This window comes from Nocardia sp. NPDC059154 (genome assembly GCF_042755705.1).
GTDB lineage: Bacteria > Actinomycetota > Actinomycetes > Mycobacteriales > Mycobacteriaceae > Nocardia.
Genome location: NZ_JBHZCS010000069.1, coordinates 1 through 56,404, shown reverse-complemented (window position 1 = coordinate 56,404; position 56,404 = coordinate 1). Strand labels below are relative to the sequence as shown.

58 protein-coding genes (1 of these 58 cut by a window edge) are annotated in these 56,404 nt (G+C 68.8%); 21 read left to right on the top strand and 37 right to left on the bottom strand.

Annotated features, from left to right (window positions below; translation table 11 throughout):
• Nucleotides 1-1,527: part of an NAD-glutamate dehydrogenase domain-containing protein coding region (locus tag ACFXN1_RS40725; protein WP_379463868.1), annotated on the bottom strand (this coding region is incomplete at its 3' end). 239 nt of the annotated region lie to the left of the window's left edge; the window shows 1,527 of its 1,766 annotated nt.
• Nucleotides 1,528-1,727: 200 nt separating this feature from the next.
• Here ACFXN1_RS40725 and ACFXN1_RS40720 point away from each other — a divergent pair.
• Nucleotides 1,728-1,874, top strand: a complete 147-nt coding sequence (locus ACFXN1_RS40720; protein ID WP_379437364.1) for a hypothetical protein — start codon at nt 1,728-1,730, stop codon at nt 1,872-1,874.
• Between the two features lie 228 nt (nt 1,875-2,102).
• Nucleotides 2,103-5,306: a protein kinase gene (locus tag ACFXN1_RS40715; RefSeq protein ID WP_379437366.1), complete on the top strand. Its 3,204-nt coding sequence runs from the start codon at nt 2,103-2,105 to the stop codon at nt 5,304-5,306.
• Nucleotides 5,307-5,378: 72 nt separating this feature from the next.
• Here the strand turns inward: ACFXN1_RS40715 and ACFXN1_RS40710 are convergent, their stop codons facing one another.
• The 11 genes from ACFXN1_RS40710 to ACFXN1_RS40660 form a co-directional block, all read right to left on the bottom strand.
• Nucleotides 5,379-6,881 carry an aldehyde dehydrogenase family protein gene (locus tag ACFXN1_RS40710; RefSeq protein ID WP_379437367.1) on the bottom strand — a complete coding sequence of 501 codons (1,503 nt, stop codon included), beginning with the start codon at nt 6,879-6,881 and terminating at the stop codon, nt 5,379-5,381.
• Nucleotides 6,868-8,367, bottom strand: coding sequence for a purine-cytosine permease family protein (locus tag ACFXN1_RS40705; RefSeq protein ID WP_379437369.1), 1,500 nt, complete (start codon nt 8,365-8,367; stop codon nt 6,868-6,870). Before ACFXN1_RS40705 ends, ACFXN1_RS40710 begins: the two co-directional genes overlap by 14 nt.
• 66 nt (nt 8,368-8,433) lie before the next feature.
• Nucleotides 8,434-8,826: a hypothetical protein gene (locus ACFXN1_RS40700; protein ID WP_379437370.1), complete on the bottom strand. Its 393-nt coding sequence runs from the start codon at nt 8,824-8,826 to the stop codon at nt 8,434-8,436.
• A 10-nt stretch (nt 8,827-8,836) separates the two neighbouring features.
• A complete protein-coding gene (locus ACFXN1_RS40695) occupies nt 8,837-10,477 on the bottom strand; it encodes a GMC family oxidoreductase (protein ID WP_379437372.1) in 1,641 nt (546 codons plus the stop codon).
• 242 nt (nt 10,478-10,719) lie between these two features.
• On the bottom strand, nt 10,720-11,859 hold the full coding sequence (locus ACFXN1_RS40690) for a lipase family protein (RefSeq protein WP_379437373.1): 1,140 nt from the start codon (nt 11,857-11,859) through the stop codon (nt 10,720-10,722).
• A gap of 59 nt (nt 11,860-11,918) precedes the next feature.
• The gene (locus ACFXN1_RS40685; RefSeq protein WP_379437375.1) at nt 11,919-12,851 is read right to left on the bottom strand and encodes an alpha/beta fold hydrolase; all 933 of its coding nucleotides are present in this window, start codon (nt 12,849-12,851) and stop codon (nt 11,919-11,921) included.
• 66 nt (nt 12,852-12,917) lie between these two features.
• Entirely contained in the window at nt 12,918-13,616 is a 699-nt protein-coding gene (locus ACFXN1_RS40680; RefSeq protein WP_379437376.1) for a DUF3159 domain-containing protein, read from the bottom strand.
• A 308-nt stretch (nt 13,617-13,924) separates the two neighbouring features.
• Nucleotides 13,925-15,373: a sulfatase-like hydrolase/transferase gene (locus tag ACFXN1_RS40675; RefSeq protein ID WP_379437378.1), complete on the bottom strand. Its 1,449-nt coding sequence runs from the start codon at nt 15,371-15,373 to the stop codon at nt 13,925-13,927.
• Nucleotides 15,374-15,441: 68 nt separating this feature from the next.
• Nucleotides 15,442-16,413: a formylglycine-generating enzyme family protein gene (locus ACFXN1_RS40670; RefSeq protein ID WP_379437380.1), complete on the bottom strand. Its 972-nt coding sequence runs from the start codon at nt 16,411-16,413 to the stop codon at nt 15,442-15,444.
• 26 nt (nt 16,414-16,439) lie between these two features.
• On the bottom strand, nt 16,440-16,754 hold the full coding sequence (locus ACFXN1_RS40665; RefSeq protein ID WP_379437381.1) for a hypothetical protein: 315 nt from the start codon (nt 16,752-16,754) through the stop codon (nt 16,440-16,442).
• Nucleotides 16,751-17,068, bottom strand: a complete 318-nt coding sequence (locus tag ACFXN1_RS40660; RefSeq protein ID WP_379437449.1) for a YidH family protein — start codon at nt 17,066-17,068, stop codon at nt 16,751-16,753. The genes ACFXN1_RS40665 and ACFXN1_RS40660 overlap by 4 nt, the downstream gene beginning before the upstream one ends.
• Before the next feature lie 157 nt (nt 17,069-17,225).
• Here ACFXN1_RS40660 and ACFXN1_RS40655 point away from each other — a divergent pair, with 157 nt between their 5' ends.
• A complete protein-coding gene (locus tag ACFXN1_RS40655; RefSeq protein WP_379437382.1) occupies nt 17,226-17,528 on the top strand; it encodes a hypothetical protein in 303 nt (100 codons plus the stop codon).
• 173 nt (nt 17,529-17,701) lie between these two features.
• Here the strand turns inward: ACFXN1_RS40655 and ACFXN1_RS40650 are convergent, their stop codons facing one another.
• The 3 genes from ACFXN1_RS40650 to ACFXN1_RS40640 all read right to left on the bottom strand — a co-directional run bounded on the left by ACFXN1_RS40650 (nt 17,702) and on the right by ACFXN1_RS40640 (nt 20,789).
• Nucleotides 17,702-18,313 carry a TetR/AcrR family transcriptional regulator gene (locus ACFXN1_RS40650; RefSeq protein WP_379437384.1) on the bottom strand — a complete coding sequence of 204 codons (612 nt, stop codon included), beginning with the start codon at nt 18,311-18,313 and terminating at the stop codon, nt 17,702-17,704.
• 175 nt (nt 18,314-18,488) lie between these two features.
• The gene (locus tag ACFXN1_RS40645; RefSeq protein WP_379437386.1) at nt 18,489-20,018 is read right to left on the bottom strand and encodes a glycoside hydrolase family 30 beta sandwich domain-containing protein; all 1,530 of its coding nucleotides are present in this window, start codon (nt 20,016-20,018) and stop codon (nt 18,489-18,491) included.
• A 159-nt stretch (nt 20,019-20,177) separates the two neighbouring features.
• Nucleotides 20,178-20,789, bottom strand: a complete 612-nt coding sequence (locus ACFXN1_RS40640; RefSeq protein WP_379437387.1) for a TetR/AcrR family transcriptional regulator — start codon at nt 20,787-20,789, stop codon at nt 20,178-20,180.
• A 443-nt stretch (nt 20,790-21,232) separates the two neighbouring features.
• Between ACFXN1_RS40640 and ACFXN1_RS40635 the strand changes: the two genes are divergently transcribed.
• Both ACFXN1_RS40635 and ACFXN1_RS40630 read left to right on the top strand, forming a co-directional pair.
• The gene (locus ACFXN1_RS40635) at nt 21,233-21,964 is read left to right on the top strand and encodes a hypothetical protein (protein WP_379437389.1); all 732 of its coding nucleotides are present in this window, start codon (nt 21,233-21,235) and stop codon (nt 21,962-21,964) included.
• Between the two features lie 27 nt (nt 21,965-21,991).
• Nucleotides 21,992-22,744, top strand: a complete 753-nt coding sequence (locus ACFXN1_RS40630) for a hypothetical protein (protein WP_379437391.1) — start codon at nt 21,992-21,994, stop codon at nt 22,742-22,744.
• A 569-nt stretch (nt 22,745-23,313) separates the two neighbouring features.
• On the opposite strand, the gene ACFXN1_RS40625 is transcribed toward ACFXN1_RS40630, so the two are convergent.
• The gene (locus tag ACFXN1_RS40625) at nt 23,314-23,703 is read right to left on the bottom strand and encodes a hypothetical protein (protein ID WP_379437393.1); all 390 of its coding nucleotides are present in this window, start codon (nt 23,701-23,703) and stop codon (nt 23,314-23,316) included.
• 328 nt (nt 23,704-24,031) lie between these two features.
• Here ACFXN1_RS40625 and ACFXN1_RS40620 point away from each other — a divergent pair, with 328 nt between their 5' ends.
• Both ACFXN1_RS40620 and katG read left to right on the top strand, forming a co-directional pair.
• Complete coding sequence (locus ACFXN1_RS40620) at nt 24,032-24,445, top strand: Fur family transcriptional regulator (protein WP_379381392.1); 414 nt, start codon at nt 24,032-24,034, stop codon at nt 24,443-24,445.
• A 64-nt stretch (nt 24,446-24,509) separates the two neighbouring features.
• A complete protein-coding gene (gene katG / locus ACFXN1_RS40615) occupies nt 24,510-26,717 on the top strand; it encodes a catalase/peroxidase HPI (protein WP_379437395.1) in 2,208 nt (735 codons plus the stop codon).
• A gap of 72 nt (nt 26,718-26,789) precedes the next feature.
• On the opposite strand, the gene ACFXN1_RS40610 is transcribed toward katG, so the two are convergent.
• From ACFXN1_RS40610 to mmuM, 7 genes are all read right to left on the bottom strand, one after another.
• Nucleotides 26,790-27,317 carry a hypothetical protein gene (locus ACFXN1_RS40610; protein ID WP_379437397.1) on the bottom strand — a complete coding sequence of 176 codons (528 nt, stop codon included), beginning with the start codon at nt 27,315-27,317 and terminating at the stop codon, nt 26,790-26,792.
• A 32-nt stretch (nt 27,318-27,349) separates the two neighbouring features.
• The gene (locus tag ACFXN1_RS40605) at nt 27,350-27,568 is read right to left on the bottom strand and encodes a ferredoxin (protein ID WP_379380697.1); all 219 of its coding nucleotides are present in this window, start codon (nt 27,566-27,568) and stop codon (nt 27,350-27,352) included.
• Nucleotides 27,565-28,797 carry an NADH-ubiquinone oxidoreductase-F iron-sulfur binding region domain-containing protein gene (locus ACFXN1_RS40600; RefSeq protein WP_379437399.1) on the bottom strand — a complete coding sequence of 411 codons (1,233 nt, stop codon included), beginning with the start codon at nt 28,795-28,797 and terminating at the stop codon, nt 27,565-27,567. The genes ACFXN1_RS40605 and ACFXN1_RS40600 overlap by 4 nt, the downstream gene beginning before the upstream one ends.
• Nucleotides 28,794-29,363, bottom strand: coding sequence for an iron reductase (locus ACFXN1_RS40595; RefSeq protein WP_379437401.1), 570 nt, complete (start codon nt 29,361-29,363; stop codon nt 28,794-28,796). Before ACFXN1_RS40595 ends, ACFXN1_RS40600 begins: the two co-directional genes overlap by 4 nt.
• 58 nt (nt 29,364-29,421) lie before the next feature.
• Entirely contained in the window at nt 29,422-30,675 is a 1,254-nt protein-coding gene (locus ACFXN1_RS40590; RefSeq protein WP_379437403.1) for an FAD:protein FMN transferase, read from the bottom strand.
• On the bottom strand, nt 30,672-30,935 hold the full coding sequence (locus tag ACFXN1_RS40585; RefSeq protein ID WP_379437405.1) for a hypothetical protein: 264 nt from the start codon (nt 30,933-30,935) through the stop codon (nt 30,672-30,674). The genes ACFXN1_RS40590 and ACFXN1_RS40585 overlap by 4 nt, the downstream gene beginning before the upstream one ends.
• 246 nt (nt 30,936-31,181) lie before the next feature.
• Nucleotides 31,182-32,081 (bottom strand): homocysteine S-methyltransferase, encoded by a 900-nt coding sequence (mmuM, locus tag ACFXN1_RS40580; RefSeq protein WP_379437407.1) that lies wholly within the window; start codon nt 32,079-32,081, stop codon nt 31,182-31,184.
• Nucleotides 32,082-32,118: 37 nt separating this feature from the next.
• On the opposite strand from mmuM, the gene ACFXN1_RS40575 reads away from it, so the two are divergent.
• Nucleotides 32,119-32,970 (top strand): alpha/beta fold hydrolase, encoded by an 852-nt coding sequence (locus ACFXN1_RS40575; RefSeq protein WP_379437408.1) that lies wholly within the window; start codon nt 32,119-32,121, stop codon nt 32,968-32,970.
• Between the two features lie 43 nt (nt 32,971-33,013).
• Here the strand turns inward: ACFXN1_RS40575 and ACFXN1_RS40570 are convergent, their stop codons facing one another.
• Nucleotides 33,014-33,760, bottom strand: coding sequence for a hypothetical protein (locus ACFXN1_RS40570; protein ID WP_379437410.1), 747 nt, complete (start codon nt 33,758-33,760; stop codon nt 33,014-33,016).
• A 225-nt stretch (nt 33,761-33,985) separates the two neighbouring features.
• Here ACFXN1_RS40570 and ACFXN1_RS40565 point away from each other — a divergent pair, with 225 nt between their 5' ends.
• A complete protein-coding gene (locus ACFXN1_RS40565; protein ID WP_379396557.1) occupies nt 33,986-34,696 on the top strand; it encodes a metal-dependent hydrolase in 711 nt (236 codons plus the stop codon).
• A gap of 85 nt (nt 34,697-34,781) precedes the next feature.
• Nucleotides 34,782-35,276: a phosphoribosyltransferase gene (locus ACFXN1_RS40560; protein WP_364610181.1), complete on the top strand. Its 495-nt coding sequence runs from the start codon at nt 34,782-34,784 to the stop codon at nt 35,274-35,276.
• An 81-nt stretch (nt 35,277-35,357) separates the two neighbouring features.
• Here the strand turns inward: ACFXN1_RS40560 and ACFXN1_RS40555 are convergent, their stop codons facing one another.
• From ACFXN1_RS40555 to ACFXN1_RS40520, 8 genes are all read right to left on the bottom strand, one after another.
• Nucleotides 35,358-35,849, bottom strand: a complete 492-nt coding sequence (locus ACFXN1_RS40555; RefSeq protein ID WP_379437412.1) for a peptidylprolyl isomerase — start codon at nt 35,847-35,849, stop codon at nt 35,358-35,360.
• Nucleotides 35,850-36,060: 211 nt separating this feature from the next.
• Nucleotides 36,061-36,447 carry a VOC family protein gene (locus tag ACFXN1_RS40550; RefSeq protein WP_379437413.1) on the bottom strand — a complete coding sequence of 129 codons (387 nt, stop codon included), beginning with the start codon at nt 36,445-36,447 and terminating at the stop codon, nt 36,061-36,063.
• A gap of 10 nt (nt 36,448-36,457) precedes the next feature.
• The gene (locus ACFXN1_RS40545; protein ID WP_379437451.1) at nt 36,458-36,676 is read right to left on the bottom strand and encodes an NUDIX hydrolase; all 219 of its coding nucleotides are present in this window, start codon (nt 36,674-36,676) and stop codon (nt 36,458-36,460) included.
• A gap of 293 nt (nt 36,677-36,969) precedes the next feature.
• Entirely contained in the window at nt 36,970-37,449 is a 480-nt protein-coding gene (locus ACFXN1_RS40540) for a DUF5994 family protein (protein ID WP_379396551.1), read from the bottom strand.
• The gene (locus tag ACFXN1_RS40535; protein ID WP_379437415.1) at nt 37,446-38,039 is read right to left on the bottom strand and encodes a DUF5994 family protein; all 594 of its coding nucleotides are present in this window, start codon (nt 38,037-38,039) and stop codon (nt 37,446-37,448) included. Before ACFXN1_RS40535 ends, ACFXN1_RS40540 begins: the two co-directional genes overlap by 4 nt.
• A gap of 452 nt (nt 38,040-38,491) precedes the next feature.
• Nucleotides 38,492-38,938 (bottom strand): VOC family protein, encoded by a 447-nt coding sequence (locus ACFXN1_RS40530; protein ID WP_379437416.1) that lies wholly within the window; start codon nt 38,936-38,938, stop codon nt 38,492-38,494.
• Between the two features lie 434 nt (nt 38,939-39,372).
• Nucleotides 39,373-40,224, bottom strand: a complete 852-nt coding sequence (locus tag ACFXN1_RS40525; protein WP_379437418.1) for a fructosamine kinase family protein — start codon at nt 40,222-40,224, stop codon at nt 39,373-39,375.
• A 63-nt stretch (nt 40,225-40,287) separates the two neighbouring features.
• The gene (locus tag ACFXN1_RS40520) at nt 40,288-41,079 is read right to left on the bottom strand and encodes a helix-turn-helix domain-containing protein (protein WP_379437419.1); all 792 of its coding nucleotides are present in this window, start codon (nt 41,077-41,079) and stop codon (nt 40,288-40,290) included.
• Between the two features lie 118 nt (nt 41,080-41,197).
• Here ACFXN1_RS40520 and ACFXN1_RS40515 point away from each other — a divergent pair, with 118 nt between their 5' ends.
• The 3 genes from ACFXN1_RS40515 to ACFXN1_RS40505 all read left to right on the top strand — a co-directional run bounded on the left by ACFXN1_RS40515 (nt 41,198) and on the right by ACFXN1_RS40505 (nt 43,346).
• Nucleotides 41,198-41,983 (top strand): DeoR/GlpR family DNA-binding transcription regulator, encoded by a 786-nt coding sequence (locus tag ACFXN1_RS40515; protein ID WP_379437421.1) that lies wholly within the window; start codon nt 41,198-41,200, stop codon nt 41,981-41,983.
• A gap of 39 nt (nt 41,984-42,022) precedes the next feature.
• A complete protein-coding gene (locus ACFXN1_RS40510) occupies nt 42,023-42,391 on the top strand; it encodes a hypothetical protein (protein ID WP_379437422.1) in 369 nt (122 codons plus the stop codon).
• Between the two features lie 118 nt (nt 42,392-42,509).
• Complete coding sequence (locus tag ACFXN1_RS40505) at nt 42,510-43,346, top strand: SDR family NAD(P)-dependent oxidoreductase (protein ID WP_379437424.1); 837 nt, start codon at nt 42,510-42,512, stop codon at nt 43,344-43,346.
• A gap of 76 nt (nt 43,347-43,422) precedes the next feature.
• On the opposite strand, the gene ACFXN1_RS40500 is transcribed toward ACFXN1_RS40505, so the two are convergent.
• Entirely contained in the window at nt 43,423-43,980 is a 558-nt protein-coding gene (locus ACFXN1_RS40500; protein WP_379437425.1) for a sugar O-acetyltransferase, read from the bottom strand.
• Nucleotides 43,981-44,022: 42 nt separating this feature from the next.
• On the opposite strand from ACFXN1_RS40500, the gene ACFXN1_RS40495 reads away from it, so the two are divergent.
• Complete coding sequence (locus ACFXN1_RS40495) at nt 44,023-44,943, top strand: TIGR03619 family F420-dependent LLM class oxidoreductase (RefSeq protein ID WP_379463866.1); 921 nt, start codon at nt 44,023-44,025, stop codon at nt 44,941-44,943.
• 286 nt (nt 44,944-45,229) lie between these two features.
• Complete coding sequence (locus ACFXN1_RS40490; protein ID WP_379437429.1) at nt 45,230-46,438, top strand: hypothetical protein; 1,209 nt, start codon at nt 45,230-45,232, stop codon at nt 46,436-46,438.
• On the opposite strand, the gene ACFXN1_RS40485 is transcribed toward ACFXN1_RS40490, so the two are convergent.
• The 3 genes from ACFXN1_RS40485 to ACFXN1_RS40475 all read right to left on the bottom strand — a co-directional run bounded on the left by ACFXN1_RS40485 (nt 46,439) and on the right by ACFXN1_RS40475 (nt 50,375).
• Nucleotides 46,439-48,085: a DUF4153 domain-containing protein gene (locus ACFXN1_RS40485; protein WP_379437430.1), complete on the bottom strand. Its 1,647-nt coding sequence runs from the start codon at nt 48,083-48,085 to the stop codon at nt 46,439-46,441.
• Nucleotides 48,086-48,631: 546 nt separating this feature from the next.
• Entirely contained in the window at nt 48,632-49,615 is a 984-nt protein-coding gene (locus tag ACFXN1_RS40480) for an ATP-binding protein (protein WP_379437452.1), read from the bottom strand.
• Nucleotides 49,616-49,697: 82 nt separating this feature from the next.
• Nucleotides 49,698-50,375 (bottom strand): response regulator, encoded by a 678-nt coding sequence (locus tag ACFXN1_RS40475; protein ID WP_379380639.1) that lies wholly within the window; start codon nt 50,373-50,375, stop codon nt 49,698-49,700.
• A 119-nt stretch (nt 50,376-50,494) separates the two neighbouring features.
• On the opposite strand from ACFXN1_RS40475, the gene ACFXN1_RS40470 reads away from it, so the two are divergent.
• The 4 genes from ACFXN1_RS40470 to ACFXN1_RS40455 all read left to right on the top strand — a co-directional run bounded on the left by ACFXN1_RS40470 (nt 50,495) and on the right by ACFXN1_RS40455 (nt 53,371).
• On the top strand, nt 50,495-51,046 hold the full coding sequence (locus tag ACFXN1_RS40470; protein ID WP_379437431.1) for a hypothetical protein: 552 nt from the start codon (nt 50,495-50,497) through the stop codon (nt 51,044-51,046).
• 124 nt (nt 51,047-51,170) lie between these two features.
• The gene (locus tag ACFXN1_RS40465; protein ID WP_379437454.1) at nt 51,171-51,731 is read left to right on the top strand and encodes a copper chaperone PCu(A)C; all 561 of its coding nucleotides are present in this window, start codon (nt 51,171-51,173) and stop codon (nt 51,729-51,731) included.
• The gene (locus ACFXN1_RS40460) at nt 51,724-52,965 is read left to right on the top strand and encodes a Dyp-type peroxidase (RefSeq protein WP_379437433.1); all 1,242 of its coding nucleotides are present in this window, start codon (nt 51,724-51,726) and stop codon (nt 52,963-52,965) included. Before ACFXN1_RS40465 ends, ACFXN1_RS40460 begins: the two co-directional genes overlap by 8 nt.
• Before the next feature lie 70 nt (nt 52,966-53,035).
• Complete coding sequence (locus ACFXN1_RS40455; protein WP_379437434.1) at nt 53,036-53,371, top strand: YnfA family protein; 336 nt, start codon at nt 53,036-53,038, stop codon at nt 53,369-53,371.
• Nucleotides 53,372-53,537: 166 nt separating this feature from the next.
• Here ACFXN1_RS40455 and ACFXN1_RS40450 read toward each other — a convergent pair whose 3' ends face one another.
• Entirely contained in the window at nt 53,538-54,167 is a 630-nt protein-coding gene (locus tag ACFXN1_RS40450; RefSeq protein WP_379437436.1) for a TetR/AcrR family transcriptional regulator, read from the bottom strand.
• Between the two features lie 120 nt (nt 54,168-54,287).
• Between ACFXN1_RS40450 and ACFXN1_RS40445 the strand changes: the two genes are divergently transcribed.
• Complete coding sequence (locus ACFXN1_RS40445; protein ID WP_379437437.1) at nt 54,288-55,748, top strand: MFS transporter; 1,461 nt, start codon at nt 54,288-54,290, stop codon at nt 55,746-55,748.
• On the top strand, nt 55,745-56,404 hold a 660-nt coding region (locus tag ACFXN1_RS40440; RefSeq protein ID WP_379463864.1), incomplete at its 3' end, for an SGNH/GDSL hydrolase family protein. The genes ACFXN1_RS40445 and ACFXN1_RS40440, both read left to right, overlap by 4 nt.

Sequence of the window (56,404 nt, the reverse complement as noted above, 5' to 3'; positions counted from 1 at the left end):
GGGGGAGAGCGGGATGGTTTTGGCGGTGCGCGGCCAGACGCCGCCGCCCTCCGAGATCAGGGCGCGGTCGTAGTCGGCCCAGCTGCTGCGCTCGAGACCGGCCAGGCGGCGGCGCTCGCCGTGCGACAGCAGCGGATCCGGGTCCGGGTCGAGGAAGATGTGGCGGTGGTCGAAGGCCGCCACCAGCAGAATCCGATCGGTTTCGAGCATGCCGTTGCCGAAGACGTCACCCGACATATCGCCGATGCCCGCCACCGTGAACGGCTGCGCGTCGGCGTCGATGCCCAGCTCGGCCAGATGCTGCCGGATCGAGCACCACACGCCACGCGCGGTAATGCCCAGCGCCTTGTGGTCGTAGCCGCGGGAACCGCCCGAGGCGAACGCGTCGCCGAGCCAGAAACCCCGCGATACCGCAATGCCATTGGCCAGATCGGAGAAGCGCGCGGTGCCCTTGTCCGCCGCGACCACCAGATACGGATCGTGGTCGTCGTACACCACGCAGTGCGCGGGCGGGATCGTCACGCCGTCGACAATATTGTCGGTGACATCGAGCAGGCCGCCGATGAACGCCGAGTACGCCGATTCGACGGTGGCGGGATCGCTTCCGCGCCGGGCCACGAACACGCCCTTCGCGCCGGTCGGCACGATGACCGCGTTCTTGACCGTCTGGGTCTTCATCAGCCCGAGCACCTCGGTGCGGAAATCGTCTCCGCGTTCCGACCAGCGCAAGCCGCCACGGGCGATCGCGCCGCCTCGCACGTGGCTGCCCTCCACATCGGCGGCGTGCACGAAGATCTCGCGATAGGGCGTGACCGGGGCCGAGATCGAGAGCCGGGCCGGATCGACCTTGAATGCGGCCACCGCGCGACCCTGCAGGTACCAGTTGGTGCGCAGCACCGCGGTGCAGAAGGTGTACAGGCCGCGCAGCAGCTGATCCTCCGGCAGCGTGGCCGCGGCCTCCAGCCGTCGCTGCACCGCCGCATCGGCGGCGGCTACCGACCCGGCCCGCCCGGCCGTGCGCGCCGGATCGAACCTGGCGTGGAACAACTCCACGAACGCGCGCACGAATTCGGCATGGGCGGAAAGGATCTCGGTGACCGTGACCTCGCTCAGGCGCAGGCCCACCTGCCGTAGATAGCGGCACGCGGCACGCACCAGGACCACATCCTGCCACGCCAGCCCGGCCGTGCCGACCAACCCGATCAACCCGTCGACCTCCACGGCGGTGTCCACGGCCGCCAGGAACGCGTCCGCGATCAGCTCGGCGGTTCGCTCGTGCAGCAGAAAAGCGGTGGGGCGGAAGGTGAACCGATGCACGGCGCGCAGCTCATCGCCGCTCACCTCATGGGTGATCACCTGCAATCCCAGCGCCGAGAAGACCTCGATCAGCGTGGTGAGAGGCGGCGGCGCGCCATGCCAGACCAATCGCGCCGACGGCAGCTCACCCGCGATCCGCTCGAATTCCAGCCGGGGGACAGCATCGATCCGCTGTTCGTCCAGCGTGCCGGTGCCTGCTCCGCGATGCATCCGTTCAACTCCCTGTGCGCGATCGGTCCATTCGCAGCCAATCTGCCGCATTGAGACCCACCACACAGTGGACGAACCGGCACGCCCACCCCACCCCGATCCGCCGCCCTGTCCATTGCCGGCCGACCCCACGCGGCTGATTGGGGAAGCGTCCATGCCACCCCGGACTGCACCCGGAGAGGGAGCGGAACACGCATCCAGTGGCGACCGCGAGATGCAAGAAATCCGGCGACGTGGTCGGCGTGCCGCCGGACGCTCGCAGCGCGTCGTTCACCGAGTCGTGCGCCTTCGGCCACGCCACGGCCGCTGCTGCAGCCACCCCGTACCCGTCACATCTCGTCGGCTGAATCTCGTCGGAGAGTGATCGCCGGGACCGCCTGATCGCGACATGCGAGCAGATCGGCTGCCGTTGGAGCAGGAGGAACCTCACTGCCTCTACTCCAACGCGCCTGAGCGCCCACCTGATCGGGTCCTTCGGCAGCACAGCGGATTATCATGGGGGCTTCGGGGGGCGTGAATCGCAGGTGACCCACATGGTCGAGGACGACCCCCTCAGAACACACCGGGATATGGATATGGCGGCTCCACCAGTCGCGGAGCTGAGTTCGGTGGGGTTCGAGGATGCAGAGGAGATCGGGCGGGGCGGGTTCGGCGTGGTTTGCCGCTGCACTCAGCGCGACTTGGATCGCGTCGTCGCGGTGAAGGTGCTCACCACCGCTGAGCCGGACGAGGAAAGCAGAGCGCGATTTCTGCGGGAGCAACGCGCGATGGGGCGACTGACCGGCCACCCGAACATCGTGGGGGTTTTGCAGATCGGCGAGATCTCTTCTGGGAGACCATATTTGGTGATGCAGTGCCACGAGCGCGGATCCCTCGAGGACCGGATCCGCAGGGACGGTCCGCTTTCTGTGGACGAGGTGCTGCGGCTCGGGATCAAGGTGGCCGGGGCGCTCGAGACGGCGCACCGGCTCGGCATCGTGCATCGTGACGTCAAACCGGCGAATATCTTGTTCACCGAATACGGGGAGCCGGCGTTGTGCGATTTCGGCGTCGCCCGTATCGCCGGCGGATTCGAGACTACGGCTGGAACGGTGATGGCGTCGCCGGCTTTTGCTGCTCCCGAGGTTCTCGACGGCCATCCGCCCCGTCCAGCGTCGGACGTGTACGGGCTGGGAAGCACGTTGTTCTGTGCGCTCACCGGACATGCCGCTTTCGAACGCCGGAGTGGGGAACAGGTCGTTGCGCAGTTTCTCCGGATCACCACCGATCCGGTGCCGGATCTCCGCACGGGCGGGATCCCCGACGATGTGTGCGCGGCAATCGAGACCGCGATGGACCGCGATCCGTCGCAGCGTCCCTCCGCCATCGCCTTCGGTAAGCAGCTGCAACGCATCCAGCGCGACCATGGTTACTCCGTCGATGAGATGACCATCCGCGGTGAACCCGACAACGTGCAGGAAGCGCACGTACCGGCGCGGGGACAGTGCCGTCGCAGCGGGGATACGGGTGCGCTTCGGTTGGAACTGACAAGCTTCGTCGGTCGGAAGGCACAACTGTCCGAGGTGAAGAAGGCGCTGTCGGAATCGCGTCTGGTGACGCTGACGGGCATCGGTGGGGTCGGCAAGACGCGGCTCGCGGCGCGGGCGGCGAGCAAGTTGCGTCGCAGTTACGCGGACGGGGTGAGATTGGTCGAGTTCGGCGACATCGACGACCCGGAGTTGGTGGACGACATTGTGGCTACTTCCGTCGGCGTGCGGAACCTGGCCGGCAGCCCGACGAGGGAGGTGCTGGTCGAGTTTCTGTCGACACGCAAACTTTTGCTGGTGCTCGACAACTGCGAGCACCTGGTGGAGGCGGTCGCGGTCCTCGCGGAGTCGCTACTGCGTGCCTGCGTGGACCTGTCGATCTTGGCCACCAGCCGCGAGGTCCTCGGAATCGGCGGCGAATCCGTGTTGCCGGTGACGCCACTGGGTTTTCCGGATCCGTCCAGCGTGCCCACGCTGGGAGAAGCGTCCCGATACGATGCGGTGGAATTGTTCGTCGAACGAGCGGCGGCGGTGGTACCCGGGTTCGAGCTGACTCGAGACAACCGGCTTGCCGTTGCCCGGATTTGTGCCCGGCTGGACGGGTTGCCATTGGCGATCGAGCTGGCCACGGCCCGGCTGCGCGTGCTGTCCGCCGATCAGATCCTCCGACGGCTCGACGACCGGTACACCCTGCTCACAGCGGGCAATCGGGATGTCCCGACGCGCCAGCAGACTCTGTGGTGGTGCATCGGCTGGAGTTACGACCTGTGCACACCACGCGAACAGCAGCTGTGGTCGCGACTGTCGATCTTTGCTCACAGCTTCGACCTCGACGCAGCTGAACAGGTGTGCGGCACCGCCGCACCCGACCCCGACCTGCTCGATGCATTGTTCGCGTTGGTGGACAAGTCGATCCTGATCCGGGAGGAATCCCGTGGCGCGGTCAGGTTTCGGATGCTCGACACAGTGCAGAACTACGGCAGGAGAAAGCTCGAGGAGTCAGGTGAGGACCGGGAGATCGGTCGCCGGCATCGGGATTGGTACGAGCGGTTGGCGTTCGACGCGGAGGCCGAGTGGATCAGTCCCCGCCAACTCGAGTGGGATTCTCGCCTGAAGCAGGAACTGCCGAATCTGCGCAGGGCAATGGAGTTCGACGAGGCCGGTGCCGGCGGCATGAGGATCGCGGCAGCTCTGTTCTCGTTCTGGTACATGGGTGGCCGAATCACCGAGGGCCGCAGCTGGCTCGACCGAACTCTGGCCCGCTCGGCCGTTGGACAAGGTCGAGATCGCGCGAAGGCGCTCTACTCGGCCGCGATGCTTGCCGCGGCTCAGGCGGACCTGGCGGCGGCGACAGCGCGGGTGGCAGAACTCAGGGGGCTGGCCAGGCAGGTGGCCGGCCCGGAGATCGCCACCTGGGTGGCAGTTGCCGACGGTTACACCGCGCTTGTCGGCGACGATCTCGGCCATGCAGTCGCCCGTCTGGAGGAGGCCGCAGAACTGGTCACGGGCTGTAGTGATCCCGTATTGCGAATGGACTCTTCCCTATTGCTGGGGTGGGCATACCAACTCGGTGGGGATCTCCGGCGCGCGGTCGCCTGTCACGAGCAGACGCTGGCATTCGCGGACTCTCGCGGAGGAGAGACGTCCTTTCGCTCCTGGCTGTTGTGGGCAATGGGCACGGCCGTGTGGAGGCAGGGTGCGCTCGACCGAGCCACGGACCTGTTGCAGGAGAGCCTTCGTCATGCTCGCTCGGTCGATGATCCGCTCATCGCTGCGACCAGTCTGGAAGCTCTCGCATGGATCGCTTCGGATCGCGACGATGTCCGCCGCGCCGCTGTGTTGATGGGTGCTGCCGAAGCACTGGGCCGGGCCGCAGGTAGCTCCTCGATCCTGTTCCCCAACCTGGCCACCTATCACCGGGCATGCGAGCGCTGCGCACAGGAGACTCTCGGAACACGAGAATTCGAAAAGGCCCGGGAGGAGGGTGGTGCGATGAGTTTCGCCGTGGCCGCTGCCTTCGGCCTCGGAGAAGACCCCCCATCGCTCGCCGACCGACCGGCGATCCTCACCAAACGTGAGCAGCAGATCGCCGAACTGGTAGCCGAAGGCCTCACCAACAGCGCAATCGCTGGTCGATTGATGATCTCACGGCGCACTGCGGAGGGGCACGTCGAGCACATCCTGACGAAGCTGGGTTTCACCTCGCGGGCTCAGATCGCGAGGTGGGTTGGGGCAGGTGCGGGACCACCCTGAGTTCACATGATCGATGTTCGGGCGTTCGTCTCGTCGGCCGGCGACGCATCGACTTCCCACCCGTATCCGGGCTCATGCGCTGTGGTTGATCATGACGTGTTTGGTCCGGGAGAAGTCGTCGAGTGCGTAGAGCGAGAGGTCGCGCCCGTAGCCCGATCCCTTGAACCCGCCCCAGGGCACCTCGCATGCGAACACCAGGTGCGAGTTGACCCAGACAGTGCCGAAGTCGAGCCGCTTGGGCACGCTGAGAGCGAGGCCCACGTCCCGGGTCCATACCGACGCCGAGAGTCCATACGGTGTCTCGTTGGCCCTGGCAACCGCATCGTCGGTGGTGCTGAACGATTCGACCGTGACGACGGGGCCGAAGATTTCCTGCCGGGTGATCGGCGCCCCGGCCGGCACCCCGCTGAACACGGTCGGTTCGATGAAGTAGCCAGGCCCGTCCAGGACCGCGCCGCCGATGGCAGCGTGCAGGCCGGACGCCGTCGCCTCGGCCAACGAGTTCCGTACGCGCTCGAAGTGTGGGCGGGAAACCATAGGACCGATTTCGACGTCGTCCCCGGCGGCCGGCGCGCCGACGACCAGGCTGCCGACTTCCCGAACCAGGAGTTGGGTGAACTCTTCCGCCACCGATTCGTGCACCAGCACCCGGCAGGCTGCGCCGCAGTCCTGGCCCGCATTGCAGAATCCGGCGTTGCGCACTCCGGCCGCGGCCGCACCGAGGTCGGCGTCGGCGAAGACGACGACGGGTGCTTTGCCGCCGAGTTCGAGGTGGACGCGTTTGACCGAACGTGAGGCGGTGTCTGCGACTGCCCGGCCACTGAGAGCGCTTCCCGTCACCGCGACAAGTGCGATGTCGGGGTGTTCGGCCAGGCGCTGTCCTACTGTCCGGCCAAGGCCGGTCACGATATTGACGGTTCCGGCGGGGATGTGTCCGGCGATGAGCTCGGCCAGTTTCAGTATCGACAGCGGCGTCTGTTCGGAGGGCTTGAGCACCACGCTGTTTCCGGCGGCAAGAATGGGGGCGATCTTCCAGGCGGCCATCAGCAGCGGATAGTTCCAGGGCGTGATCACCCCGACCACTCCCACCGGTTCGCGGAGAACGACCGAGGTGTGTCCCTGTACATAGTCTCCACCGGCCAGGGAAGTCATCGTCCGTCCCGCTCCCGCCATGAACCGGAACGTGTCGATGGTATTGGAGACATCGTCCTCGGCGATGCTGCGGGGTTTGCCGGTATTCGCGGACTCGAGCACTGTGAGTACTTCGCGGTTGGCTTCTACGATGTCCGCGATCCGGGAGAGCACCTCGGATCGTTCCTTCGGTGTGGTGCAGCCCCACGATCTCTGAGCCTCGACGGCCGCCTGCACAGCCGAATCGACAGCGTCGATGGTTCCTGCCGGGACGGATCCGAGGATCTCTTCCGTGGTCGGATCGAGGATGTCGATGACTTCCGTGGACGAGCCCTGGACAAACGATCCGCCGATGAAGTGGCCTGCGGGCGGCACGTCAGCGACCGGGATCTGATCCGGAGAGGGACGCCGAACGGTGAATCGCCCAATTTCAGTTGATGCCATGATTATTCGCCTGTACTTTCTGCGCTCGGTCCGGCGCCTGTAGGCAGGTTCTTCGTTTCGGTCGCGTCGCCGAGGCGTCACGTGCGGCGGAACGATTCCTGCGGCGGGCAAGAGCTGTGGCGGTGAAGTAGTAGAGCAGTGAAACGACAGCCAATCCGACGATGAACGAGATGTCTGTGTTGCCGAGCATTTCGGCGATCGGTCCGATGAAGGCGGTTCCGATGATCATGAACGGGAGTTGTACGGCGACGCCGATGAGGTAGCAGCTGACCGCGGGCCAGTTGACCCGGCCGTAGCGGCCGCCGTCGCGCTGGTAAAAATCTTCGACGACGTAGTCCCCATGCCGGACCAGGTAGTAGTCCACCAGATTCACGGCCGTCCACGGGACCAGCGAACCCAGTAGCAGAACCAGGAAGTTCTTGTAGGTGGCGACGAAGTCGCTGCCCCCGCTGAGCGCGATACCCGAGGCCAGCGCGCACAGTCCGGTGGCGACCAGAGCACGTTCGCGGCCGCGTGCATTGAAGCGCGGAAAGATCGTCTGCGCAATCGTGATCGTGCACAGCGTGCCGCAGTACAGGTTCATCGCGTTCGTAGCGGCGACTCCGATGCTGAAGACCACAACCACCACGACGCTGATCCCGGCGGTGGCCTGGGTCAGGGCGACAACCGGGTCGGTGTGGGGGAGCAGCAATCCGATGCCTGCCCCGAGGAACATCGTCAGGATCGAGCCGATGCTGGTGCCCCAGTAGCACATCCAGAATGCCGGCCTCGGGCCCGTCTTCGCCGGCAGGTAGCGCGAATAGTCGGAAACGTATGGGGCATAGGCGATCTGCCACACCGCACACGCCCCGAAGGTGCTCAGGAAGCCGGCCGGCGTCGCGGTGCCCGTGCTGAAGAAGTGAGCGGGCACCGAGTGGACGATGAACGCCCAGACGAACGCCATCAGCAGAACCAGCCCCGACGCCCACGTCATGATGCGCGCGTAGGCGTGGATCAGGGTGTAACCCCAGATGGCCGCGCAGACGCTGATCGCCGCGAGCACCACGATGCCGGCCTTAGCGCTCAGGAAGGGTACGGCTGACGCGAGGGACTCCCCGCCGAAGACAAGAATCGAGACGAAGAACCCGAGGTACATGCAGACGACGACTCCGACGATGAGAATCGATCCCAGCGAACCGAATTGGCCCTTGGTCTGCACCATCTGTGGAACACCCAGCCGCGGCCCCTGAGCAGAGTGCAGCGCCATGAAGATCGCACCGAAGAGATTTCCTGCGATGATCGCCAGCGCGGCCGACCAGGCGGGCTGCCCGAAGAGGGTCGTCGACAACGCCCCGGTAACAACCGCCAGGATCATGATGTTGGTTCCGAACCAGATCGTGAACATGTCCCGGTTGCGCCCGTGGCGCTGGTCGGCCGGGATCGGTTGGATGGTGGCCGATTCGATGAGGGAGACGGATCCTTCACGCCCGCTGTGATTTTCACTCACTGGTGTTGCCTTTCGCAGGCCCCGGGGCAGGTTGGGAGATGGTGGTTCCGGCCGCGACGGGCTCGATCAGCGGATGACGAAGCCGCGCTCGACGACGTCGGCGAGAAGATCGGCGTAGGAATCCATGTCGTCGCGGGCCGGACGCGGTGCCGCGGCATAGGGCATGGCGGCCTTCACGACGGGACTGAGGAAGTACGCGCCTGCCGTCAGCACCGTCAGCGCCTCGAACTGGTCGGGCCGGTGCGCGGCGAGCTCATCGAGAGCGGCTTCGGGGTCCTTGCCAGTGCACGAGGCGACGGCGGCGGCGAAGGCCTCTGCGATATCGGGCCGGTAGCCGAGAACCTGGTCGAGCAACGCGTCGGGTACTCCGGCGCCGCTCGCCGAGGGCATGGAGCCGGACGCGGGAATCAGTGTGTCGGCGAGAAGCGCGAAGGTGCGGCGCTGGCCGGAGTCGAGCATCGTGCTGTCCTTAGAACGCGGTCTGGATGCTGTGGTGGGTTTCGGCGAGGTGCCGCATCGAGCGCAGAGCAATCGCCATGATGGTCGCGGTCGGGTTCACGCCCGTGGAGGTGACGAAGACGCTGCCGTCGATGATGAACAAGTTGGGTACGTCGTGTGCCCGACCCCACTGATCGACGACGGAGGTGGCGGGGTCGGTGCCCATGGTGGCGGTGCCGAGCAGATGCCAGCCGCTGTGGCGTACCACTGGAATCGGGTGGACTTCGACAGCCCCGGCGGCCTGATGCGCCTCGATCGCCCGCTCCACGTTGAATTCGAGCATTCGCTCACAGTTCTCACCGATGGTGTAGCGGATTTTCGCGGCCGGGATCCCGTCGGAGTCTGTGACGTGCGGGGCGAGCACGACCGCGTTGTGCTCGTCGGGCAGGTCTTCGGTGGTGATCCCCCATTCGGTGTAGCGCCCGAACGTGCGCTCGAGGCGGCTGTGGAAGGCGGGTCCGAAACTCCGACGCCAGTCCTGGCCCCGCTCCCACAGGGCGTGGGCGAGCGGGCCACCGGTCGGCATCAGGTTCCACTTCGCTCCCCGCACGAAACCGCGGTCGGTGTCGGTCTCGTAGAACTGCATCGACTGCAGCGCCTGTCCTGCCGGGCCGAGCCAGGTTTCGAGCTCTTCGTCGTAGGCGCCGAATACCGAGGCGTACGGGTGCGTCATCAGACGCTTGCCCACCAGCCCGGAGGAGTTGGCCAGGCCGTCGGGGAAGAGCGACGAGGTCGAGTTCAGCAGCAGGCGCGGTGTGCCCACACCGTTCGCGGCCATCACGGTCACCCGGGCCGCCAGGTGGTGCAGGTTCCCGTCGCGGTCGATGTACTCGGCGCCGGTGACAAGGCCGCGGTCGTTCACGGTGAGCCGGCTGACCCGGGCACCGGTGATCAGCACCGCACCCAGCGCGATCGCGTCACGCCAGTGTGTGAGGTCGGTGCTGGCCTTGGCTCCGGTTGGACATCCGGATTCACACGCGCCGTAGCGCAGACAGGCCGGGCGGTTCTTGAAGTCGCGCGAGGCGATGGCATTCGGTGCCGGCCACCAGTGCCAGCCCAGCTTGTCCATCCCTTTGGCCGCGACCAGCCCGTACTTGCCGATCGGCAGCGGCGGCAGCGGAAAGGAGTGCGGATCCGGATAGGCGGGGTCGCCTTCCAGCCCGGACGCGCCGATATGGAAGGTGACCTCGTCGTAGAACGGTCGCAGATCCTCATAGGTGAACGGCCAGTCCTCGGCCACGCCGTCGAGTGTCCTGACCCGGAAGTCCGACGGCATCGCGCGAACCCAGTGCCCGGAGAACAGGATCGTGCTGCCGCCGACCCCGTTGAACATCAGCGGTTCGACCGGGCTCTCGGTGGCATCGACCGGATAGTCGGCCGGGTTCTGACGCACATTCGGGCTGGAGTTCCACTGCTTGAGACGGGTGAGCTCCCACGACGGTTTGTCGCCGGTGAAGTCGTCGGGCAGGTTCCAGTCTCCCTGCTCCAGACACACGACCTCGAGGCCTCTGCCAGCCAACTCGAGTGCTGCCACCCCGCCGGATGCTCCGGCGCCCACGATGAGGACGTCGGCTCCTTCGGCGGTGTCATAGTCGAGGTGGTGTGTGTTCATCGGCTGTGCTCCTGGTCGGCTCGAGCCCGGCCGAAGCCGGTCGCGCCCATGTCCTTCCCTGGATCGGGGGAGTCACGAAGCAATGATGCGTGGGTCACACCTCGCCCGCCAGCATCGATCCGCAACAAACCGGCGAACCTGTGTTGTGCAAACACACAAGCAGATGACATGCACACGTAACGCGACGTCGTGGCAGCAGCCGGCAGTGGGACTCGCGAGTCCGCGCGGGACAAGTCCTGGTATCAGGTGAAGGCCTTGGCGACGAAGGGGATCGAGTCGGCCTGGGAGGCGAGCACGGTGCCGTTGTGGTCGGTGGGGTAGGTGTGCAGGGTCAGGGGTTGGTGGTCGGCGGTGAGGGTGGCTGCGTAGCGCAGGGTGTTGGGCATGATGATGTTGGTGTCGCGCAGGCCCTGGCCGATGAATACCGGTTTGTCGAAACCTGTTTCGGGCAGGGCGAGGTCGTCGTGCAGCATCCCGGGCGGTAGTTCGCTCAGTGGGCGGGCCAGCAGGTCTTTGAGCGAGACTCCGGCGGCGGTGAGTTCGGTGTACATGTCGTCTCCGCAGATCTGCTGGGCGCGGGTGAACCAGTAGCGGCCGGCGTCGGTCAGGTAGGAGTCGATGTCGAGGTCGGGGTGGCTGGTTTTCAGGCCGTTGAGGACGTAGAGGGTGGCGCGGGTGTTGTAGCCGCTGAGCTTCACCGGCGGGAATGCGGGTCCGGCCGCGCCGATGAGTTCTTCGTTGTAGGCGGGGACTCCGGTGCCGACCGCGCCGCGGTAGTCCAGTTCGCCGCCGCCGAATTCGGTGGCATAGCGGGCGGTGAACATGGCGGCTTCGCCGCCTTGGGATTGACCGACGACGACCCATTTCCGCGACAGGCTGGGATAGTGGCGGGTGGCGGCTCTGACGCCGTCGACGATGTTGGCGGCTTCGACCTTGCCGTTGAGGTAGGGCTGCTCGCCGGGGGTGCCGAGGCCGGCGTAGTCGGAGGCGACGACGGCGTAGCCCTGATCGAGCCAGGTGTCGAGGTAGGCCCAGTCCCGCTCGACTTCGGCGGGTCCGCGCACGGAGTAGGCGCATTGGTCGGCCAGGCCGAGGGTGCCGTGGGCCCAGGCGATGATCGGCCAGCCACCGGGCGGTGGCGGACCGGGCGGGAAGTAGACCGCGCCGCTGGAGGTGGCCGGCGCTCCGCCCGCGGTGGTGGTCGTGTAGATGATGCGGGCGGAGTCGACCGAACCGGGCAGCGTTGCTGCCGGGGCGAGAGGTTCGACGGATTCGACGACGCCGGTTTCGGGTGCGGGGACGGGCGCGGCGGCGGCGGGCACGGCGGGCAGCGCGGCCAGGGTGGCGAGCACGGTCGCGGTGAGCGGCCAGTATGCGGACATCAGGATCGGGTCTCCGGGTGTCGGGGATCAGGCGTGGATCCGGTTGCGGGACAAGGTGTTCAGAGGTGGCGCGCGGTGGCGCCGGGTGGTCGGTGGCTGGTGGGTGTGAAGGCGGTGATGGCGGCGGCGACGCTGTGGGGGTCTTCGATGGGCAGGAAGTGGCCGATGTCGGGGATTTCGGTGAAGCGGGCGCGGGGTGCCAGTTCGGACAGGGCGATGCCCATGGCGATCACGGCGACCGGGTCGGCCGAGCCCCACACGAATTGCACGGGCGCGGACTCCGATTCGGTGATCAGGGCATCGAGCCAGCGTTGCTGGTGCAGGTAGCGTTCGCGCACGTAGGCGTAGGCGTGCGGCAGCCGGTGGTGGCCGTGGCGGTAGGCGAGCAGTTCGGTCATGACCCGCGCGTCCTGGTCGGACAGGCGGTGCGGGCGGGCCATCAACTGCCGCAGCCCGGGCACGTAGCCGGGCAGCATGCCCGCGCACACGTGCACGGCTTCGGGCAGTCGTGAGGGTGTTTCGAGCATGCGCTGGAAGTCGGTGAGCTGGGCGTGGGTTTTGAGGATGCTGCCGTTGAGGAAGGTGGAGCCGGCCACGGTGAACGGCAGGTTCCCGGCGTGTTTGCGCGCGAGGAGTTCGGTGTGCAGGCTCGTGCCCATGTCGTGGGAGATCACGTGGGCTGCGGTGATGTCGAGGGCGGCGGTGACGGCTTCGACGACATCGGCCTGCTGGAACATCGAGTAGCTGTAGTCGAGGGGTTTGTCGGAGAGCCCGAACCCGGGCAGATCGACCGCGACACAGTGGAAGTCGTCGGCGAGCAGCTCCATGGTGTCGCGCCAGTCGAAGCTGGAGGTGGGAAACCCGTGGATGAACAGCAAGGTGGGTGCGCCGCGATGGCCGCGTTCGGTGACGAACACCTCCATGCCGAACGCGTCGACATGGCGGCCGCACGCGCTCCAGACCCGCGCGGCGGCAGACAGATTGGTCGACATTGGATCTCCTGGTCAGGTCGAGGGTTCGGAGAAGGAGCGTGGGTCTGCTGCGGTGTCGGGCAGGGTTCAGCTGTTGGGCCGCCCGCCGCCGCGGACCCACACCCAGGTGCCGGCGAACGCGGCGAGCAGGGCGGGTTTGTTGAGGATCAGCGCGAGGGTGCCCAGCAGCACGACGTTGTTGGCCAGATACACCGGGGCCATGATCAGCACGTGCACCGCACAGAACGCGGTCCACGCCGCGGTCAGGCGCCGGTGTAGCCGCACCCGCGCGGCCGGGTCGGGAACCTCGGCGGGTTCGAAGCGGATCTTGCGGCAGATCGGCAGGGTCAGCGGGGTGGCGGCGGCCAGGCTGAGCGCGAACGCGACCGCGAGGGCGGCGTAGAGGATCAGCGGCGGCAGGAAGAAGTCACGCCCCTCGCCGGTGGTGGCGGCCATGGCCGAGAACACCAGCACGATGGCGGTGGACACGGCCACGACTTTGGGGCGGTCGCCGTGCCGCAGCCGCACCACACCCACGGCCAGCGCGGTCAGGATCGCGGCGACGATACCGACGAGGATGCCGGCCAGCGAGAAGCCGACCACGTAGCCCAGGATCGGGGCGGCACCGTCGACGAGGTGGCGGGCACCGCCCATCTCGCGGATCTTCGCCCACAACGCCCGCGCTCCCGGGCCCGGAGCCGACGCGGGGCCGGGCGCGGGCGGAGTGTGGGGTGAGAGCGGGGTGTTCGGTGCGGGCGGGGTGTCGGGTGCGGGGGGAATTGTCATGTGAGTCAACGCCTTCGATGCGCCGGGGCGGGGCCGGACGGGGTTGGGTGGTGTCGGAGGCCGGGCAGCACGCCGCCGGCGGGTGCGATCACGCGCGCGTTGAGGTCGGTTCAGCATCTGCCGGGCGGAGTGCCGAGCCGCTCGGGCCAGTACCGGCGCACCAGGACCGGGTTGCCGCCGATCCCGCTCGAGGCGACGAGCACCGCGGGGCACGGAACTCGAACTCGCGCACCACGATCCGCGACGACGCGACACCACGCTCGGCGTCGTCTGGTTCCAGGACCGATCCACGGGCCGGCGCGGCGGGGTCAGTCGACCGCGGGGGGCGGGGTTTCGCCGGGGGTGCCCATCGCGGCGGCGGCTTCGGGTCCGCCGAAGCGGGCCACCAGCGCGGCCTGATCGGCCTTGGCGTGCTTGTCGACACCCTCGGTGGTTTCCGGGTCGAGCAAATGGACCAGTTCCGCGGTGAGTTCCGCGACCACCCCGGCGTGGGTGGGGTCGGCGGCCAGGTCCCGGGTCTGATCGGGGTCGTCCACCACGTTGAACAGCTCGGGGTCGTAGCCGACGTAGTGGTGCAGCACATGGTCGCCCTTGCGCAGCAAGAACGCCGCGCTCGGTGCGCCCATGGCGTGGTATTCGCTGAACACCACCCGCTGCGGGTCGGTGGGGCCGGCGGCCAGCTCGCGCAGCGAGCGACCCGGACGCGCGGGCCCCGCCGGGATGACCCCGGCGGCGTCGAGGATCGTCGGGTACAGATCGACGAGGCTGGCGGGGGTGTCGCACACCTGCCCCGCCGAGACGCCGGGCCCGGCCACGATCAGGGGGACGCCGGAGGATTCGGTGTACATCAGCGATTTGCCCCACAGGCCGCGGCTGCCGACCATGTCGCCGTGGTCGCTGGTGTAGACGACCAGCGTGTTGTCGGCCTGGCCGGAGGCGTCGAGGGCGGCGAGAATGCGGCCCAAGTTGTGGTCGAGGTAGGACACCAGCCCGTAATAGGCGGCCGCGGCGCGGCGGCGTTCTTCCTCGGTGTTCGCGTTGTCCAGACCGGGCAGGACTCCGGCAAACGTTTCGACCCACGGGTGGCGGGTGTGCCCGTGTTCGGGGCGCATGGTCGGGACGGGCATCTGCGCCGGGTCGTACATCTCGAAGTACTCCGGCGGCGCGAGGTAGGGGAAGTGCGGGGCCAGCAGCCCGGTGTAGAGCACCCACGGCTCGCCGCTGTCACCGTTGCGGGTGAGCCAGTCGCAGGTGCGGTCGGTGACCGCGGCGTCGTAGCGGGTGTAATCCGATTCCGCGCCACCGGAGATCGACACCATCAGTGGGGCGTTGTCGCGGCGCGGCAGCGGTTCGCGCACCGACCCCCACACCTGCCCGATCCCGTCCTTCAAGTGCATCGGCAGATGCTGGACGTCGAACCCGGTGGGATCGGAGGCGTTGCGGTAGTGCAGTTTCCCGATCGATTCGACACGGCGGCCTGCGCGTTGGAGCTGGTGGCCCCAGCCCTCGACGGCGCCGTCGTAGCCCATCGCGTTGTCCCAGTACCCGGTCTGATGCGGGTACAGCCCGGTCGCGAACGACGCCCGCGACGGCACGCAGATCGGGCTGGGGCAGTAGGCGTTGGTGAAGCGGGTGCCGCGCGCGGCGAGCGCGTCCATGTTCGGGGTGTGGATGAGCGGATTGCCGGCGGCGCCGAGGATTTTCGGGTTGTGCTGGTCGGACATGACGACCAGCACGTTCATCGGCTGTTCGGACATGGTGTGTCCCCTTTCGGTGGGGTGGCCGGACGGGGTTGCCGTCGGCCGGGTGGATGTGGGTGGGGTGGTCAGGCGGCGACGCGGAAACCGGTGTTGCCGCTCGAGGAATCGGGGGAGTTCTGGATCCGCGCCGCGACCCGGTAGCGGTTGCAGTAGCTGTCGTGGCACAGATAGGACCCGCCGCGCAGCACATACGACTCGCCGGCGGCGGGCCCGTGCGGATCGACGACCAGACCGGCGGAGTGCTGGGCGGACCAGTGATCGGCGCACCATTCCCACACATTGCCGACCATCTGATACAGCCCGAAAGCGTTGGGCGCGAACGCCTCCACCGGTGCGGTCCCCGCATACCCGTCGGCGGCGGTGTTGTGGGTGGGGAAGCGGCCACGGAAGATGTTGGCGCGGTAGCGGCCCTCGTCCTCGGGTTCGTCGCCCCACGGGTAGCGGGCATGGTCGAGACCGCCGCGCGCGGCGTACTCCCATTCGGCCTCGGTCGGCAACCGCACCCCGGCCCATGCGCAGTAGGCCTGCGCGTCGCGCCAGGACACGTGCACCACCGGATGATCGGCGCGGGCCTCGATATGACTGCCGGGGCCTTCCGGAGCCCACCAGGTCGCCCCCGGCACCGCGCACCACCACGGTGTCGGGTCGGGGCGGTGGGCGTTGCGGCGCAACACCGCGGGCAGGAACCCGGCGAACACATACGACCAGCCGAACCGTTCGGCGTCGGTGAGATACCCCGTCGCCGTGGCGAATTGGGCGAACTCGGCGTTGGTGACGGTGTGGGCGGCGATCGCGAACCGCGACACCCGCACCGGCCGCACCGGCCCCTCCCCATCGGCCCGATAACAATCGCTGTCCTCGCTGCCCATCCAGAACTGCCCACCCGGCAGCCGGACCAGCGCCGACTCCACCCCGGCGACCTGCGCGGGCACGGTGAGCGGCGCGGCCGCGGGCACGACGGTGTCGGGGCGAGACGGCGCGCAGCAGGATCCGCCAGTCTCGCGGTCGGGGTTGTGGTCGGGTGTGGGTGGGTGCATGGCGGGTTCTCCTTCCCGGAAGCGGTTCACAGGCCGAGGCCCAGGGTGGCGGTGGTCGCGGCGAGGGCGAGAGCGGTCGCGACGGCGGCGATCACCGGGCCGATCCGGTGCGGGCGCCGCGCCCGCAATGCGAGATTGCGGCGGTAGCAGCAGGTCGCGGTGACCGCGAGCGCGGCCACCGCCGCCGCGGTCATGGTGAACGCGACCGTGGCCGCGGTCACCGCGGCGTGGGCCAGCACCGCCATCGCGAGCACCGACGAGAGCGCGGTGCGCCGCCACGCCAGCGCGGTGCGTTCGACCGCCAGCCCGGCGTCGGCCGGCCAAGACCCCGCCGTGCTCACGACACCAGCACCGCGACGCCCGCGGCCAGCGCGACCACGCTGACCCCGACCGCGAGCACCGGCACCAGCGCCGACCCGGGTAGGTGCTCGCCGCGCGTCATGGCGGCTTCGACGCGTTTCCACTGCCGGTGCGCGCACGCCGCGATCGCCACCGCCAAACCGGCACACGCCGCGGCGACAGCGCGCCGGAACCCCGAGGTCGAGAACTGCTCGGCCAGGGTCTGCACCGCCACCCCACCGGCCAGCAACCCCAGCGCCGTGCGGATCCATGCCAGGAAGGTGCGCTCGTTGGCCAGGCTGAACCGGTAGTCGATCGGCCCGGCGTGCTCGCCGGCGGTCTCGGCCGGGTGGGGTGGGCCACCGGTTTCGGTGGCCTGTTCGCTGGTGGGGCTGTGCACGTCGTTCGTTCCTCGCTCGGTCGCGATCCAACACTCAACCCCCTGTTAGACATCATGCCTAAAAGTCGACATCGTGTCTACTAACCTATGGAAGTTCACAGAATCGGCGGGCACCGCGGACCGAACAGAGAACCGCAAGCGGCGGCCCGGGCACCAGCTGACCCGCACAGGCACGGGCGAAGAACTCCGGATCGACGCGCAGTTCGGTAGCGTGAGCCGCCGCGCGGGCGGCGAAGAATTCCCGAGCCCCGCCACAGTGGCGGATCCGGCGGATGCGGTGAGCCAGGGTGCGATGCGGTGGCGCCACTTCCAGTACCAGGTGTTGCCCGAACTCGACTCACACCCGGCGACATTGCGGATGACCGAACGCAACTGATGCCGTTCTCGGGACGATTCCGGCCGAGAGCGTCACCCCACCTGTGGGCGTGGCGGTCAGGCCGAGGCAAAGGCGACTCGAACGCACCGATCACCTGGTCGGTCAACTCCGGGTTCGAGTCCCCTCCGCAGTCGGCGGTGCGGGTGGCCGGGGTGTCGGATGCCGCTCGCCGGCTAGGGAGTCAGTGAGCGCCGCAGGTCGTTGCAGTAGTGGGCGAAGGTCACGCTCATGTCGATGCTGGGGTCGATCAGCCATTGCGACTCGAGGCCGTCGATGACGGCGATGATCAGTCCGGCGATCTGGGGGACCTCGGCATCGGCGCGAACCTGGCCTTGTTCGATACCGCGCCGCACAGCGGATTCCATCACCGACCGCATGAACGCGAGCCGCAGCGTGACCCATTCGAAGGCGGGATGGTTCGGCCCGGTCGCTTCGGCCGCGGTCAGGTGTGCCAGGCGGATCACATTGCGATTGTTCTCGTTGTTCGCGATCACCCGGGTCAGGAAGGTCAGCAGGTCCTCGAATGTCATCGATTGCAGGTCTTCCGGGCGTGTGCCGGTCGCCTGCAGATCCTGCAGGTCGCGTGCTCCCAGCACAGCCTGCAGGAGTGCGGCCTTGCTCGGGAAGTGGTGCAGCAGACCCGACTGGGATATGCCCGCCTCAGCGGCGATTTTGGCCAACGAGCCGCCCCGGAACCCGTGCTGGGCGAAATGCTCGAACGCCACCTCGACGATCCTGGTGCGTGCGGCCTCTCCGGAACGTTGCGCGAAATCGGTTGTCGCCATGAATCAAGACCCTAGGACACCCGTCGCGACGGGCCCGATCTCATTTTCCCGGCACCTTCGATGCGGTGCGTCCGATATATGAGCTCGGTGTCGATTCCGGCCGGTGCAACCTCTGAGTGACCTGTGCTCATTCCTGTCGTCCTCGCTCTGCCACGTTCCAGCGAACTTCACCTGGTCACGATGTGGGTTGCCAGACCAATGTCGCGGTCGCTCCGGCCCGCAGCGTGTAGGTGACTCGGCGTCGGGACTCGGCGAGCGTGAACGTGTGGTCGGCGCCGTCGTTGGCGGTGACCACCAGCACGCGGCTGCGGTCGGGATTCTCGAATGCGACCCCCTCGAGTCCGCACATCGATCCCGACACCGGGGTGGTGAGACACGAGCTGGGGGAGGTCGAGGCGATCTGCTTGGCGCCGGGGCGGATGAACTTGCTGAAGTGCGCCAGTGCCCAGTAATCGGAGGTGAAGGTGTAGTCGTGGGTGTCGGTGTTCACGGTGACCGGCGCGATGCAGTCCTGCCCCGCATATTCTCCGACGATGCCGCGGCAGCCGTTGCCCATCTTGGGACCGTTGTTCTGATCCAGCACCGCATTCCACAGCTGTATGCCATTGGCTCCGGCGCGCAGCGCGCGGATCATCATCTGCTGTGGATCGACATTGCTGAGCTTGCTCGAGCATTCGGTCACCAGTTGGGTCATCTCTGGATAGACCCGGTGCTGGATGCCGATGCTCGACGGATCGGTCAGGTAGCAGTGGTAGGCGAATCCGGCGGTCTGCGGGCGCGCCACCGACATGACTGCCGGAATGTAGACCTCTGAGCGTTGGAATCCGTCGTCGTAGGTGAGCACACTCGTCGACAACCCGGCCGCGGCCAGGGCGGGCGAGAGATGATCGCGAATCAGGATGCCCTGCTGGATGGGATCGAGGTAACTCTCGGGGATCCCCACGACGAAGGCCAATGGCGTCGTCGGCTCGTTCTGCACGCCGAGGTAGTTGATCTCGATGCCCTGGTCGCGGTACGCCTGAATGAACTTGACCAGGTAGCGGGCGTACGCGCCGTAGTATTCCGGTTTCAGATGGCCGAGCGGGCCGGAGGTGGTGACCAGAGCGTCATCGGTCTTCATCCACGCGGGTGGGGTCCACGGGTTGGCCATCACGGTCATGCCCGGATTCACGGTGAGCGCTTCGCGGATCTCAGGGATCGCGTACTGCATGTCTCGGTCGATGGAGAAATCCCTCAACTCCGGGTCCGCGCCGCCGGGCGGCTGATCATCAGGAGTGGCGAGCTCGCCCACCACGTAATCCGTCGCGCCGATCGGAATCCGCAAGAACGACAGGCCGATTCCTTCGGTGGGGGAGAACAGCGCGCGAACGACTTTCTCGCGCAACGATTCCGGGAGTTCGTCCCGGAGCAGGTACGCCGAGGTCTCGGTCATTGCGACACCGAATCCGGCGGTCAGGGTCTGTCCTGTCACTGCCGGATCGACGTCTATCCGTTCACCGGTGGGGCCCGAGGCTTCGACGAACTCGAGCTCGGGCTGGGGCGCGAGGGTCGTGTCCAGGTTTCGGGTCGTCAGGTATACCGCGACTTTCGAACCGGCCTGCTCCGCCGTGGCGGTGGCGACCGGCATACCCGCGGCCATTGCGATCACCGACCCCAGCGTCATCGCGCGGATCCACGCCCACTGCGTGCGAGTCGCCCGGCTCATCCGACCGATCGATCCGGCTCTCATCCATTCCTCGCTCTGATCGCGTCGGCGCGGTCTGCGACCGACGCGCTGAGCATACCGATCACTCGGTCGGTCAGCTACGGTTCGGGCAGGTCGTCGTCCGCAGTCCCCCGATGTGCAGGTCGGATGGCAGGCCGGTCAGGAAGGGCGTACAGGGGGAAGATCGTCGAAGCCCGAGGCCCAGTAGCGGCCGCGCAGGGACAGTTTGAGCAGTTCGTCGGTGATCTCTTCGGCGGACTGTGGCATGCCTTGCTCGAGCCACCAGGCCATCACCTGAATCATTTCCCCGACCCAGGCGCGGGCGAGCATGTCGGCGGGGATGCGCAGCTCGACGCCCGCGGCGGCGGCGCGGGCGGCGAACACGGTGGCGGTAGTGGTGGCACGGTCCTCGACGAAGCGGCGCAGCGCGCGCCCGTCGCCTTCCCCGCGGAGCACCACCCGGTAGGCGTCGCGTTCCTCGGCGGCGTGGCGGAACAGCTCCAGCACCGGTTTGCCGGTGAACCCCTTCACCGAGTTCGCCACCAGCGGCTGCAGCCGCCGCTGCATTTCCTCGATCAGCTCGGTAACCACCGCGTCGAGCAGGGCGTCCTTGTCGGTGTAGTGGCCGTAGAAGGTGGCCCGGCTCAAATCGGCGCGTTCGGTGATGTCTTCCACGGTAACCGCCGCGAAGCCGTGCTCGAGAACCAGCGCCACGAACGCCTCCCGCAACAGGCGGCGACTGCGACGGCTGCGGCGATCTTCGGATACCACCAGGACCCCTTCCGGCTGCCCAACAATGATTGACATCATATCGGAAATGGACACCAAGGATGAAGACAGACGATGTGTCCAATAGCAGCCCCGGTGACAGCCAACGTGGACGGGAAGGGGGCGGACCGCCTTGGCACGCACCGGATGCTCGCGGGGTCGCGCACCCAACTCCAGATCTAGTCGTTGTGTGCGTTAGTAGATCTGAAATCTACTAGTAGACATGGTGTAGGAGAACGTGTAGTTTCGAGTCCGTTCTGAGACCCACGTCACTCCCTCACGTGGTTGTGGCTCAGGGCATCCAGTGGGGCAGGAGATGCGCACGCTGTGCTCGGGCAGCTCACAGACCGCTTCCTCCGCCGCCCCTGGCGGGCCCCGACGGCCCTCGTCGCTTCCCTCGCGAGTGACCGTCGGGCCCGCCCCGGCACCGTGATTGAGGAAAACCGATGAAACCCAGCCGATACGTCCTGACCGCGCTGATGGCCGCCGCGAGCATCGAACTCGCCACCGCCACCGTCGTCCACGCCGACCCCGCGCCCGCTCCGGCGTCCGCGCCGGTGCACTACCGCGCGGGCGTGGACGGCACCGACATCGTTGCGACGTTGGATCAGGGCAGCTTCGCCGACTCCGGCGACGGGCACGCGGTGACGGTGCGCGACGCCGCTGCGCAGACCCTCGACACCATCCCGTTGTCCTACACCCTTGCCGATGCCGCACACGCGATCCGCCGCCAGATCTCGCCGGACGGGCGCACCCTGCGCCTGACCCCGGACGCCAGCGGCATCGACGCGGCCGCGCTCAAACCGGTCGCCTCGCCGGTCGAGAACCAGCTCGCGATGAACGACCTGATCAACAGCGTCAGCATCGGCACCTCCATCGGCAGCCTCGTCGGCACCGTCATCGGCGCCACCGTCGGTATCGGTATCGGCTTCGCGCTGGCCGGGGCGTCGTGCGTAGTGCTGTCGCTGGGCTGCGTCGTCGCGGTACTGCCCATCGTGGCCCTGGTCGGCGGCATCGGCGGCATCGCCGGGCTCGCGGTCGGCGGCGGTCCTACCGCCGCCTACTCCCTCTACCAGTACGTGCAGACCCTGCAGGCCGCGCCGGGCACCTCCCAGTACGGCGACTACTACCACAACCGCCAACAGCAGACCCCCGCCCCCGCAGACGCACCCCGCTAAACCGCACCACCTTCCCAGGAGACCCTCGTGAAGATCGGCCCCCTCGGCCTCGCCGGCACCGCCGTGGCCTCCCTCGTGCTGACCAGCACCGCCACCGCGCACGCCCAACCCACCGACCCGACCTACAACGCCACCATCGCCGACGGCTCGGTCATCCTCACCGTCGACCAGGCCACCATCACCCCCGGTCCCGACCGGAACCTGCAGATCAGCGACCGCTCCGGCACCCCGCTCGCCGCCCTGCCGCTGGGGTTCCTCCTCGACGGCCGGCACGGCGACCTCGGCTACACCCTCTCCAGCGACGCGCGCACCGTCACCCTCACCCCGGACCTGACCAGCCTGCGCCCGGCCACCGCCACCGAGGTCGCCTCCCCACTGGAAGAACAACGCGCCCTCGACGAGCTCGCCAGCGGCCTGACCCGCAACACCCTCGCCGGGCTGGTCATCGGCACCGCTGCCGGGGCCCTCGTCGGCGCCGCCATCGGCCTGGCCTCCTGCGTCGTCGTCGGGCCCGGCTGCCTGGCCACCGTGCCCGCCGCGGTCACCGCGTTCGCCGCCGGCGGCGGCATCACCGGCACCATCATCGGCGGCGGCACCGCCGCGGCGAGCGGACTGTGGAAGTACATCACCACCCGCAACGCCGCCCCCGGCCAAAGCCCCTACGCAGGCGGCGACCTCAACGACCCCAACAGCACGGGCATCCCCGACGCCCACCTGCGTCTACCCAGCGGATCGGCCTCCGGCCTCAAATCCGGATCCTCCGGCGGCTCCTCCCACTGAACCCGGCGCTGTCCGCGCGCGTGATCGATGGAGAGACACGGTCACGCTTCGCGGCGGCTGGGGGAGATCCGGAGAAGATGGCAAGTCCAACGCGGTAAGACCCATCCCGAGGCTTGCCGAAAGGCGAGGTCGAGATGTATGAAATCGCGCCCGTCTCACGACACCGAAGAGCCGATCCGGCAGCGAGCTCACCCTGATAGCAACAGATTCCACCATCCAGCCAGCCCAGATCAATACGTCACTGTGACGTATTGACGAGCCGGAGGAGGGGTCGGGGGAGCGATCAAAGGAACCAACTGGGCCACGCCGAGTATGGCCTATGGCAGCCCTAGGCCACACTCGGCGATTTCGGCTCGATCCGGAAATTTTCCACAAAATGGGCAAATAGGCCAAGATATTTCGTTCCGCCGATTCCGCACCCTGAAACAGCGTGGACAACAACACCCGGAGAAGTCGCCATCCGCAGACCAGGGCCGCGGAGCGCATCGTCGCGCGTGCGCGCGAATACCGCAGTTGCGCAGCATGTTTCAAGATCAACTCCAATGCCGTAACCGCGCCGATAATCAACATTATGTCAAGTAATGCTGATCCGATGCCTCCCGGCCGTCGGCGGCACTGCCGCGGGCACCGCTGGCCCCCAGGGGTTTCGAGCGTGCTCCACGATCTTCGAATGCGCCTGTACCGCTGATGAATTCAGCGATGTACCGGGAGGCCGCGCGGGGCGACGAGATGGTCGGTCCCAGACGAGGGTGAGGGACGCGGTGACCGTCGGGGATGGCGGGGATGTCGCAGTAGGCGGCCTCGTCGTAGGACCAGCCCTCCCACACCGGTTCCGCGTACAACTCCCCCACATCGAGTCGCTGATCGATGTCGCTGGGCGGCAATGACGTACAGATCGCCACCGATTCCGCCGCGATGCCGTCATGATCATCGTCGAACATCTCCTCGTGCAGTTGCACGCGGATCCACGCGACGGCGGGGTCGGCCCCGAGGGCGGTGAGGCGCGCTGCGATCTCCGCGAGGCCGGGGGCCCTCGCCGTACTGGTTGGGGGCGATGGAGTCTTCGTGAGTGTTGCCCTCGAAGAATTCCGCGATGGTCACCAGCGGGTACCGGTTGTCGTGGCCGGCGGAGCGGATGCGGATCTCGTCGCGGGTGATCATCGCCCGATAGTAGGAGCTGCCGCCGGGTGATCATTATTTTGGGCGCCGATCCGGCCCAAAGACTTGATTGATTCCAGAAAAAGGGGCAGACTTCGGGTTGTGCCCACGCCTACGGATTTCGAGCGCATGTTGCGCGGGGCCGCTTTGCGTGTGACCGCACCGCGGCTGGCGGTGCTGACCGCGGTGCACACTCACCCGCACTCGGATACGGACTCGATCCTGGGGTTCGTGCGCGAGACGCTGGGCGGGGTTTCACATCAGGCGGTGTACGACGTATTGAAGGCTCTGACCAGTGCGGGGCTGATTCGCCGCATTCAGCCGATGGGGTCCGTGGCGCTGTACGAGACGCGCGTCGGGGACAACCATCACCATGTGGTGTGCCGGTCGTGCGGCGTGATCGCCGATGTCGACTGCGCCGTGGGCGACGCGCCCTGCCTGACCGCGTCCGACGACAACGGTTTCGCGCTCGACGAGGCCGAGGTCATCTACTGGGGCCTGTGCCCCGAATGCTCGAAAACTACTGCGACACAAGACAAGTAGCGGTCACAATCGTGGCCGACAGCCAGCTGATCACGCAGATGATCACTCACTGAAAGGACACACCGTGCCTGAAGAACACCCGCCCATCGGTGAAGCCAATACCGAACCCGCCGGTGGCTGCCCCGTCGTACACGGCCGGCTCAATGACCCGGCCGAGGGCGGTAACGCCAACCGTCAGTGGTGGCCCAACCAGCTGAACCTGAGCATCCTGCAGAAGAACCCGGCCGTCGCCAACCCCATGGACGAGGGCTACGACTACGCCGCCGAGTTCAAGACCCTGGACCTGGCCGCGGTCAAGCAGGACATCGTCGAGGTCATGCGCACCTCGCAGGACTGGTGGCCGGCCGATTTCGGCCACTACGGCCCGTTCTTCATCCGCATGTCCTGGCACGCCGCGGGCACCTACCGCATCAACGACGGCCGCGGTGGAGCCGGTGCCGGCATGCAGCGTTTCGCTCCGCTGAACTCGTGGCCCGACAACGCCTCCCTCGACAAGGCGCGGCGTCTGCTGTGGCCGGTGAAGAAGAAGTACGGCAAGAAGCTGTCGTGGGCCGACCTCATCGTCTACGCCGGCAATGTCGCCCTCGAGGACATGGGCTTCAAGACGTTCGGCTTCGGCGGCGGCCGCGTCGACCAGTGGGAGCCCGAGCAGGACGTGTACTGGGGTCCGGAGACCGAGTGGCTCGGCGACGCTCGCTACACCGGCGAGCGTGACCTCGAGAACCCGCTGGCCGCGGTCCAGATGGGTCTGATCTACGTCAACCCGGAAGGCCCCAACGGCAACCCGGATCCGCTGGCCGCGGCCGTGGACATCCGCGAGACCTTCCGCCGGATGGCCATGAACGATGTCGAGACCGCGGCGCTGATCGTGGGTGGTCACACCTTCGGTAAGACCCACGGTGCGGGCCCGGCCGACAATGTCGGCCCCGAGCCCGAGGCCGCCCCGCTCGAGGAGCAGGGCCTGGGCTGGAAGTCCACCTTCGGCACCGGTGCCGGCAAGGATGCCATCACCTCCGGTATCGAGGTCACCTGGACCCCCACCCCGACCCAGTGGGACAACTCCTTCCTGGAGACCCTCTACGGCTACGAGTGGGAGCTGTCCAAGTCGCCCGCCGGTGCGCACCAGTATGTCGCCAAGAACGCCGAGGAGATCATCCCCGACGCGTTCGACGGGTCCAAGAAGCACCTGCCGACCATGCTGACCACCGACCTGTCGCTGCGGTTCGACCCGGTCTACGAGCCGATCACCCGCCGCTGGCTCGACCACCCCGAAGAGCTGGCCGAGGAGTTCGCCAAGGCCTGGTACAAGCTGATCCACCGCGACATGGGTCCCAAGGTCCGCTACCTGGGCCCCGAGGTGCCGGCCGAGACCCTGCTGTGGCAGGACCCGATCCCGGCCGTCGAGCACGAGCTCATCGACGCCGCCGATGTCGCGGCGCTGAAGGCCAAGATCGCGGAGTCGGGTCTGACCGTGGCGCAGCTGGTGTCGACCGCGTGGGCGGCGGCCTCGTCGTTCCGCGGCTCGGACATGCGCGGCGGCGTCAACGGCGGCCGCATCCGCCTGCAGCCGCAGGCCGGGTGGGAGGTCAACCAGCCCGACGAGCTGGCGCAGGTCATCCGGGTGCTCGAGGGCATCCAGGAGTCCTTCGGCAAGCCGGTCTCCTTCGCCGACCTGGTGGTGCTGGCCGGTAACGTTGGCGTCGAGCAGGGCGCCAAGGCCGCCGGCTTCGATGTCGAGGTGCCGTTCCGTGCAGGCCGCGGCGACGCCACCCAGGAGCTGACCGACGTGGAGTCCTTCTCCGCGCTCGAGCCGGCCGCCGATGGTTTCCGCAACTACGTCGGCAAGGGCACCCGCATCCCGGCGGAGTACCTGCTGCTGGACAAGGCCAACCTGCTGACCCTGTCGGCGCCGGAGATGACCGTGCTCGTCGGTGGTCTGCGCGTGCTGGGTGCGAACTACCAGGGTTCGCAGCTGGGCGTGTTCACCGACAAGCCGGGTGCGCTCACCACGGACTTCTTCGTGAATCTGCTCGACATGTCCACCAAGTGGGGCCCGTCGTCCGCCGACGACGGCACCTACCAGGGCAAGGACCGCGCCACCGGCAAGACCGTGTGGACCGGTTCGCGCGTCGACCTGGTGTTCGGCTCCAACTCGCAGCTGCGGGCCCTCGCCGAGGTGTACGCCGAGGACGACTCCAAGCAGAAGTTCGTCGACGACTTCGTGGCCGCCTGGACCAAGGTCATGGAGCTCGACCGCTTCGACCTGGTGTGATGACAACCGTCTGAACCAGTAGGACGATGCCCCCGAACCGACCGGTTCGGGGGCATCGTGCGTGTCGGGATGCTAGCCGGTGGACGTCTCGGTGCGGACGCGGCCGAGGAAGCGGCGGGCGATGTCGGTGCCGTCGTGGTTGTAGGCGTTCATCAGCTCGGTCAGTTCCTCGACCAGCGCCCGCAACGCTGGAGTGTCGAAGCCGTCGGGGTCGGTGGCCCACCCGGGCGGGATGTTGCCGACCGTGATGAGAATGCCTGCGTCGTAAGGGGTTTCGACGGTATACGCGAGCTGGTCGGGGGCGTCACGCAGGGCGCTGCGGGGGGCGAGGTCGCCGTCGCCGTCGGGGAGGGTGAGGATGCGGGCCAGGGCGATGTCCTCGCCGATCATGTCGGCGATGCGGGACAGGCTCGCGTGCCGGCCGGGACGATCGTGGCGCGCACCGTAGGTGCGGTCTCCGGTCCGGTGCGCTCCCCCGCCGGTCTTGCTCAGCAACCGGTCCAGCATGCGCTGCGCGGCCGCCCGCTCCGCCGGCCCGGTGCGCGGATGCTCGATGAGACTGCGCAGCCGCTGAATTCGGCCCATCGTCGCCGTCGCCATGCTTCTCCCCTTCCGACGCTGTCGACCCCCGATCATGCCAGCGGCAGCAGCCGTAAAGCGAGGCGCGGGCACAGCCGTACCGCATCCCGTGCGGCGGGCAGATCCGCGCGCTCCAGCACCGGGTCGCGGTGATCGCGGGTCAGCGGGAATCCCCAGTCGTCGCGGGCGAAGGTGCCGGGCAGCAGTTCACTGCACACGCCCCGGCCGTCGCAGCGGGTCCAATCGATGTGCAGGCGAAGCGGTTCGCTCATCGCAGTGCTCCTGTCCGGGCCGGCGCAGCCGCTACACAGTGGCCGTGTTGATGCCGAGCCACCTCGTCGGCGAACACCTCCAGCGCGGACCGCACCATGCGAGCGGTCCCGTCGGGGTGGTGACAGGCTCCCCTGCCCTCGACCAACCGGGCCACCCGGGCGATCTCGGCGGGGTCGCCGACTCCGTCGACCAGCTGCTCGAATCGGGTTGCGAGGGTGGGCAACCCGTTGCGGCACGGGCCGCACTGCCCGGCGCTCTGTGCGGCGAGATAGGCGGTGATCTCGGCGGTGACCCGCAACCCGCACTGACCGTGAGGCAGCACCCGCACCACCCCGGCGCCCGGGACGGCACGCAGATGCCGTAAACCCTGCGCCGACAACGCGGCTCCCGGCAGGGCCAACCCGGAAATCCAGGTGCCATGCCAGCCGCCGACGAGCACCGCACGCACCCGGGCCGGGTCGGTGCCGCCGAGACCCGCGACCACCTCGGGCAGCTCGGCACCGGCCGCAACCTCGAAAACACCGGCGATTCTGGTGCCCGACAAGCTGATCAGCATCGTGCCCGGCTCATCCCACACCCCGACCGAACGGAACCACGACGGGCCGTGCCGGGCGATCAACGCCAGCTGGGCCAGCGTCTCGACATTGTGGACCAGCGTCGGGCGGCCACCCACACCCGAGCGGGACGTGGAGACCACCTGATCGGCCGGGAGTGCCGCGCGTCCGGACAGACGATTCACGACCGCCGACTTCTCCCCTGCCAGGAAAGTCTCGGCGGCAGCGGTCAGTTCGATCGCCGGTTCGCGGTACCCCGCCCGCCGCCGTTCCACCAGTGCCCGCCGCAGCGGTTCCAGCACCGCCTCCGAGGCATAGACCCGGCAGTCCCGGCTCCCGACCGCGGCCGCCGCCGCGACCAGGCCGTCCAACACCAGATGCGGTGCGCGAGTGAGCAATACGGCATCCTTGTGACTGTCGGGCTCCCCCTCCGCACCATTAGCGACCACGATCGGACGACGCCCACCGGCCACCGCAGCCAGCTTGCGCGCCACCGGGAACCCCGCGCCGCCACGCCCGCGCAGCCCCGAAGCCGCCACCGCATCGATCAACTCCCGCGTGACAGCGGGCAACCGGCCATGCGTGGCCTCGTGAGCAGCCAGGTCAGCCGTCGGCGCGGCCAGCAGCCTGCGCACCGCCACCGCACGGCGACCCCCAGATTCGACGCCGGTCATCGGGCCACCTGCCCGGCCGGTACACCGATCTCGGTGAATCCACGGCTGATCCGCCAGCCCACCGCGGCCACCACCGCGACCGCACAGGCCACCAGCACTGCCACCAGCCACGGCCGGAACGCGTCGGTCCCCGCCCCGAGCGCATGGATCAGCGCCATCGGCCACAGCACATACGTCGCCCAGTGCACGGCACGAAACGCATTCGGGCCGATCCGATGCCGCAGCAGACCCGACACCGTCACCGCGGCGAGCAGATCCACCGCCACCGTGCCGAACCCCACCCACACCGGCCGATACGCCCCGCCGAACGGCACCACCACATCCACCAGCCGCAACTGCGCCCACGGATCGGCCAGCAGACTCCCCACATGCACGGCCACCAACCCGACCGCGGTCAACGCCGCGCCCCGATGAAACACCGCCATCCCGGCCCGCGGCAACACCACGACCCGCCCCGACCGCGCGACAACCCCGGCCACCACCGCCACCGTCAGCACCACCAGCGCCGTGACACCCGTCCCCCGCCCGAACGCCCACAACGCCTCGTCGAACCCCGCCTGCCCCATCAGCATTCACCGCCCCGGGACGCTTGCGCCGGCCAGTTCACGATTCGGTTCCGTCGGTTCATGATTCGGTTCCGTTCTCCCGCATTCCGGGCTCGTCGTCACCGGACGCGGCCTGCGGCCACCCGCACAAGGTGATCACCTCACCGTCGCGACTCACCAGCCGCGACGGAAAACCCTGGCCACGCAAACCCGTCAGCGCGTCACGGCCACGAATGACGGCCGCCGTAGCGGCGGTATTGGCGGCCAGGCAGGACCCGGCGGCGACCGACACCGTCCGCCACACCGGATCCGCGGCGAGGCCGGTGCGCGGGTCGACGATATGGTGCACCAGACTGCCGCCCCGCCACCAGCGGCGGCGCAGCGTGCTCGAGGTGGCCAGTGCCGCGCCTGCGGGAAGAGTTATGCGGGAACGAGGTTCACCCGGGCGATCCTCGACCAGCACCTGCCAGCCGCCCGCCGGGGCGGGTCCCGCAGTGGCGATGTCACCACCCAGGCTCACCAGCACACCACAGCCGAGACGATCGGCGACCACCTGCGCGCAATGGTCGGCGGCAAGTGCTTTCGCCGTCGCACCCAGATCGAGCAGCACCCCGGCGGGCACACTCAGCAGATCGCCATCCAACCTGACATGCGTCCAATCCGGGCGCACCGTGAGCGCCACGGGTACCCGCAGCCCAGCTGGCCCTTGGCCACGCCCGCCGACTCCGACGTCACCACGGCGATCGACTCCGGTCTCACCCCTGGTGACCCGCTCCGCAGACGTCGCCTCCCTTGCCGCACCACCTTCCTCATGGTGACTTTCCAGCGGCACGATTGCCGGCACGGAAGGACTCTGGGTCTGGCTACCCCGTATGGAGCGACCTCCTTCGTGGCTGGTGACCGCGCCCTCGAGGTCACGGATCCCGGTGCGCGAGTCAGACTTCCGAGCTACCGCATCCGGATGGTCCTCGACCACCCGGGCGGCCGAGCCCGGGAGCAGCAACGTGAAGTCGCGGTCGTAGCCCAGGGCAATGAGCGAGGTACCGATCGTGGGGTCGAGATCCCCGTCGGTGTCGCGGGCGGCCGCGAGGGCGGCATGGAGATGTCCGGCGAGCAGTGCACTGATGCGCACCGGTTGCCCGGCGGTCCGCGCCAGGCGGCTGATCTCGGAGTCGGGGCGGAATCGGCTGCAGGCGGCGTCGACCTCGGCGAGGTGGGCGCGGATCAGGGTGCGGGCCGGGCGCAGTGCCGCCGGGTCGGTGACGACCACGCGCGCGGTGGTGCTCCACACCGGCCATTCGGTCGAGGCCGTGCGGTCGGGGGCGGCGATCACGAGCCGCTCGATCGGGCGTGGACGCGACCGGTACCCGAGCGCAGCGCCGGGGTGGGGTCGGTGGTGACGTTCGCCGGGGTGCCGTCGGAGGCCGCGGTGGCGTCGGGGGTAGCGGATTGGGTTGTGCTGCCGCCTTTCTGGAGACTGCCGTGGTTGTCGACGTAGGCCAGCGCGGTCGCGGTGAGCGTGCCCGCCGCGGTCACGGCGAGCAGGGTCGCGGTCGCGGTGCGCCCGGCCCGCAGACTCGAATGTGACGGCATGCTGAATTCCTGTTCGCTCGGATCACCCGGGGCGCGGCGCTCCCGGTATGGGCTCGAACCTCAGCATGCGAAGCGGCACTGTGAGGGCGCTGTGAAGCAGGGTCCTGGATGCTGCGAATACGCCGGGAGCCGGCACTGCCCTGTCCTGGCTGCTTTTGTGTTTGTTCGCTCCATTCAAGGAACGTTTGTACATGCACATGTCTGCATGCGCACATTCATAATCGGGCAGACCTGGGCGTCTACCGCCTAGCCTGCGGCGACGACCGCGGCGAGCCGCTCGATATCGGCGGGCAGCACCCGGCAGCATCCACCGACGATGGCCGCACCCAGCCCCGCCCACTGCTCCGCCAGCCCGGCCGGGTACCGCGCCTCCCCCGTCCAGCACCGTTGCCCGGCGTCCCACTTCTCCCCGCTGTTCGGGTAGACGATCACCGGTTTCCCCGTCACCTCCCGGGCCAGGGCGATCGCCGCCGCGACATCGTCCGGCGCACAGCAGTTCACCCCTACGGCGACGATCTCCGGAATCGCGGCGGCGATCGCGAACGCGTCCCGCAGCGGCTGCCCGGCCCGGGTCCGGTCGCCGTCGATGGTGTAGCTGAGCCAGGCGGGCACGCCACTCCCGTCGAGCAGTCCGGCCAGCGCCTCCGCCTCGTCGATATCCGGAATCGTCTCCAGCGCAAGCACATCCGCCCCGGCTTCGGCGAGCACTTCCAGCCGCGGCAGGTGCCAGCGCTTCAGCTCGGCCAGGGAAAGCCCGTAGCGGCCGCGGTATTCGGAACCGTCGGCCAGGGCCGCACCGTAGGGGCCGATCGAGGCGGCGATCCAGCGCTCACGGCCGTCGTCGATCTCGTCTCGTGCCGTACGCGCGAGCGCGACACTGCGCCGCAGCAATCGGGCGGTCTGTTCTCGATCGATGCCGCGCGCCGCGAATCCCTCGAACGAGGCCTGGTAGCTCGCGGTGGTCGCGATGACCGCGCCCGCCCGGAAGAACGCGGTGTGCACGGCTCGGATCTCGTCGGGCGCGTCGACGAGCAGTCGCGCCGACCACAGCGCGTCGGACAGATCGTGTCCGCGCGCTTCGAGTGCGGTCGCCACGCCTCCGTCGGCGACGGTCACCTCGCCCACCGGGACTCCGAACTCGGCCATCGGCCTCCAAACTGCAACCTGTTCTACTGTGGGTGGCGTGGATGTCACCTATGAGAACACCCGACGCGAAATCGCCACCGACAAAGGCGTCCTGCGCTACCACGAGGCCGGCGACGGTCCTCCCCTGATTCTGCTGCACGGCTCCGGAATCGGCGTCAACGGCTGGCGCAACTTCCGCGGCAACCTCGGCTTCTACGCCGACCATTTCCACTGCTACGTCCTGGAATTCCCGGGCTTCGGCGTCAGCGACCCCGTCCCGGGGCACCCGGTCCTCACCGCCGTCGACTCCGTCGTCCGGTTCATGGATGCGTTGAACATCGACTCCGCCGCCATGATCGGCAACTCCATGGGCGGCGTCGTCGCGGTGAATGTCGCCATGCACCACCCGCAGCGGGTCGAGAAGATCGTCGCCATCGGCGGTGTCGGCCACAGCCTGCTCGCCGCCAACCCCAGCGAAGGCACCCGGCTGCTGTCGGAATTCGCCGACCAACCCAGTCGCGAGGGCCTGGAGCGCTGGCTGCGCTGCATGATCTACGACCCCAAGATGATCACCGACGGCCTCATCGAGGAACGCTGGACCGCGGCCACCGAACCCGCCGCGCAGGCCGGTCTCGAGGCCATGTACGGGTCCGAAGCGCTTGCGCTCCAACAGCAATTCCTGGAGAACTCCCCCACCCCGCCCTACTGGTCCATGCTGCACAAGATCAAGAGCCCGGTGCTCATGACCTGGGGCGCCGACGACCGCCAATGCCCCACCGACATGGCGCTCATCCCGCTGCGGCAGATCCCCAACGCCGAACTGCACGTGTTCCCCAAGTGCGGGCACTGGGTCATGTACGAGGCCAAGGAGGCCTTCGAACGCGTCACCCTCGAATTCCTGCACCGCTGAAGCGGATTCCCGGGTGGGCTCACCGGCCCACCCGGGCGGCGGGTCAGCGGTCGCCGAACACCGCCAACTGGCAGGCGTTCAGCAGCGTCACCAGCTCCTCACCCTCCTTGTCGTCGAGGACCGCGAACGCGGGCGCGATCAGATCCTCGGTGATCGACTCCGCCTGCATCCAGCGGCCCTTCAGCTCCGCGGTGATCTCGTCGAACGGCTCCGGCCAGCCGAAATTGCGGGCCTGATCCGGACCCGGCTTCAGCGGCGAGCCCGCGATCAGCACCGCCTGCAACGGGGTCAGCCCACTACCCAGCACACCGATCAGGTGCAGGCCGCCACGCAATTCCCGCAGCACATGGATCAGCTGCAGCACCAGGCCCGGCGCGTCCTCGGCCTGCGGCAGGGCACGCCAGCCCGCGAACAGCGGCGCGCCCACCGGATTCGCGGCCGCCACCACCCGCTGTAGCAGCTCGGCCAGGCGCCCGGAGTCCTCGAAGGAGGCCAGCTTCCGGCGGCCGAAGTTCTGGCACGCCGTCAGATATCCCTCGGCGGCGGCCGCGGCCGGCATCGAGGCCGTGGCCTCCCACGCCTCCCGGATCGCCTCGGGACGGAAGAAACCGAAGGCCGCGGTCACCACATCGGCATCCACATCACCCAGGACGGCGGCGCGACCGCGGGTGTAGCCGGGCATGAAGCCGGGGACACCGGTGCTGTCGGCGAAGGCTCGGGCTTCCCGGGAGAACATGAATCCCCCACCGATCGTCTGGATCTGATCCTTCACCGCGGACGCTACCGACATGTCCGTTCCTCTCTGAGCGGAAAGCGCAATCGATCCGAGACTATTTCAGGCCGCCGACCGGCCGCACACGGGCCACCCGAATGTGACCGGGAGAGCACTCCCAACACCAAACCGACTGTCCTGAAACATATTTGCCTCGCACGACCGGAATCCGCTGCCCGGCAAGGTCCCTCACCGCACCGCAGCCGGAAAGACCTGTCGGTTACATCCGCTAACCTTCAAGCGGTGCTAGGACATTCACATGCGACCAGCGGCGCGCTCGCCTGGTCGGCGGCGGCCGCGGCGCTACCGTTCACCGTCTTGACCTATCCCGCAGTGCAATCCGGGGCCATCGGCTCCGTCGATCTGGTGATGGGCACCTTCCTCACCGCGGGCGCCGCGCTGCTGCCCGACGCCGATCACCCCTCCGGCACCATTTCCCATGTGCTGGGGCCGATCTCGCACTACGCGTGCAAGTTCATCTCGTGGATCTCCGGCGGGCACCGCCACGGCACCCACTCCTTCGCCTTCGTCGCCGCCGTCACCTACGGCACCTGGGCCGGCGAACACCTGCTCGGCCGCTACTTCACGCTCTCGCTGGTGTTCTTCCTGCTCGCCCTCGCCATCAAGGCCCTCGGTCTCGCACCCACCGGCGACGGACCCAAATCCTGGGGCACCATCGTCATCCTCGCCGTCTGCGGCACCTTCGCCATCGACCACTGGATCAGCGACAAACCCGCCTGGCTGCCCTTCTCCGTCGGACTCGGCGCCCTCGCCCACCTCGTCGGCGACTGCCTCACCGACCGCGGCTGCCGGCTGCTGTGGCCACTCAAGATCCGCACCCGCATCCCGATCATCGACCACACCGGCAACAAGATGGAGACCATGGTGCTGGTCCCCCTCTTCGCCCTCGGCACCCTCGCCCTGCTCTGGTACACCCTCACCCACCATCCGTGAGCCGAACGGCGCCGGACCGGGCAACGACCGGCAACCCGGCTCGTATGATCCGAAGACCACCGCAGCGGGCAGAACGGAGTCGGGCATGAGCGATCGCGAGGAACTGAGCTGGGAACTGTTCGGGGACGCCAGCCGCGAACTATCCCAGGCCATCGCCGACGACGGCTTCGAACCCGACCTCATCCTGTCGATCGCCCGCGGCGGGCTCTTCGTCGCCGGCGCCCTCGGCTACGCCCTCGACGTCAAGAACCTCCACGTCATGAACGTGGAGTTCTACACCGGCGTCGACCAGCGCCTCGACATGCCGGTCATGCTGCCGCCCGTCCCCAGCGCCGTCGACCTCACCGGCGCGACCGTCCTGGTCGCCGACGACGTCGCCGACACCGGCAAAACCCTGAAACTCGTGCGCGACTTCTGCTCCCACCACGTCGCCGAGGTGCGCTGCGCGGTCATCTACCAGAAGCCGCACTCCGAGGTCGACTGCGAATACGTGTGGAAACGCACCGACAAGTGGATCAACTTCCCCTGGTCCGTGCTCCCGCCCGTCGTCAAACGCGAGGCCCGCGTCCTCGACGCCTGACCCGAAACCCGCTACGCGCCAACGACAACGGCCCGGAACCATTCGGTTCCGGGCCGTTTGTCCAGTTGCCGCAGGGACTGATCAGACCAGTTCGACGGACAGAATGGTGATCGGCTCGACCGGCACATCCTGGTGGCCGGCCTTGTTGCCGGTGCGCACACCCTCGATGGCGTCCACGACGGCCGCGCCGTCGACGACCTTGCCGAACACGGCGTAGCCGAAGCCGTCCTGGCCCGGGTAGTTCAGGAAGGCGTTGTTGCTGGTGTTGATGAAGAACTGCGCGCTGGCCGAGTGCGGGGCCGAGGTGCGCGCCATGGCGACGGTGTACTTGTCGTTCTTGAGGCCGTTGGCGGCCTCGTTCTCGACCGTCTGCTTGGCAGCCTTCTGCTGCATGTCGGCGGTCAGGCCGCCGCCCTGGATCATGAAGTTCGGGATCACCCGGTGGAAGACGGTGTCCGCGTAGTGGCCCGCCTTGACGTAGTCGACGAAGTTGGCGACGGTCTTGGGTGCCTTGGCCTCGTCCAGTTCCAGGGTGATGTCCCCGGCGGAGGTCTTCAGGAGCACTTTGGTCATGCGGACCATCGTATGGGAGCCCCCAACCCAGCGACCGAGCGGCATCGAATAGCCGCTCCCCTCTTCGAGGTTGGGTGGTGATGGGTGTGGTCAGGCAGGTGTGCGCGGTGGTGAGTGCCGGAGTTTGTTCGAAGTCGATCCACATGCGTAGATGCGCATATTTCCATTTCTTGATGTTCAATTGGGAAAGCCTCCGACGGAGGCCCTGACCTCAGGCTTCGTACAGCTCCAGCGGCAGACCATCCGGATCAGCGAAGAACACGAACCGCTTCCCCGTGTACTCATCAATTCGCACCTCCTCCACCGCCACTCCCCTACCCCGCAACTCGGCCACCGCTTCCCCCACATCCGCCACCAGGAATGCCAGATGCCGCAACCCAGCAGCCTCGGGCCTCGACAGCCGCGCCGGCGGCTCCGGAAACGAGAACAACTCCACCTGCCCGCCGTCAGGCAACGCGAGATCCAGCTTGTACGAACACCTTTCGGCCCGATAGTTCTCCGCAATCACCCGCAACCCGAGAACCTCGGTATAAAACGCCTTCGACCTCTCATAGTCCGACGCAATGATCGCGACATGATGAATCCGCTGCAGCTCCACTCCCCCGACGCTAGCCCACGACTGCTCCCCCTTGTGGCGCCAGTACGGTAGGAGCTACCGGATAGCCGTACCTCCCCTCGTCATAGGCGAAGACATGTCCGGGATTGGTGTAGGTGCCAACTATCCCGATGATCTCGACGTCAATCCCTGTCTCCTCCTTGGCTTCGCGGATCCCACATTCGGCGAGCGACTCGCCCAGCTCGATCTTTCCGCCGGGCAGAGCCCACATGCCGTTGTCGACTATCTGCTCCAGCAGCACTTGACCTCGGTCTCGCTGAATCGGTCGAAGCTTGTGGAGATCGGCGACCGTGATGGCTACGTTGATTCATCGGATCATGTCGCCCGGCCACACACGATCGATCGCAGCCCGCTCTTCCCAACCGGCTGAACCAGCCGCCCGAGGCAGGAAACCGTTCTCTTGCTGGTTGTTTCAGCGCTTGTCGACTGCCGATGACTTCGCCCTGATCAGGGCGTATGCCGAATTTCATTGGATTTTCGGCGGCTTCTACCGGAACCCCTAGTTCATGATTCCGGCTGGTCAGCGATCGCGCTTACGGCCCTGCGCATCTGCGCGTCGGCGCGGTCTGCGGTGGTGGCGGGATCGATCACCAACAATCGAAGGCGCCGATCGTGCGGGCCGAAGACATACATCACCTGAGGCGGCTGGCCCGGAAGCGGTCCGGTGACCTCGATCCCGTCGGGAGCGTCGATGCGGCGTTGGGACAGGCTCAGCCAATTCCAGTCGAAGCTGATCCGGGCGGTCGCGCCGAGTCGCGCGGTGAGCGCGGTGACCAGGTCGTGCAGTTCGGTGGTGAGGTTGTCGGTTCTGGGCCACCAGGCACCGTCGACGCCACCGGATTGCTCGTCACGGTCGCGCAGCAGCAGCCGCGGTGTGCGGGTCGGCGTGTCGAATGGTTGCCCACCGCCGGCGGTGGGCTGGAATCGGCCCAGACCGCGGTCGGCGGCGGCACCGCCCCTGTCCTGCGCCGGGTTCTGTGTCATATCAGGCCTCCCGTGGGGCCGGGGATACTGCGAGAGCGCAGGTCTGCCGGGTTCACCGGCGCGGTGTGACCGCCTTCGTCGTCCCAGCGGCGCAACGCGTCCTCGTTCTGGGCGTGATCGCGGGTGTGGCGGGTATCGGCGGCCATGAGTTCGGCGGCGGTGAGCTCATTGCCTGGTCGGGATGCGGCCGACAGCAACGCCTGGGCGGTGGCGGCCTCGGTGTCTGCGGGGATCACCAGCAGGACGAGGCGGGTGCGGTCGAGTCCCAGGACACAGACTGTGTGGGCGGGCAGATGCCGGTATCCGTCCAAGCGAACCGAACGCCCGCCGATTACCGTGCAGCTCGGTGCCGGTTCCCAGGCGTCGATGTTGTACATGATTCGGTCGACGCCGCCTGCCCGCCGGCCCAGTAGCGCCTCCAGATCGGACAGTTCGGCGACCAAGTCGGTCGTGCGGGGCCACCAGGCCCCATCCACCGCCCCGGGGCGGGGTGCTCGCGGCGTCGGTAACCGCCGTGACGACGGCAGAGCGGTGCGGAGGGTGAAGCGCGAAGGGCGGTCCAGCACGATCGACTTGTGTTGTAGCGTCATCAGGACGCTCCTGACCGGGACCGCATGGCGGTCCATATTCATTCGCCGGGCGACGACGAGACCACGAGTGATTTCGTACGAAAAGCCCCCGGCGCCCTGATCCTACCCGCGAGAAACACACCGGCCCCATGCGCGCGTACGCGCAATGGGCCTTCGGGGCATCGCAGGAAACCACCCCACCCTGTGGGTGTCGGCCCGTCGGGTCGAACCCTTCCGACTCACCTCGTCTGCGGCCCCGGCAGCTGAGGGGGTCACGGTAGTAGCCGCACGGAAAACAACAATGCCTGGACCAGCAGCAATGGTGTGTAGTGCGTCGGCAGGTGCGGATGCGGGGCCCTCGACGTCACATCAGCAGGGCCGCCGGACCCTGTCAGAATAGGGCTTCCAACTGGGCTTTTCGTTCTACCGGAACCCCGGCAACTGGGACCTCGGTGGGCTATCGTCTGTGCCGGTCACCGGAATCGTCTGTCTATGACCTCGCACGGAAACTGTTCGGGAGTCGGGTAGGTGACCAGCACGCGAGTCCCGTCCGGGTCGACACCGTCGACGAAACTGACCCCGTTCAGTGTGTTCGAATATGTACTGGGGTACCGGGTGCGCAGCCGCTGTTCGATGCGTTGCAGTTCTTCTTCGTTGTCGACGGACCAGATGATCTCCTCAACACCGACATCATTGATGCCGCGTGCCCGGCCCGCCTGGCGTGTGCGCAGGTATATCTGGAAGCCGCCCGGCGTCAAGAGAAGCGCCGCCTCCGGCTCGTGAATCGCAATGTGGCATTCGAACACATAGCAGTAGAAGTTCGCGGAACGATCCAGGTCGGATACGCGCATAAGGCAGGATGTAATCCTTGCAGCACCCATTTCCTCTCCCCTTTTCATCCGCCCGGCGAGAATCCTCACGTTACCGCCGCAGCGTCTCCGGTGCGCGACAGGGCTTTCCCACCTGCCGCGCACGACTCCGGCAGTGGTGCGGATTTCAGGTCCGAGGTCCACGCGATGCTCGCTTTCCTGCGGTATCAGACGGTGATGACAGCCGAAACCGCAGGCTACCCAGAACGATTCGCGGGCTGCGACGCAATATCCGCCAGATCAGTCGTCTTCGGGAGCGTCCGGATTGGTGGTGGCTGCCGTCGGTGACCACCGGTCCGCCACCATTCGTTCCGGCCAACTGCGATACACGGGCGGATCATGCCCACCGACTTCACCGATTGCCGAGAAGGCTCGAGTGGCACAGGAACATCCGAGCATCGTTGTCGGGCCGGCCGTGTCGCTCGGCTGAAACTGCAGAAGGCTGTTGGCCCGACGAATTGTTCTGTTTCGGACGGCGCGCACGGTTATGCGGCCAGGGCGGAGGCTGCGGCGGCGAGGAGCATGCCTCGGTAGGAGCCGCCGAAGAGGATTACGTGGACGAGGAGGGGGTGGAGCTGGTGAAGGGGGATGCGTTGGCGCCAGCCGGAACTCAGGGGGGTGGTTTCTTGGTAGGCGGCGAGGATGCGGTCGAGGTGGGGGGCGCCGAAGAGGGTGAGCATGGCGAGGTCGGTTTCGCGGTGGCCGCCGTGGGCGGCGGGGTCGATGAGGAGGGCGTGGCCGGTGGACCAGAGGATGTTTCCGGACCAGAGGTCGCCGTGGATGCGGGCGGGGGGTTCGGGTGGGCCGGCGAGGTGGTCGATGCGGTCGATGACGCGGTCGAGGAGGCGGGTGCCGTCGCGGCCGAGTTCGGGGGCGGCCGCGGAAAGGTAAGGGGCCAGGCGGTATTCGGCGTACCAGGGGCCCCAGTCGCCGGTGGTGGGGGTGTTGTCCAGAGGGAGGGTGGCGATGTAGCCGTCCCAGGGGGCGCCGTAGGTGTGCGGGGTGGCGGTGTGGAGGGTGGCGAGGTCGCGGCCGAGGTGTTCGGCGGCGGTGGGGGTGGCGGGTTCGGGTGGCTGCCAGGACAGGACGAGCATGTGGGGGTCGGCGGCGACGACGGGCGGGACGAGGGTGGGGTGGCCGGTGGCCAGCCAGCGGAGGCCGGCGGCTTCGGCGGTGAGGACGGCGGAGGGGGTGCCGTTCTGGACGGCTTTGACGAAGAGGGTGCGGCCGTCGGCGGTGTGGGCGCGGTGGAGGGTCCAGGCGTGGCTGTGGCCGAGGTGGTCGACGCGGGTGATGGGTGTGCCGGTGAGGTGGGTGAGGTGCGCGGGCACGTCCATGGAATCTCATTGTGGGGTATGGACCGGCCCGCGCGGACCGACTAGTCGGATCGGGTTGTGGGGTCAGGTTCCCGGGACGGTGAGGCGGTCGCGCAGGTGGGCGGCGGTGGCGGCGTCGGCGGGGAGGAAGGCTTCGATGGCGAGTTCGGCGACGGTGACGTTCATGGGTGTGCCGAAAACCGTGGTGACGCTGAGGAAGGCGAGCTCGTGGCCGTCGAGACGCACGCGCAGGGGGACGACGGCCTGGTCGGGTTCGGGCAGGCCGGGTGATTCCTCACCGCCGGGGTAGGCGCGCAATTCGTCGAGCAGCGCGGTGAGTTCGGGTGATCCGGTCACTTCGATCTGGCGTTGCAGGCGTTCGAAGAGGTGACCGCGCCATTCGGCGAGGTTGATGATGCGGGCGGCGAAGCCGTCGGGGTGCAGGGTCAGGCGCAGGGCGTTGACGGGCGGCGTCAGCAGGGCGGGGTCGATGCCGGCGAGGAACAGTCCGATGCCGGCGTTGGCGTCGACCATGGTCCAGTTCGCGTCGATGGCGAGGGCGGGGTGCGGTTCGAGGCCGGTGAGGATGCGGCGGAGGGCGTCGCGGACGGATTGCATGGCGGGGGTGTCGAGTTCGGGTTCGGCGTAGACGGGTGCGTATCCGGCGGCCAGGAGCATGCGGTTGCGTTCCCGCAGGGGGATGTCGAGTTCGTCGGACAGGTGCAGCAGCATCTGGCGGCTGGGGGTGGCGCGACCGGTTTCGATGAAGCTGAGGTGGCGGGTGGAGGTTTCGGCGCGGCCGGCGAGTTCGAGCTGGCTGAGCCGCCGGGTGGTGCGCCAGTGCCGCAGGAGGTCGCCTGCCGTGTGAGTCGCCATGTGCCGATCGTACGAATGATCAACCACCACAGGCCATTACCCGGGAGGTAAGCGCCCGGCCTCGGGCAATACGAAACTAACTCTGTTCATTCGAACACGCCTCTGTTAGAAATGTGGGGTGGATGCCGGTGAACGGTTGGATGTGACGCTGCGCCTGGTGCAGGGCGCGGAGCGGGCCGCAGTGGCGGAATTGGCGCAGCGCCTCGGTGTTTCGGAGATGACCGTGCGCCGTGACCTCGATGCGCTCGAGCAGCGCGGCCTGGTGCGGCGGGTGCACGGCGGGGCGGTGGCGACCCGCGCGCGGACCGAGGCGGGCGGGTTCGCCGATCGCGCGGGCTGGTCGGCTGCCACCAAGGATCGGCTGGGCGCGGCCGTCGCGGCCCTCATCGCCCCCGGGTCGCGGGTGCTGCTGGATGCGGGCACGACGACCGTGCATGTGGCCCGGGCGCTGGCCGAGCGCGGCCCGTTGACGGTGACCGCGCTGAGTCTGCAGACCGCAGCGTGCCTGGCCGATCGTCCCGGGATCGAGTTGCTGGTGGCGGGTGGGCGTTCCCGGCCGGGTGAGCAATCCCTGGTCGGCCCTCTGGCTCTGCGGGCGGTGGAGTCACTCGCGTTCGACGTGTTCGTGATGTCGATCGGCGGGGTGCACGCCGAGTACGGCTGGTCGGAGTTCTGTCTCGACGATGCCGCGGTCAAGCAGGCCGGGATCGCACAGTCGGCGCGGGTGCTGGCGGTGGCGGATGCGACCAAGCTGGGGGTGCGGGCCTTCAGCCAGGTGGCCGCGCTGGGCGCGGCGCACGAGTTCGTCACCGACCGTTCCGCGTCCGACCCGGCGATCCATCCGGCCGGCCCGCGGACCCTCGATGCCCTGCGTGAAGCGGGCGTCGTCCTCCATACGGCGTGAACCGAATTGGCGTATGAACCGATGATCGAAGGAGCTACCGTGTCGAATTCTCAGATGATCCTGGTCGCGGGGCCGTACCGCTCGGGGACCGGTGACGATCCGGTCAAGCTGGCGGCCAATGTGCGCGCCATGAACGAGACGGCCCTGACCCTCTTCCGCGCCGGGCATCTCGCGGTCACCGGTGAGGCGCTGGCGTTGCCGCTGCTCGAGACCGCCGGCAGTACGGGCCCGGGTGATCCGCTCTACGACGAGATCTTCCATCCCGTTGCCGAGCAGCTGCTCTCCCGCTGTGACGCGGTGCTGCGCATCGGCGGTCCGTCCGAGGGCGCCGATCGGATGGTGGCGCAGGCGCGCGCGGAGGGCAAGCGAATCTATCTGAGCCTGAGCGAGATTCCCGCGGCCCTCTGACGGGCCCGGGCTCAGGGCGCGGGCCGGTCAGACGGCGAAGTCGGACAGCGGTTCGCCGCCGGATACGCGGTTCGGCGTACCGCGACAGTGCGCCCGGGGTGTGGCAGGCTGGCCGGGCATGAAGACCATGCTGATCACGGGGGCCACGTCGGGGATCGGATTGGCGGCGGCGGGGCAGCTCGCGGCGGCCGGGCACCGTGTCATCCTGGTCGGCCGCAATCCCGGAAAGCTCAGTGCCGCTGGCGAATTGGTGCGTGCGATCGCGACCGCTCCGGTCGATGCGATCGAATGCGACCTCGCCTCCCTGGATGCTGTCCGCCAGCTTGCGGGCACCGTCGCCGCTCGATACGACCGGCTCGACGTGCTGGCCAACAATGCGGGCGCATTCCACATGTCGCGCACCGAAACCGGGGACGGTCTGGAAGCCACCTTCGCGGTGAACCATCTCGCCGGATTCCTGCTCACGGAACTGCTGCTGGATCTGCTGCGCCACAGTGCCCCGGCGCGGATCCTGTTCACCTCGTCGGTCATGCACTACGGCAATGCCCTCGACTTCGAGGACCTGCAAATGCGGCACGGCTACAGCGGCGCCACCGCCTACGGCCGCGCCAAGCTCGCCAACATTCTGTACACGCGCGACCTGGCCCGGCGGCTGGACGGAACCCGGGTGACCGCCAACGCCTTCCACCCGGGGGTCGTCGCCACCGGTATCTGGGACGCCGCACCCTGGTTCGCCCGGCCCGCGCTGGCGCTCGGCAAACGCCTGTTCATGACCGACGCCGGCACGGCCGCGCGGGCCCTCACCTACCTGGCGACCGACCCCGACGTCTCCTCGGTGTCCGGCTGCTACTTCGAGCGCAACCGTGTCAAGGCGCCCTCCCCCACCGCCCAGGACGACGCGGCCGCCACCCGCCTGCACCGGTTGTGCGCCGAACTGGCGGGCCTGCCCGGCTGAGGCCGCGCCGAACCAGCTTCCGCACCGGTGAACACATTCGCACCAGATCCGGTCTCGTGCCCGTTGCCGCTATCGGTCACAGCGGCCTGATCACCCGCGCGGGATTGCCTGCGGCGAATACCTTTTCGGGCAGCTCGCGGGTGACGACACTGCCCGCCCCCACCACCGTGTTCGCGCCGATGTTCACTCCCGGGCAGACGATGACCCCGCCGCCGAGCCACACATTGTCGCCGATGGTGATGGGCGCGGCCGTCTCCCAGCGGTCGCGGCGCAGCGCGTGATCGTCCATCGGATGCAGGGCGGTGAGCAGCTGGGCGCGCGGGCCGATCGAGACGTCGTCGCCGATGGTGACCGGCGCACAATCCATGACGATGGCGTCGTAGTTGAGGAAACTGTTGCGGCCCAACCGGATCAGCTGCCCGTAGTCGCATTGGAAGCGCGGCATGATCCAGGACCCCTCCCCGATCTCGCCGAGCAGCTCGTCGAGGATGGTTCGACGCTCGCTGTCCTGACCGGCGCGGGTGGCGTTGAACCGGTCGAGCAACCCCTGGCAGCGCAGACGTTCGGCGACCAGTTCGGGGTCGTTGTCGCGGTACGGCTCGCCGGCGAGCATGCGGTCCTTGTGTTCTCCCACCCGTCCATCCTGTCCGCGATCCCGCGGGCCGCGCATGATCGCGTGTCTGGTATCACCGGAAGGGTGAAAATCGGGTTCGCTCTTCCTCAGCATGGTTCACAGGCCCGCGAGGGCGCGCGGGTGGCGCATTATGCGACCGCGCTTGAGCAGGCGGGGGCCGACAGTCTCTGGGTCGGTGAGCGGCTCATCGCCGCCACCAATCCGAAGGTCGGTTACGCGGGCAAGGACACCATCCCTGACGAGTTCAACTCGGTGCTCGACCCGCTGCTGCTGCTCGGGATCGCGGCCGCGGTGACCGAGCGGGTCGCCCTCGGCGCGAATGTGCTGATCGCGCCGCTGTATCGGCCCGCGCAGCTGGCTCGCGCGCTGACCACGGTCGACGTGGTCAGCAACGGCCGGCTGATTCCCGGCTTCGGCATCGGGTGGTCGCCGGAGGAGTACGAGGCCGCCGAGGTCCCCTTCACCCATCGCGGCGCCCGGCTGGACGAGACCCTCGATGCGCTGGAAGCCATCTGGACCACCGACCCCGCCGGATATCGCGGCCGCTACGTGTCGGTGCCCGAGCATCGCAGTGAGCTCAAGCCGGTGCAGCGGCCGCGGCCGCCGATCTATCTGGGCGCGTTCAGTCCGGCCGGTCTGGCCCGCATCGGCCGACGCGCCGATGGCTGGCTGCCCGTGGTGCCGGTGCCGGGCCCGCCCGCCTGGGGTCAGCAGCTGTTGAAGCTGCGCGGCGTCATCGACGAGGCCGCGGTCGCCGCGGGCCGCGATCCGAAGGACATCGGCACCGTGCTGCGGGTGAACGTCGCCGCGGGCACCGACCTCGAGCTGGTCGCCGCGACTATCGAGAAGGTCGCCGCGGACACCGGATTCGACGACTTCTTCGTCGATCTGCTCTATGTCACCGACTCCCTCGACGGCATGCTCGACGCCGCCCTGCAGCTGCTGGCCCGGCTGCGCGGCTGAACCGGCTGCGCGGTCCGGCCCGCCACCCATCCGCGCCGCCCTCCGGCAGCGGCGCGCTGCCATCCGCTCAGCACGGCCGGACGCGCCGGTCCCCTACCAGCCCATCGGCGATATCGCTGCCCGCCGACCGCCCAGCGGGCCGGCCATTCGAGCCGGTTGGGCGAAACCCGAGCCGGGTGGGCAAATCGGGCGGCCACCGGGCATACTCGATCCCGTTGTGCCGCAGGGCCGCCGGGTGACCGCCCGGAACAAGGCCCCGGTGATGTGCTGAAGGGAGTCCGGGCCGGTGGGGTTGCGGAATCCGGTCGTGCTGGCCGGAGTCGTCGGAGTCGGAGTACCGGTCCTGGCGGCGGGGGTGGTCGCGGCGCTCACCATCAAAACCGGTGAGAGCGGCCCGGACTCGGCGACGACCGACACGACGACGGCCCCCGCGACAGCGGCCCCGACCACCGGGCCTGCCATGACGCCGACCGTCACCGAGGCCGCGGCGCCGGATCCGGTCGGCTTCCAACCCGATTCGATCACCTTCATCTCCGCCGACGAAGGCTGGGTGCTGGGCCGGACCTACCCGTGCGCGAGCGAGCCCTGCCTGGTGCTGCAGCACACCACCGACGGTGGGCAGACGTGGCAGCAGGCCCCGCTCCCGGCCCCGCTGCGCGATCCCGGGTCCAAGGGCCACTGGCTGAAGTTCGCCGATGCCCGCAATGGCTGGATCCGGGCCGGCGACAAGCTGTTCGCCACCCACGACGGCGGAAAGACCTGGCGCGAGATCGATCTCGACATCGATCCGGTCGTGAACGCCTGGTCGTTCACCATCTCCGACGACAGCGTGTACATCGCCACCGTGCAGCCCGGTGAACGAACCGTGCTGTTCACCAGCCCCCTCACCCGCGATGCGTGGACCGGTCCCACCGAGGTCCCGGTACCCGGCAGTGGCGGCCCGGACCCCTCGGCCGCTGTCACCGTTCTCGGCAGCCGGGCCTGGCTGGTCGTCACCAACCGGGGTGCGGACGGTGCCCGATCGGTCGACGGCACGTGGACACCGTGGAAACTGCCCTGCGGCGGCAATGGTCCCGCCGCCTGGCACCCCTTCTCCGAAAAGCGGCTCGTCGCCCTGTGCGGCCGATTCGGCCCGTACTCCGACGGCGGCACCACCACCCAGCTCATGACCTCCACCGACGGCGGTGCCACCTTCACCGAGACCGGGCAGCTGTCGCCGACGCTGTCCGCAGCTGCCGCGCTCATCCCGGCCGACCCCACCCATCTGGTCGCGGCTCTCGACGACCACCTGCTCACCTCGGCCGACGGCGGCGCAACGTGGACGACGACCTATCGTGCACCTGCCCAGGGCTGGCGCGAGAGCTCGGGCCATTTCGTCACCGAGACAACCGGTTTCGTGATCATGACCCAGACCGGGTCCAAGCACCTGGCCACCACGATGCTCGCCACCCAGGACGCGGGCCGCACCTGGACCCCGGTCGGCTTCGGCTCCTGATCACCGGCGGGCGGTGGCGCGCGCATAGTTCCAGCCCTGCCACGAATCACCGGACGGGCGTGCGCGAATGACGTCCGCAATGGCTGCGCGCTCGGCGTCGGGCAGCCGGTCGGCCACCGGCAGCACATCCGGCGACAGGCTGCTCAGATACCCGGTGTCGAGGGACTTGCCCGCCTGCCAGCGCTCCACATTGCGTTCGGCGACGAACCGTTCCGGGTTCACCGCCGCCAGCGCCAGCAATGTCGCGAGCGCGGCGCCGACCGCCGCGCGCGGCACCCAGCCACGCCGCAACCGCACCAGGCTCGCCAGCAACAGCAGGTAGACGAGCGCGATCCAGCCTTCGAACACCTCCACGAGCAGCCGCATCACCGTGAACCCGTACGCCTGCTGATAGGTCCACATGCGATGCAGCGCGGACGCCACGATCACCAGCGACAACCCGATCACCACCGTGACCGCGCCCCGCAACCAGCGTCGCTCGATCACCGTGTCCTGCAGCGCGTGCCGCAGCACGATCCCGATCACCGCGAGGGTCAGCATGCTCACGATCGACAGCTGCCAGAACCCGGAGCGCGCGTACTCGGCATACGTCAGCCCGGCCGTGCGCTGCACATACCCGTCCCCGCCGAACAGCACCACCACCTGCGTACCCACGAACGCCGCGAACACGATCGTCAACGCGCCCACCGGAATTCCCCACTCGATCGGCGAGAACCTGCGCACCCCCAGCCAGCCCAGCGGATCCATCCCCCGGCCCGGCCCCGCATCGTCGGCCACCGGCGGCGGCCCCGCCAGCAGATACAGGGCCCCGGCCGTCCCCGACCCGACCACCACGAACACGAAACCCCACCGCACCACCGCAGGCACATCGATGCGCGGCATCAGCCCGTCCACCAGCCCGGCGAACACCGCGTCCGCGCCCGCCAGCAGCGGCACCACCATCACCAGCAGCGCGGCGGCCACCGCCGCCGACCACCACACCCGCTGCGAACCCTTCCCGAAGCGCCCACGCGCCCGCGTCACCGCCCGATACAGCCACGGCAGCGAATTCAGTCCCGCGAACGGCACCGCAGGCAGGTCGAACCACAGCCCGTACACCGACCGCCGCACCACCGCCAAGGACCCGGCCATCGCGGCCCCGAGCACACAGAGCACGAAAAGCCAAGGGGCAGCGCGGAACACACCCACACCCAGCAGCGCCAGCGCCACCCCGGCCCACCAGATCCGATCCCACGACACCCGGCCCGTCCGCCCCGATCCACCGGGATGAACCTGGCTCGCACTGCCGGTCCCGGCACCGTCCACGGGCCCACCGCGACCGGTGCCGGAGGGATCAGCAGCCGAGCCGACACCAGCGGGACGGCGGGTGGCGGTGCTGGACGTTGGAGCCGCGGGCGGCCCGGAAGAGGTCTGCGCAGCGGGCACAGTCCCGGAGGCAGCGGCGACCGCTGCATCCGCGTCACGCGCCGCCGAGACAACGCCCTGCTCCCTCGAAACCGTCTGCCGGGCCGACCGGTCGACCGCGTACACCGCGCCCGTGATCACCAGGCCCGCGAGCAGCCATCCGACACCGGGACGGTCGACGGGCACCAGGATCGCCCCGGCACCTCCCGCCGCGACGATGGCGGCCGGCAACCCGCTCGGCACGGGCACCCGCGCCGAGCGGGGCGGAATCAGCTGGGGTGGAACAGAATTCGTGGTGCCGGGACGCGCTGTCGACGGACCGGCCCGTTGTGCGGGCGGGGCGGGCACGGGCCACTGCCGGCCGGGAACGGTCGGGACTGCCGGCGGTGCGGGGGCGGACCACCGCCCGGGGGTCGCGATCACAGGGGCCGTCCCATCAGCGCTCGCCATGTCGGGAGTCGCCACAGCAGGGCTCGCCGCATCAGGGGTCGCCGCTCCGGTTGTCCACGGTTCGGGCGCTACCCGCTCTGGCTGCGGCGCTCCGGGCCGTGCCCATTCGGAGGCGCTCGGGCCGGTACTTCCTGGCCCGGGTTGGAGTTCTCCGGGTTCGCGCGGTTCCGAACCAGGTGTCGGCGGTTCGCTCGTTGTGCGTTCAGGCGCTGCGGGTGCGGGCGGGTGGTCGTCGGGAGAGGGTGCGGTGGAAGGGTTTTCGGGCATGGCAAGGCCTCCGATGGGTGTGCGGGAGCGACCCGGGAGCGCGGGGCGCTGCGGGTTGCGGATGGGGTGAGGTCAGGAAGCGGGGAGGGTGATGCGGATGCGGGAGCCGGGGTCGGCGACGGCGATGGTGCCGCCGTGCAGGTCGACGATCCAGCGGGCGATGGCCAGGCCGAGGCCGGTGCCGCCGCCGGTGGCGCGGCCGCCGCGGGTGAAGCGTTCGAAGACGCGGGCACGGTCGGCGATCGGGATGCCGGGGCCGTCGTCGGCGACATCGATGACGGTGCCGGTGCGGTCGGCGTGGGCGTGGATGCGGACCTCACCGCCGGCGGGTCCGTGGCGGGTGGCGTTGTCGAGCAGGTTGAGCAGGACCTGGTGCAGGCGGGCGCGATCGGCGTGCACGGTGAGATCGGGGGCGGCGACGATGGTGAAGCGGACGGGCCGGTCGACCGCGGCCGCCATCACCTCCGCTTCGGCCACAACCTCTTTCAGCAGCGGCTCCACGGCGACGGGTTCGCGGTCCAGCGCCACCGCACCGGCCTCGACGCTCGACAGCGCCAGCAGCTCCGACACCAGCAGGCTCAGCCGCTCGGTCTGGGCGAGCGCGGTGCGCAGGGTCGCCGGATCCGGTTCGGCCACACCGTCGACCAGGTTCTCCAGCACCGCGCCGAGCGCCGTGATGGGGGTGCGCAGTTCGTGCGACACATTGGCGATGAACTCGCGCCGCTGCTGATCGGCGGCGGCCAGATCGGCGGCCATCTGATTGAACGCCGCCGCCAGCTGCCCCACCTCGTCCCGGGAGGTGGCGCGCACCCGCCGCGAATAATCCCCCTGCGCCATGCGTTTGGCGGCGGCGGTCATCTCCCGCAACGGCAGGGTCATGCCGTGGGCGAGTACCTGCGAGAAGAGCAGCGCGAGCAGTGTGGCCGCGATGGTGGTGCGCGGCGGCAGCCATCCGATGCGTGAGGCGAAGAACCCGAACGCCACCGCCCCCGACCCGACCATGAGGACGGCCAGCTTCAGTTTGATCGACCGCACCCGGTCCAGCGGCCGCGGCATCCACCCCGCCGCCCGATTCCCGGCCGCCCGCAACCACTCTCGCACGCTCACCGCTCCCCCGCCGATCCGCGCCCACCGCCGTTCATCGAGCCTCCAGCGCGTACCCCACGCCGTGCACGGTGCGGATCAGGTCCGCGCCGAGCTTGCGGCGCAACGCCTTGACGTGACTGTCGACGGCGCGGGTGCCCGAGGCGTCCGCCCAGCCCCACACCTCGCTGAGTAGCCGCTCCCGGGCCAGCACGGTGCGCGGCCGGCGGGCCAGGTGCACCAGCAGCTCGAATTCCAGTGGGGTGAGCTGGGTTTCGGCGTCGCCGCGCCACACCCGCCGCTGATCGGTGTCGATGCGCAGATCACCGACCACGATGGCGGCGACCGGGGCGGCGGTGCGGTCCACGCGGCGCAGCAGGGCGTGCACGCGGGCGGTGAGCACGCGCATCGAGAACGGTTTCGTCAGATAGTCGTCCGCGCCGACCCCGAGGCCGACGAGCATGTCGGTTTCGTCGGTGCGGGCGGTCAGCATGAGCACCGGCACCGGTCGGCGGGCCTGGATGCGTCGGCAGACCTCGAGCCCGTCGAAGCCGGGCAGCATCACGTCCAGCACCACCAGATCCGGGTCCCCGGCCGCGTCGGCCGCCACGGCCGCCGGCCCGTCGTGCGCGATGTCGACCGCGTACCCCTCGGCGCGCAGGCGGGCGGCGAGGGATTCCGCGATGGTCGGCTCGTCCTCGACGACGAGGATCCGGCGCGCACTGGTTTCCATGCAGGTGACATTAGGCAACCGCCGTGGAGATGGTTCGCGTCGATTGTGAAGATCCTGTGGAGACGCCGGTCATACCACCTGGAAGCATCGTCTGCGACACGACGTCGTAGCATGGCCGAGTGCGCTCAACGACGGATCACACCGCACGCCTGCGCGGCGCTGCCGTCGGCGCATCCTCCGGCGCGGTGGCGATTCTCGCGCACGGACTCGGCGGCGGCGCGCCCCTGCTCGACGGTTCCGCGCTCGCCCTGCTGCTCGCGGCGTGCAAGCTGATCGGGGTCGTGGTGGCGACCCTGCGCCCCCGCTACGGGATCGCCGGAACCATGGCCATGTTGGCGGCCGGGCAGTCCATCGGCCATGCGGCACTGTCGATGTCGCCGGGCCACCACCATCACAGCTCCTCGCCGTCGATGCTGCTGGCCCACCTGGTCGCAATTCCGGTGGGCGCACTCGCGATTCGCGCCGCCGAGGCCGGCATGCGCCGGGCCGTCACCAGCGTGCGGCGATTCATCCTCGCACTGGGTTCGATCCTGCGGCCGCCCGCGCCGCGCCTGCGCCCGTGCCGCGCCGACGATCGCGCCGAGGCGCGTCGCCTGCTCGTCAGTCCGGGGATCGGGCGTCGTGGCCCACCCCGGGCCGGCGCACCGTTCCCACACCTCGCTCCGGCATAGATCCGCGACGCCTCCTCCCCGCGCAGTGGCCGAATCAGGCCTGCGCCGAACGGGTGTCGCCGTGAACCGGTCCGGGGTGACCTCCCTTCCCCCTGACACACGGAGTCCATTTCCCATGTCCCAGATGCCCTCCTGCCACAGCTTCCGCCTGCGCACCGGCGGATTCGCGCGCCGGGTCGGTGCGGCCGCCGCCGTCGCGACCCTGGCGTTGCTGCCCGTCGCCTGCTCCTCCTCGCAGACCTCCTCGGACGCCACCGGCAAGGCCGCCGACCGGATCACCATGACCGATCAGTGGATCAAGGCCGCCGACAGCGGCATGTCCGCCGCCTTCGGCACCCTCTCCAACACCTCCGACCAGCCGATCAACCTGGTCGCGGCCACCAGCCCGGCCTCGGCCACCGTGGAGATCCACGAGATCGTCCCCGACGCGGCCGGAGAGAAGACCATGCAGCCCAAGGCCGGTGGCATCGTCATCCCCGCCCACGGCAGCGCGACCCTGAAGCCCGGCGGCGACCACCTGATGTTCATGGGGTTGAAGGCCCCGCTGCGCACCGGCGCGGACACCCCCATCACGCTCACCTTCTCCGACGGGTCCAGCACCACCGTCACCGCGCAGGTGCGTGACTTCGCGGGCGGCAAGGAGAACTACCAGCCCTCCGGCGACAACGCCGCCCACGGTGGCTGACCGGCCGCAACCGCACCCCCGCCTGTCCCGGCGGCGACTGCTCGGCGGCGGCGCCGCCGCGGGGGCCGCCGCGGTGACAGTTGCCGGCTCCGCAGGCGTCGGCTGGGGCGCGGCCACACTCACCCACCGCGACCACGATCGCGATCCCGGACTGGATACGGTCGCCTTCCACGGGCCGCATCAGGCGGGCATCGCGACCGATCCGCCGCTGCACGCGGCCTTCGTCGCCTTCGACCTGGTGGCGGGTGCACAGCGCGAGGACATCATCGGGCTGCTGAAGATCTGGACCGACGACGCCTCGCGCCTGACCCAGGGCAGACCGGCGCTCGCCGACACCGAACCGGAACTGGCCGCCCGGCCCGCCCGGCTCACCGTCACCGTCGGATTCGGGCCGCGGTTGTTCACCATCGCCGGACTCGAGGATCAGCGGCCGCACTGGCTGAAACCGTTGCCGCCCTTCGGCATCGACAAGCTCGACGCCGCCTGGTGCGGCGGTGATCTGCTGCTGCAGATCTGCGCCGACGAGGCCACCACGGTCTCGCACGCGGTGCGGGTGCTGTCCAAGCATGTGAAATCGCTGGTCACGGTGAAATGGGTGCAGCGCGGGTTCCGCAATGCCGCCCGCGGCCGGACCATGCGCAATCTCATGGGCTCGGTGGACGGCACGGTCAACATCGCGCCCGGCACAACCGATTTCGATCGCCTCGTGTGGGACGACGGATCGGTGCGGCCGTGGCTGGCCGGGGGCACCTCGATGGTGTTGCGGCGCATCGCGATGAACCTCGAGACCTGGGACGAACTCGACGCCGACGGGCGCGCCATCACCGTCGGCCGCACCGTCGAGCACGGGGCGCCGCTGTCGGGCACCCGGGAATTCGACGAACCCGACTTCGCGGCCGTGGACCAGTACGGCATCCCGAAGATCCCGCCGTCCTCCCACATCGCCCGCGCCCACCACGCTCACGACGGGGAGCGGTTCCTGCGCCGCGGCTACAACTACGACGACGCGCCCGCCCCCGGGCACGTCTCCAACTCGGGCCTGCTGTTCGCGTCCTTCCAGCGCGACATCGACGCCCAGTACCTGCCGGTGCAGCAGCGACTGGCCGACTTCGACGCCCTCAACCAATGGACCACACCGGTCGGCTCGGCGGTCTTCGCCGTCCCGCCCGGCGTGCCCGGCCCGGGCGGCTACCTCGGACAGCAGCTGTTCGACCGCGCCGACACCCAACGATGATCCGGACCGGTCGGACCGCACACGGGGCGGTCCGACCGGACACCGGCCGCGGACTCTAGGGTGGGCTGCCATGACCGTCTTGCGATCGATCGTGCTGTTCGCGCTGGCCGCCGTCGCCGAAATCGGTGGCGCGTGGCTGATCTGGCAGGGAGTGCGCGAGCACCGCGGCTGGCTGTGGATGGGGGCGGGCGTGGTGGCGCTCGGCTGCTACGGGTTCGTCGCCACCCTGCAGCCCGACGCCCACTTCGGGCGCATCCTCGCCGCCTACGGTGGCGTCTTCGTGGCGGGGTCGCTGCTGTGGGGAATGGCGCTGGACGGCTTCCGGCCCGACCGCTGGGATGTGATCGGCGCACTGGTGTGCCTGGCCGGGGTCGGGCTCATCATGTACGCACCACGCTCGGCGTGAGACACGCGGGTGCGAGACACGCGGTGGCATTGCTCCACGTGAAACCAGCTGCGCCCGAACTGCATTCACGCATGCCACGCATCGCCCCCGGATCTCGCCGACGTGCAGTCGATGCAGAATTGCCGGGCGCGAACGGATTACACATCCCCGCCGGTCACGGCGATGGTCAGCGGCCGGCCCCGAGCAGGCCGTCGATGATCGCGCGCGCAGTGGGCAGCGCCGTGTCGTCACCCATCCGCGCGGCCGTATTCGCCGCCGCCACCACCGCATCCAACTGGAACGCGACGGCGTGCGGGTCCAGCCCGGCCAGGTAGCCCTGCTCCTGAGCGCGGCCGATCTCCTTCTCCAGCACCGTGAACCAGTCGTCGCGGTCGGCCGCCAGGGCGTCGCGCACCGGGCCCGGGCGGCTGTCGAACTCGGGCACGCTCGCGCCCCGGAAGCAGCCGCCGGGCAGCAGCGGCTCACCCACGTAGTCGAACCAGTGGTCGATGATCGCCCGCAGTCTCGGCATGCCACGGTCCACGCTCAGGGCGGGGCGGACGACGTGCTCGATGAAGACCTCGCGCGCCGACTGCACCGCGGCCAGCTGCAGGTTCTCCTTGGTGCCGAACAATGTCGCCACCCCCGACTTGCTGACCCCCAGATCCCCGGCGAGCCGGCCCAGACTCAGCCCGGTCAAGCCCTCGACCGAGGCCACATCGGCGGCGTGACGGGCGATGGTCGCGCGGGCACGCGCCCCCTTGAGCCGCCGCTGATCGGAAATCTCCTGCTCGGAAGGCTGCACCGGTTCATCCACCTCTTCATCTTCGCACCAACTGTTGCTTTTACGCACGATCGGTCGTACTTTTCATAAATACGAACGATCGTGCGTACTGTTTTGATCCCGCTCCGACACCCGTTCCGTGGAGAGCCCGTCATGACCGACATCAGCCGGCGTCAGCCCGCAGCACCCGATACCTCCCCGCCGAGCACCGAAGCTCGCGCCGGCCGATCCTCCTCGGCCACACCGTCCTCCGACCGCCCGGCCCGCCTCGCGCTACTGGTCGCCTCCGGTGCGGCGTTCGTGTCCTTCCTGGACCTGTCCGTGGTCAACATCGCCTTCCCCGCCATCACCCGCGACTACCCCGGCATCGCCGCCACCACCCTGACCTGGGTGGTGAGCGGTTACGCCGTCGCCTTCTCCGCCCTGCTCACCCCCGCCGGACAGCTCGCCGACGCCCTCGGCCGCGGGCGCGTATTCCTCACCGCTCTGGCCGGATTCGCGCTCACCTCGCTGCTGTGCGCGCTCGCGCCGGGGGCGGACTGGCTCATCGCCGGCCGCTTCCTGCAGGGCGCGACCGCGGCCTTCCTCATCCCGGCCGGACTCGGCCTGGTCCTGAGCGTCACCCCGCCCGCCCGCATCGGCGTCGCCATGGCCGCCTGGACCGCGGCCGGTGGATTCGCCGCCACCGTCGGCCCGGCCGTGGGCGGCGCGCTGGTCGACTGGTTCGGCTGGCGTTCGGTCTTCGTCATCAACGTGCCGATCGCGGCACTGCTCATCGCCACGGGGCTGCGGCTGGCGCGCGGCGATCAGCGGCACGCGCAGGGGCTGCCCGATCCGATCGGCACCGTCGCCACCGGACTCGGCATCGGCGCGGTCGTCGCCGCGGTCACCCAGGGACAGCAATGGGGTTGGGGCGCTCGGCAAACCCTGGTCACCGGTCTCGGCGGGCTCGCACTGCTGGGCCTGGCACTGTGGCGGTCGCGGACGCATCCGCGCCCCGCCATCGCGGTCGGGCTGTGGCGCAGCCACTACTACGCGCTGGTCAATGCCGTCGCCTTCGTCTTCGGCGCGACCATGTTCGCGTGGCTGCTGGCCGGACCGCTGTGGCTGGACACCATGTGGCACTACTCGGTGCTGCAGTCGGCGGCCGCCATGACCGTCGGCGCGATCGCCTCCATGGTCACCGCGGTGCCGGCCGGGCGCGCGCCGGTGCCGTGGCAGCGGTGGCTGGGCGTGCTCGGCGCCGTCATGTTCGCCGCGTCCACCCTCTACATGAGCACCGGCAGCTGGGACGCCACCCCGGCACTGTGGACGGCGTGGGTGCCGGCCGGACTGCTCGGTGGCGGCGGCATCGGCCTGCTCGTCACCGTGCTCGGCACCGCCGCCGCGCGCTCGCTGCCGCCGCACCGATTCGCAGCCGGGGTCGGCATGAACCTGACCGCCCGCCAATCCGGCGGCGCGCTCGGGGTGGCCGTGCTCGCCGCGGTGTTCGCCGCCCACCCGGCCCAGCCGCTCACCGCCTTCCACACCCTGTTCGCCGTCTGCGCCGGAATCGCCGTCGCCGCAGCCGTTCTCGCCGCCCTGCCGATCCGAGCCGAGGAGCCCCAGCCATGACCGCCCGCACCGAAGCCACCGATCCGTTCACCCTGTCCGATCCGGCAGCCGCCGCGATCCTGCGCGACGTGCCGTTCCGGCGGTTCGCCGTCACCGGCGACTCCACCGCCGCCGGGACCGGCGACCCCTGGCCCGGCTACGACACCGTGCCCTGGGCCGACCGCGTGGCGCGCTGGCTGCTCGCCGCCCACCCGAGCACCGACTACCTCAACACCGGCGTCCTGGGCGCGGTCATCGCCGACGTCACCGCCGGGCAACTGCCCGCGCTCGAGGCATTCCGCCCGGACCTGGTGCACGTCACCTGCGGCGGCAACGACCTGTTCCTGCGCAATGCCCGGCTGTCCGATGTGGAGGCCGCCCTCGACGAGCTGTGCACCCGGGTGGCCGCCACCGGCGCGCGGCTGTCCCTGTTCACCCTGGCCGACTCCTTCACCGGGCGCATGGCTCCCCTGCGCCCGCTGTTCGCCGGATTCGCCGACGCCGTGCGCCGCGTCGCCGAGCGCCACGACGCCATCCTCACCGAATTCTGGGACCACCCCGCACGACTGCGCCCGAACTGGCTCTCGGCCGATCTCATCCACCTGACCATGGCAGGGCACGCGGTGGTCGCCGCCGAGATCGCCGAGAACCTGGCCCGCCACACCGCCCGCGAACTC

Bases quoted from the DNA above. Each gene is read 5' to 3' on its own strand.
- ACFXN1_RS40605 (WP_379380697.1), bottom strand. From the start codon at position 27,568: ATGAGCGAACCGCTTCGCCTGCACATCGATTGGACCCGCTGCGACGGC.
- ACFXN1_RS40645 (WP_379437386.1), bottom strand. From the start codon at position 20,018: ATGAGCCGGGCGACTCGCACGCAGTGGGCGTGGATCCGCGCGATGACG.
- mmuM (WP_379437407.1), bottom strand. From the start codon at position 32,081: ATGGCCGAGTTCGGAGTCCCGGTGGGCGAGGTGACCGTCGCCGACGGA.
- ACFXN1_RS40675 (WP_379437378.1), bottom strand. From the start codon at position 15,373: ATGTCCGAACAGCCGATGAACGTGCTGGTCGTCATGTCCGACCAGCAC.
- ACFXN1_RS40555 (WP_379437412.1), bottom strand. From the start codon at position 35,849: ATGACCAAAGTGCTCCTGAAGACCTCCGCCGGGGACATCACCCTGGAA.
- ACFXN1_RS40650 (WP_379437384.1), bottom strand. From the start codon at position 18,313: ATGGCGACAACCGATTTCGCGCAACGTTCCGGAGAGGCCGCACGCACC.
- ACFXN1_RS40570 (WP_379437410.1), bottom strand. From the start codon at position 33,760: ATGTCGGTAGCGTCCGCGGTGAAGGATCAGATCCAGACGATCGGTGGG.
- ACFXN1_RS40610 (WP_379437397.1), bottom strand. From the start codon at position 27,317: ATGGCGACGGCGACGATGGGCCGAATTCAGCGGCTGCGCAGTCTCATC.
- ACFXN1_RS40520 (WP_379437419.1), bottom strand. From the start codon at position 41,079: ATGGCGACTCACACGGCAGGCGACCTCCTGCGGCACTGGCGCACCACC.
- ACFXN1_RS40540 (WP_379396551.1), bottom strand. From the start codon at position 37,449: ATGACACAGAACCCGGCGCAGGACAGGGGCGGTGCCGCCGCCGACCGC.
- ACFXN1_RS40480 (WP_379437452.1), bottom strand. From the start codon at position 49,615: ATGCCGCGGCCGCTGGACCGGGTGCGGTCGATCAAACTGAAGCTGGCC.
- ACFXN1_RS40715 (WP_379437366.1), top strand. From the start codon at position 2,103: ATGGCGGCTCCACCAGTCGCGGAGCTGAGTTCGGTGGGGTTCGAGGAT.
- ACFXN1_RS40560 (WP_364610181.1), top strand. From the start codon at position 34,782: ATGAGCGATCGCGAGGAACTGAGCTGGGAACTGTTCGGGGACGCCAGC.
- ACFXN1_RS40595 (WP_379437401.1), bottom strand. From the start codon at position 29,363: ATGGGGCAGGCGGGGTTCGACGAGGCGTTGTGGGCGTTCGGGCGGGGG.
- ACFXN1_RS40475 (WP_379380639.1), bottom strand. From the start codon at position 50,375: ATGGAAACCAGTGCGCGCCGGATCCTCGTCGTCGAGGACGAGCCGACC.
- ACFXN1_RS40710 (WP_379437367.1), bottom strand. From the start codon at position 6,881: ATGGCATCAACTGAAATTGGGCGATTCACCGTTCGGCGTCCCTCTCCG.
- ACFXN1_RS40680 (WP_379437376.1), bottom strand. From the start codon at position 13,616: ATGACAATTCCCCCCGCACCCGACACCCCGCCCGCACCGAACACCCCG.
- ACFXN1_RS40465 (WP_379437454.1), top strand. From the start codon at position 51,171: ATGCCCTCCTGCCACAGCTTCCGCCTGCGCACCGGCGGATTCGCGCGC.
- ACFXN1_RS40455 (WP_379437434.1), top strand. From the start codon at position 53,036: ATGACCGTCTTGCGATCGATCGTGCTGTTCGCGCTGGCCGCCGTCGCC.
- ACFXN1_RS40695 (WP_379437372.1), bottom strand. From the start codon at position 10,477: ATGAACACACACCACCTCGACTATGACACCGCCGAAGGAGCCGACGTC.
- ACFXN1_RS40635 (WP_379437389.1), top strand. From the start codon at position 21,233: ATGAAACCCAGCCGATACGTCCTGACCGCGCTGATGGCCGCCGCGAGC.
- ACFXN1_RS40620 (WP_379381392.1), top strand. From the start codon at position 24,032: ATGTTGCGCGGGGCCGCTTTGCGTGTGACCGCACCGCGGCTGGCGGTG.
- ACFXN1_RS40525 (WP_379437418.1), bottom strand. From the start codon at position 40,224: ATGGACGTGCCCGCGCACCTCACCCACCTCACCGGCACACCCATCACC.
- ACFXN1_RS40545 (WP_379437451.1), bottom strand. From the start codon at position 36,676: ATGTGGGCTCTGCCCGGCGGAAAGATCGAGCTGGGCGAGTCGCTCGCC.
- ACFXN1_RS40685 (WP_379437375.1), bottom strand. From the start codon at position 12,851: ATGTCGACCAATCTGTCTGCCGCCGCGCGGGTCTGGAGCGCGTGCGGC.
- ACFXN1_RS40535 (WP_379437415.1), bottom strand. From the start codon at position 38,039: ATGACGCTACAACACAAGTCGATCGTGCTGGACCGCCCTTCGCGCTTC.
- ACFXN1_RS40505 (WP_379437424.1), top strand. From the start codon at position 42,510: ATGAAGACCATGCTGATCACGGGGGCCACGTCGGGGATCGGATTGGCG.
- ACFXN1_RS40445 (WP_379437437.1), top strand. From the start codon at position 54,288: ATGACCGACATCAGCCGGCGTCAGCCCGCAGCACCCGATACCTCCCCG.
- ACFXN1_RS40690 (WP_379437373.1), bottom strand. From the start codon at position 11,859: ATGTCCGCATACTGGCCGCTCACCGCGACCGTGCTCGCCACCCTGGCC.
- ACFXN1_RS40585 (WP_379437405.1), bottom strand. From the start codon at position 30,935: ATGCCGTCACATTCGAGTCTGCGGGCCGGGCGCACCGCGACCGCGACC.
- ACFXN1_RS40600 (WP_379437399.1), bottom strand. From the start codon at position 28,797: ATGACCGGCGTCGAATCTGGGGGTCGCCGTGCGGTGGCGGTGCGCAGG.
- ACFXN1_RS40700 (WP_379437370.1), bottom strand. From the start codon at position 8,826: ATGCTCGACTCCGGCCAGCGCCGCACCTTCGCGCTTCTCGCCGACACA.
- ACFXN1_RS40670 (WP_379437380.1), bottom strand. From the start codon at position 16,413: ATGCACCCACCCACACCCGACCACAACCCCGACCGCGAGACTGGCGGA.